This window comes from Mesorhizobium ventifaucium (assembly GCF_935822925.1).
In the GTDB taxonomy this organism is placed as follows: domain Bacteria; phylum Pseudomonadota; class Alphaproteobacteria; order Rhizobiales; family Rhizobiaceae; genus Mesorhizobium; species Mesorhizobium ventifaucium.
The window spans coordinates 528,539-585,605 of record NZ_CAKXZS010000011.1; the positions used below are offsets into that span (position 1 = coordinate 528,539).

49 protein-coding genes, 1 tRNA gene, 1 pseudogene and 1 riboswitch (1 of these 52 only partly in view) are annotated in these 57,067 nt (G+C 62.3%); of the genes and pseudogenes, 23 read left to right on the top strand and 28 right to left on the bottom strand.

Annotated features, from left to right (window positions below):
- Positions 1-44: 44 nt before the first annotated feature.
- Positions 45-863, bottom strand: coding sequence for an ABC transporter substrate-binding protein (locus NMG70_RS10710; RefSeq protein ID WP_254024532.1), 819 nt, complete (start codon positions 861-863; stop codon positions 45-47).
- 289 nt (positions 864-1,152) lie between these two features.
- On the opposite strand from NMG70_RS10710, the gene NMG70_RS10715 reads away from it, so the two are divergent.
- The 3 genes from NMG70_RS10715 to NMG70_RS10725 all read left to right on the top strand — a co-directional run bounded on the left by NMG70_RS10715 (position 1,153) and on the right by NMG70_RS10725 (position 3,382).
- Positions 1,153-1,884 carry a helix-turn-helix transcriptional regulator gene (locus tag NMG70_RS10715; RefSeq protein WP_254024445.1) on the top strand — a complete coding sequence of 244 codons (732 nt, stop codon included), beginning with the start codon at positions 1,153-1,155 and terminating at the stop codon, positions 1,882-1,884.
- 97 nt (positions 1,885-1,981) lie between these two features.
- Positions 1,982-2,620: an acyl-homoserine-lactone synthase gene (locus tag NMG70_RS10720; protein WP_077377404.1), complete on the top strand. Its 639-nt coding sequence runs from the start codon at positions 1,982-1,984 to the stop codon at positions 2,618-2,620.
- 15 nt (positions 2,621-2,635) lie between these two features.
- Positions 2,636-3,382, top strand: a complete 747-nt coding sequence (locus NMG70_RS10725) for an enoyl-CoA hydratase-related protein (RefSeq protein WP_254024446.1) — start codon at positions 2,636-2,638, stop codon at positions 3,380-3,382.
- Between the two features lie 73 nt (positions 3,383-3,455).
- Here NMG70_RS10725 and ppk2 read toward each other — a convergent pair whose 3' ends face one another.
- Positions 3,456-4,364 carry a polyphosphate kinase 2 gene (gene ppk2 / locus NMG70_RS10730; RefSeq protein ID WP_254024447.1) on the bottom strand — a complete coding sequence of 303 codons (909 nt, stop codon included), beginning with the start codon at positions 4,362-4,364 and terminating at the stop codon, positions 3,456-3,458.
- Positions 4,365-4,593: 229 nt separating this feature from the next.
- Between ppk2 and NMG70_RS10735 the strand changes: the two genes are divergently transcribed.
- Both NMG70_RS10735 and phoU read left to right on the top strand, forming a co-directional pair.
- Positions 4,594-5,865: a sensor histidine kinase gene (locus NMG70_RS10735; protein WP_254024448.1), complete on the top strand. Its 1,272-nt coding sequence runs from the start codon at positions 4,594-4,596 to the stop codon at positions 5,863-5,865.
- Positions 5,866-6,067: 202 nt separating this feature from the next.
- Complete coding sequence (gene phoU, locus NMG70_RS10740) at positions 6,068-6,808, top strand: phosphate signaling complex protein PhoU (RefSeq protein ID WP_254024449.1); 741 nt, start codon at positions 6,068-6,070, stop codon at positions 6,806-6,808.
- A gap of 128 nt (positions 6,809-6,936) precedes the next feature.
- Here the strand turns inward: phoU and NMG70_RS10745 are convergent, their stop codons facing one another.
- On the bottom strand, positions 6,937-7,455 hold the full coding sequence (locus tag NMG70_RS10745) for a GcrA family cell cycle regulator (protein WP_254024450.1): 519 nt from the start codon (positions 7,453-7,455) through the stop codon (positions 6,937-6,939).
- A 355-nt stretch (positions 7,456-7,810) separates the two neighbouring features.
- Between NMG70_RS10745 and NMG70_RS10750 the strand changes: the two genes are divergently transcribed.
- The 3 genes from NMG70_RS10750 (at position 7,811) to NMG70_RS10760 (ending at position 11,081) form a co-directional block, all read left to right on the top strand.
- On the top strand, positions 7,811-9,010 hold the full coding sequence (locus NMG70_RS10750; protein ID WP_254024451.1) for an aspartate aminotransferase family protein: 1,200 nt from the start codon (positions 7,811-7,813) through the stop codon (positions 9,008-9,010).
- A gap of 16 nt (positions 9,011-9,026) precedes the next feature.
- The gene (gene argF, locus NMG70_RS10755; RefSeq protein WP_027155178.1) at positions 9,027-9,938 is read left to right on the top strand and encodes an ornithine carbamoyltransferase; all 912 of its coding nucleotides are present in this window, start codon (positions 9,027-9,029) and stop codon (positions 9,936-9,938) included.
- Positions 9,939-10,070: 132 nt separating this feature from the next.
- Positions 10,071-11,081 carry an Hsp33 family molecular chaperone gene (locus NMG70_RS10760; RefSeq protein ID WP_254024452.1) on the top strand — a complete coding sequence of 337 codons (1,011 nt, stop codon included), beginning with the start codon at positions 10,071-10,073 and terminating at the stop codon, positions 11,079-11,081.
- Between the two features lie 81 nt (positions 11,082-11,162).
- On the opposite strand, the gene apaG is transcribed toward NMG70_RS10760, so the two are convergent.
- On the bottom strand, positions 11,163-11,555 hold the full coding sequence (gene apaG / locus NMG70_RS10765; RefSeq protein ID WP_254024453.1) for a Co2+/Mg2+ efflux facilitator ApaG/CorD: 393 nt from the start codon (positions 11,553-11,555) through the stop codon (positions 11,163-11,165).
- 242 nt (positions 11,556-11,797) lie between these two features.
- On the opposite strand from apaG, the gene NMG70_RS10770 reads away from it, so the two are divergent.
- Entirely contained in the window at positions 11,798-12,952 is a 1,155-nt protein-coding gene (locus NMG70_RS10770) for a ceramide glucosyltransferase (protein ID WP_254024533.1), read from the top strand.
- Positions 12,953-12,997: 45 nt separating this feature from the next.
- Here NMG70_RS10770 and NMG70_RS10775 read toward each other — a convergent pair whose 3' ends face one another.
- Entirely contained in the window at positions 12,998-14,188 is a 1,191-nt protein-coding gene (locus NMG70_RS10775; RefSeq protein ID WP_254024454.1) for an O-succinylhomoserine sulfhydrylase, read from the bottom strand.
- 73 nt (positions 14,189-14,261) lie between these two features.
- Positions 14,262-14,339, bottom strand: a riboswitch (SAM riboswitch).
- A gap of 125 nt (positions 14,340-14,464) precedes the next feature.
- Here NMG70_RS10775 and NMG70_RS10780 point away from each other — a divergent pair.
- Complete coding sequence (locus NMG70_RS10780; RefSeq protein ID WP_254024455.1) at positions 14,465-15,559, top strand: 2'-deoxycytidine 5'-triphosphate deaminase; 1,095 nt, start codon at positions 14,465-14,467, stop codon at positions 15,557-15,559.
- A 93-nt stretch (positions 15,560-15,652) separates the two neighbouring features.
- Complete coding sequence (locus NMG70_RS10785) at positions 15,653-16,426, top strand: ABC transporter substrate-binding protein (RefSeq protein ID WP_254024456.1); 774 nt, start codon at positions 15,653-15,655, stop codon at positions 16,424-16,426.
- A gap of 181 nt (positions 16,427-16,607) precedes the next feature.
- Here the strand turns inward: NMG70_RS10785 and araD1 are convergent, their stop codons facing one another.
- From araD1 to chvE, 4 genes are all read right to left on the bottom strand, one after another.
- Entirely contained in the window at positions 16,608-17,600 is a 993-nt protein-coding gene (araD1, locus tag NMG70_RS10790; RefSeq protein WP_254024457.1) for an AraD1 family protein, read from the bottom strand.
- Positions 17,601-17,886: 286 nt separating this feature from the next.
- On the bottom strand, positions 17,887-19,179 hold the full coding sequence (gene mmsB / locus NMG70_RS10795; protein WP_254024458.1) for a multiple monosaccharide ABC transporter permease: 1,293 nt from the start codon (positions 19,177-19,179) through the stop codon (positions 17,887-17,889).
- Positions 19,176-20,708, bottom strand: coding sequence for a multiple monosaccharide ABC transporter ATP-binding protein (mmsA, locus tag NMG70_RS10800; protein ID WP_254024459.1), 1,533 nt, complete (start codon positions 20,706-20,708; stop codon positions 19,176-19,178). The genes mmsB and mmsA overlap by 4 nt, the downstream gene beginning before the upstream one ends.
- Positions 20,709-20,807: 99 nt before the next feature.
- On the bottom strand, positions 20,808-21,872 hold the full coding sequence (gene chvE / locus NMG70_RS10805) for a multiple monosaccharide ABC transporter substrate-binding protein (RefSeq protein WP_202364657.1): 1,065 nt from the start codon (positions 21,870-21,872) through the stop codon (positions 20,808-20,810).
- Positions 21,873-22,209: 337 nt separating this feature from the next.
- Here chvE and NMG70_RS10810 point away from each other — a divergent pair, with 337 nt between their 5' ends.
- On the top strand, positions 22,210-23,199 hold the full coding sequence (locus NMG70_RS10810) for a LysR family transcriptional regulator (RefSeq protein WP_254024460.1): 990 nt from the start codon (positions 22,210-22,212) through the stop codon (positions 23,197-23,199).
- 167 nt (positions 23,200-23,366) lie between these two features.
- Positions 23,367-24,371 (top strand): L,D-transpeptidase family protein, encoded by a 1,005-nt coding sequence (locus NMG70_RS10815; RefSeq protein ID WP_254024461.1) that lies wholly within the window; start codon positions 23,367-23,369, stop codon positions 24,369-24,371.
- A 169-nt stretch (positions 24,372-24,540) separates the two neighbouring features.
- Here the strand turns inward: NMG70_RS10815 and NMG70_RS10820 are convergent, their stop codons facing one another.
- From NMG70_RS10820 to NMG70_RS10850, 7 genes are all read right to left on the bottom strand, one after another.
- The gene (locus tag NMG70_RS10820) at positions 24,541-25,422 is read right to left on the bottom strand and encodes a hypothetical protein (RefSeq protein WP_254024462.1); all 882 of its coding nucleotides are present in this window, start codon (positions 25,420-25,422) and stop codon (positions 24,541-24,543) included.
- Entirely contained in the window at positions 25,419-25,814 is a 396-nt protein-coding gene (locus NMG70_RS10825) for a phage holin family protein (protein ID WP_254024463.1), read from the bottom strand. The genes NMG70_RS10820 and NMG70_RS10825 overlap by 4 nt, the downstream gene beginning before the upstream one ends.
- Positions 25,811-26,512: a hypothetical protein gene (locus NMG70_RS10830; RefSeq protein ID WP_254024464.1), complete on the bottom strand. Its 702-nt coding sequence runs from the start codon at positions 26,510-26,512 to the stop codon at positions 25,811-25,813. Before NMG70_RS10830 ends, NMG70_RS10825 begins: the two co-directional genes overlap by 4 nt.
- A gap of 617 nt (positions 26,513-27,129) precedes the next feature.
- Positions 27,130-27,855: a Crp/Fnr family transcriptional regulator gene (locus NMG70_RS10835; protein ID WP_254024465.1), complete on the bottom strand. Its 726-nt coding sequence runs from the start codon at positions 27,853-27,855 to the stop codon at positions 27,130-27,132.
- Between the two features lie 154 nt (positions 27,856-28,009).
- Entirely contained in the window at positions 28,010-28,258 is a 249-nt protein-coding gene (locus NMG70_RS10840) for a DUF3606 domain-containing protein (protein WP_367185517.1), read from the bottom strand.
- 265 nt (positions 28,259-28,523) lie between these two features.
- Positions 28,524-28,597, bottom strand: a tRNA-Gly gene (locus tag NMG70_RS10845).
- A 79-nt stretch (positions 28,598-28,676) separates the two neighbouring features.
- Complete coding sequence (locus NMG70_RS10850; RefSeq protein ID WP_254024466.1) at positions 28,677-30,548, bottom strand: acyltransferase family protein; 1,872 nt, start codon at positions 30,546-30,548, stop codon at positions 28,677-28,679.
- 271 nt (positions 30,549-30,819) lie between these two features.
- On the opposite strand from NMG70_RS10850, the gene NMG70_RS10855 reads away from it, so the two are divergent.
- Entirely contained in the window at positions 30,820-31,083 is a 264-nt protein-coding gene (locus tag NMG70_RS10855; RefSeq protein ID WP_254024467.1) for a DUF6460 domain-containing protein, read from the top strand.
- A gap of 35 nt (positions 31,084-31,118) precedes the next feature.
- Here NMG70_RS10855 and NMG70_RS10860 read toward each other — a convergent pair whose 3' ends face one another.
- Positions 31,119-32,021 (bottom strand): histone deacetylase family protein, encoded by a 903-nt coding sequence (locus NMG70_RS10860; protein WP_254024468.1) that lies wholly within the window; start codon positions 32,019-32,021, stop codon positions 31,119-31,121.
- A 112-nt stretch (positions 32,022-32,133) separates the two neighbouring features.
- Between NMG70_RS10860 and NMG70_RS10865 the strand changes: the two genes are divergently transcribed.
- The gene (locus NMG70_RS10865; RefSeq protein ID WP_254024469.1) at positions 32,134-33,486 is read left to right on the top strand and encodes an MATE family efflux transporter; all 1,353 of its coding nucleotides are present in this window, start codon (positions 32,134-32,136) and stop codon (positions 33,484-33,486) included.
- 12 nt (positions 33,487-33,498) lie between these two features.
- On the opposite strand, the gene NMG70_RS10870 is transcribed toward NMG70_RS10865, so the two are convergent.
- Together NMG70_RS10870 and NMG70_RS10875 are read right to left on the bottom strand one after the other, a co-directional pair.
- Positions 33,499-34,575 carry a quinone-dependent dihydroorotate dehydrogenase gene (locus NMG70_RS10870; RefSeq protein WP_254024470.1) on the bottom strand — a complete coding sequence of 359 codons (1,077 nt, stop codon included), beginning with the start codon at positions 34,573-34,575 and terminating at the stop codon, positions 33,499-33,501.
- Positions 34,572-34,922, bottom strand: coding sequence for a DUF952 domain-containing protein (locus tag NMG70_RS10875; protein WP_254024471.1), 351 nt, complete (start codon positions 34,920-34,922; stop codon positions 34,572-34,574). Before NMG70_RS10875 ends, NMG70_RS10870 begins: the two co-directional genes overlap by 4 nt.
- 168 nt (positions 34,923-35,090) lie before the next feature.
- Here NMG70_RS10875 and NMG70_RS10880 point away from each other — a divergent pair, with 168 nt between their 5' ends.
- Both NMG70_RS10880 and NMG70_RS10885 read left to right on the top strand, forming a co-directional pair.
- A complete protein-coding gene (locus NMG70_RS10880; protein WP_254024472.1) occupies positions 35,091-35,528 on the top strand; it encodes a hypothetical protein in 438 nt (145 codons plus the stop codon).
- Positions 35,529-35,652: 124 nt separating this feature from the next.
- Complete coding sequence (locus NMG70_RS10885) at positions 35,653-36,312, top strand: response regulator transcription factor (protein ID WP_254024534.1); 660 nt, start codon at positions 35,653-35,655, stop codon at positions 36,310-36,312.
- 10 nt (positions 36,313-36,322) lie between these two features.
- Here the strand turns inward: NMG70_RS10885 and NMG70_RS10890 are convergent, their stop codons facing one another.
- Positions 36,323-39,811 carry a hybrid sensor histidine kinase/response regulator gene (locus NMG70_RS10890; RefSeq protein WP_254024473.1) on the bottom strand — a complete coding sequence of 1,163 codons (3,489 nt, stop codon included), beginning with the start codon at positions 39,809-39,811 and terminating at the stop codon, positions 36,323-36,325.
- Between the two features lie 232 nt (positions 39,812-40,043).
- On the opposite strand from NMG70_RS10890, the gene mscL reads away from it, so the two are divergent.
- Positions 40,044-40,463, top strand: a complete 420-nt coding sequence (gene mscL, locus NMG70_RS10895; RefSeq protein WP_254024474.1) for a large conductance mechanosensitive channel protein MscL — start codon at positions 40,044-40,046, stop codon at positions 40,461-40,463.
- A gap of 110 nt (positions 40,464-40,573) precedes the next feature.
- Positions 40,574-41,740 (top strand): pyridoxal phosphate-dependent aminotransferase, encoded by a 1,167-nt coding sequence (locus tag NMG70_RS10900; protein WP_254024475.1) that lies wholly within the window; start codon positions 40,574-40,576, stop codon positions 41,738-41,740.
- Between the two features lie 294 nt (positions 41,741-42,034).
- Here the strand turns inward: NMG70_RS10900 and hemA are convergent, their stop codons facing one another.
- Positions 42,035-43,312: a 5-aminolevulinate synthase gene (gene hemA / locus NMG70_RS10905; RefSeq protein ID WP_254024476.1), complete on the bottom strand. Its 1,278-nt coding sequence runs from the start codon at positions 43,310-43,312 to the stop codon at positions 42,035-42,037.
- 279 nt (positions 43,313-43,591) lie between these two features.
- Between hemA and galE the strand changes: the two genes are divergently transcribed.
- The 3 genes from galE to NMG70_RS10920 all read left to right on the top strand — a co-directional run bounded on the left by galE (position 43,592) and on the right by NMG70_RS10920 (position 48,140).
- Positions 43,592-44,587, top strand: coding sequence for a UDP-glucose 4-epimerase GalE (gene galE / locus NMG70_RS10910; RefSeq protein WP_254024477.1), 996 nt, complete (start codon positions 43,592-43,594; stop codon positions 44,585-44,587).
- A gap of 113 nt (positions 44,588-44,700) precedes the next feature.
- The gene (locus tag NMG70_RS10915; RefSeq protein ID WP_254024478.1) at positions 44,701-45,951 is read left to right on the top strand and encodes a D-amino acid dehydrogenase; all 1,251 of its coding nucleotides are present in this window, start codon (positions 44,701-44,703) and stop codon (positions 45,949-45,951) included.
- A gap of 362 nt (positions 45,952-46,313) precedes the next feature.
- On the top strand, positions 46,314-48,140 hold the full coding sequence (locus NMG70_RS10920) for an alanine racemase (RefSeq protein ID WP_254024479.1): 1,827 nt from the start codon (positions 46,314-46,316) through the stop codon (positions 48,138-48,140).
- Between the two features lie 64 nt (positions 48,141-48,204).
- Here NMG70_RS10920 and NMG70_RS10925 read toward each other — a convergent pair whose 3' ends face one another.
- The 7 genes and pseudogenes from NMG70_RS10925 to NMG70_RS10955 all read right to left on the bottom strand — a co-directional run bounded on the left by NMG70_RS10925 (position 48,205) and on the right by NMG70_RS10955 (position 55,337).
- Complete coding sequence (locus NMG70_RS10925; RefSeq protein WP_254024480.1) at positions 48,205-49,575, bottom strand: FGGY-family carbohydrate kinase; 1,371 nt, start codon at positions 49,573-49,575, stop codon at positions 48,205-48,207.
- A pseudogene (locus NMG70_RS10930) lies at positions 49,572-49,888 on the bottom strand (L-rhamnose mutarotase). The gene NMG70_RS10925 and the pseudogene NMG70_RS10930 overlap by 4 nt, the downstream one beginning before the upstream one ends.
- On the bottom strand, positions 49,888-50,889 hold the full coding sequence (locus tag NMG70_RS10935; protein ID WP_254024481.1) for an ABC transporter permease: 1,002 nt from the start codon (positions 50,887-50,889) through the stop codon (positions 49,888-49,890). The pseudogene NMG70_RS10930 and the gene NMG70_RS10935 overlap by 1 nt, the downstream one beginning before the upstream one ends.
- Positions 50,886-51,863, bottom strand: coding sequence for an ABC transporter permease (locus tag NMG70_RS10940; RefSeq protein WP_254024482.1), 978 nt, complete (start codon positions 51,861-51,863; stop codon positions 50,886-50,888). Before NMG70_RS10940 ends, NMG70_RS10935 begins: the two co-directional genes overlap by 4 nt.
- Positions 51,860-53,401, bottom strand: a complete 1,542-nt coding sequence (locus NMG70_RS10945) for a sugar ABC transporter ATP-binding protein (protein ID WP_254024483.1) — start codon at positions 53,399-53,401, stop codon at positions 51,860-51,862. Before NMG70_RS10945 ends, NMG70_RS10940 begins: the two co-directional genes overlap by 4 nt.
- Before the next feature lie 84 nt (positions 53,402-53,485).
- A complete protein-coding gene (gene rhaS, locus NMG70_RS10950) occupies positions 53,486-54,481 on the bottom strand; it encodes a rhamnose ABC transporter substrate-binding protein (RefSeq protein WP_254024484.1) in 996 nt (331 codons plus the stop codon).
- 46 nt (positions 54,482-54,527) lie between these two features.
- Positions 54,528-55,337 (bottom strand): DeoR/GlpR family DNA-binding transcription regulator, encoded by an 810-nt coding sequence (locus tag NMG70_RS10955; RefSeq protein ID WP_254024485.1) that lies wholly within the window; start codon positions 55,335-55,337, stop codon positions 54,528-54,530.
- Between the two features lie 215 nt (positions 55,338-55,552).
- On the opposite strand from NMG70_RS10955, the gene NMG70_RS10960 reads away from it, so the two are divergent.
- Positions 55,553-57,067, top strand: partial view of a bifunctional rhamnulose-1-phosphate aldolase/short-chain dehydrogenase gene (locus NMG70_RS10960; protein ID WP_254024486.1) — the 5' portion only. The gene runs 588 nt beyond the window's last position; 1,515 of the gene's 2,103 nt are visible here — the first part of the coding sequence; it begins with the start codon at positions 55,553-55,555; its stop codon lies beyond the right edge, outside the window.

Genomic DNA, 57,067 nt, shown 5'->3' on the forward strand with positions numbered 1-57,067 from the left:
AAAAAGCTGACCGGGCCGGATCAGAAAAAGCTGACCGGGCCGGATCAGAAAAAGCTGACCGGGAAATAGCGCAGATAGAATTCGGCAAAGATGCCCTTCACCGAAATCTGCTGCAGTGCGTAGTCGAACGCAGCGGCCAGCGCTGGATCGTTGGCCCTGGTGGCGATGGCCATGCCCAACCCCAGATATTCGGGCGCCAGGTAGGGACCGCCGGCAAAGCGGCAGCAGGCTGCGGCATTCGAGCTGCCCAGCCAGAAGGCGAAGCGCATGCCGTCGCCGAAGCCGGCGTCGACCTTGGCGGCCCTGAGACCATCGTAGAGCTCTTCCAGCTGCACGAAGGGAACGACCTGAACGGTGCCGAAATAATCGCGCAGCATTCTCTCATGCGCGGAACCTGCGACTACGCCGACGCGCTTGCCGCGCAGTCTGTCGAAGATAGGTTCCGTGAGCGCGTTTGTCTTCGGCATGATGAAGCGCGCCGGAAACTGCAGGTAGGAACGTGAGAAGGCATATTTGGACCGCGACTCCGGGGTGGCGGCGATGCCGGCAATGACCGCTTCGCCTTCGCCCTTCTGCAGCGCCGCATCGAGCTCGGCCCAGGGCAGCGCCTGGATCTGGCATTTTTCGGCGATGCCGAGTTCGGCGCAGATCGCGCGCGCCAGATCGACGTGGAACCCGGACAAGCGGCCCGCCCCGTCGAGGAAGTTGAACGGCGGGAAATCGGTGGTGGTCAGGAATCTCAGACGCGGCAGCGCGGCAAGGTCAGGCTTCGGCAGCCGCTCCTTGGCATCCCACAGCACCGGCACTTGCGGCTCCGCGGCACGCGCTCCCGTGAGCCACTGTGCCCCGGTTATTGCCAGCATCAAGACGATGGTTATCCACCGAATTGCCACGATCGAGCTCCGCCCTGTCCTGTCCAATCTGGCTTTTGGTACGAAAATGCCACAGGCACAACGGTTTTTGATTTCATCACGCCGATTTAGGTCTATGCTTCAGCGAGCTTGCAAACATGTGTGGCGGTCGGCTGGAGGGTAGCCGCAAGCCGCTGCAAACTGGGAGGAGCAGGTTTGTAATCCGGGGTCGAGGCAAGTGCGGGTCAAGCACTGGGTCGTTGACCTCAACGCGGGAAGGCAACATGGGGTAGATGTTGCAATGGGCCACTTCGATCGCACACTGGAATTCATAGATCAGCTACAGGCCGCTGATACGGCGGCCGCGGTCTGCGAAAAGCTGCTTGGCATAACCTCGGAGTTCGGCCTGACGGCGCTGATGGCCGGAACGGTTCCGCAACCGGGCACGCCAAGAGGCCAGCAAAAGGACCATGTGCTGCTTTGCGAGTGGCCGGGAGAATGGCTGGAGCGCTATGTGGCGCGCAACTATGTCGACCATGACCCCGTCGTCAGCCACATGAAGCGGCTGCAGGCACCGTTCCAGTGGCGGGAAGCGTCCCAGAGCATCCGCATCGACAAGAGCAGCGGCGAAGTGATGGGCGACGCCGGCGAATTCAAGCTGCGCGACGGATTGGCCTTCCCGCTGATCACGCTCGATGGCCAGATCGTCATGGTGTCGCTGGGCGGCGAGGCCGTCGAATTGTCGGGCGCCGATTTTGGGCTGGTGTCACTCGTGGCGACCTATGCGATTGGCCGCGCCATGCAGATCCACACGATGGCGGCCAAGACCATCGACCACGTCGAACTGACGCCGCGTGAACGCGAATGCATGCAATGGGCCGCCGTCGGCAAGTCCGAATGGGAGATTTCACAGATTCTCGGCATTTCGGAACACACATCAGAGAAACACCTTCTTAACGCCAAAAGCAAACTCGGTGCCGTCAACCGGGTGCAGGCGGTCGCGGAAGCGATAAGGCGCGGCTATATTAGCTAGCTCGGCCGCGCCGGCCTAGAAATTCTTGCCTACGTGATCGCGTAATTTTCTCGGGACAGCCCGGCCGTATCTTCCTATTGAACCTAGGAGACGGCAGATGCTTTTTTCCCTTACCACACAGGAACTTATGGAACGTCCCGACCTTTGGGAGGCCGTTCATCGTTTACGCTACAAGATTTTCGTCGAGGAGATGGGGTGGACCGACCTGCAGCGCCCCGATGGCCTTGAGATCGATCAGTTCGACCATGACGAGGCGGTGCATCAGCTCGTCATCCGCAATGGCGAGCTCGCCGGTTATCAGCGGATGTTGCCGACGACGCGGGCGCATCTTCTGACCGAGGTGCTGGCGGACCTCTATGAAGGGACGCCGCCATCCGGGCCGAACGTGTGGGAACTGACCCGTTATGCGGTGGCGCCGGGCTTTCGTGACGGCAAGCGAGGCGTCTCGACGGTCGGCACCGAGCTCATCGCCGGCTTCGTCGAGTGGGGGCTGAAGCGGAACGTCAACCAGGTGATCATCGAGTTCGAGCCGATGTGGGTTCTGCGGGCGCTGCAGTTGCACTTCCTGGCGAAGCCGCTTGGCTACCAGCGCACCTATGGCAACCAGCAGGTCGTCGCCACACTGCTCACCTTCAACGAGCATACGCTTGAGGTGGTGCGGTCGCGCCGCAGTCATTTCGCGCCGGTGCTTGCCAGGGGATATCCCGACAGGCTCGGCATGAGGCAAGCCTCGTGAGAATTGGAGACAGTCATGAACATCCATCCGCAAACAGAGTTCCGCAATCATACGTTGATCGTCACGGTGTCGTCGGATGACGGCCGGCCGGTGCTGGACGGGCGAGCCTATGAAAGCCTGGCCAGGATCTTCCACGAAGCCGCAATCGACGACGATGTGCGCGTCGTGGTGCTGCGGGGCCTCGCCGGCTGCTTCTGCCTCGGCGGCGATTTCTCCGAGTTCCTCGACGCCACCAAGCATCAACGGTTGATCGCTGCCGTCACCGACATGTTCCGCACGTTAGCAACGTTCCCCAAACCGGTCCTTGCCTGTGTCGACGGCGACGCCGTCGGAGTCGGCTGCACCATCCTGTTCCATTGCGACATGGTGATCGCATCTGACGAAAGCACGTTTCGGGTGCCGTTTGTCGATTTCGGCCTCGTGCCGGACGCGGCGACCAGCATCCTGGCGCCGCAGAAACTCGGCTATGCCGGCGCTTTCCGCTTCTTCTGCCTGGGCGACACGCTCAGTGCCGCGGACGCCAGGATGCTTGGCCTGGTCACGGAGATCGTGGTGGGCGATGTCGAGGAAGCCGCACTTGGCAGAGCCAGGCAACTCGCCAAGAAGCCGGTTGCCGCACTGCTGCAGACGCGCGACCTGCTCAAGGGCGATACAGGCGCGCTCTGCGATCGCATCGACCATGAGATTTCGCTGTTTCAGCAGGCTTTGCAGGACGATACCACGCTGCGGCGGCTGCAGCGGATTGCCCGGCTGGCGGCATGAGAAGTCATTCGGCAGAATGACAGGAACATCCGGAATCGTGCCGCGCGTCCTTTGGGGGCGCGCGGCGGGTGCTTCAGCCCTGTGGTCCCAGGAACGAAGGCCCTTCCCCGATGATCTTCCTGTCTTCCTTGCCGATGGCGTCGACGTCGCGGCCGTCATAGGGAAGCGACAACAGGATGCGCCGGATGACGGCAAGTCGCCCGCGCCGCTTGTCGTTGGCCCGTACGATGATCCAGGGCGAGAATTCCTTATGCGTGCGTTCGAACATGAGATCGCGCGCCTTGGTGTAATCGTCCCATTTGGAGATGCCGGCAACGTCGATCGGCGAGAATTTCCAGCTCTTCAAAGGAATCCAGCGGCGATCGTGAAACCGCTCAAGCTGTGTTTCCCGACCGATGTTCAGCCAGAATTTGAAGAAATGGATGCCCTCGTTGCAGATCATCCGTTCAAAATACGGTGTCTCGTCCAGGAATTTCTGATGCTGCTCCGGTGTGCAGAAGCCCATGACCGGCTCAACGCCGGCGCGATTGTACCAGGAGCGGTCGAAGGTGACGAACTCGCCGGATGTCGGAAAGTGCGCGACATAGCGCTGGAAATACCATTGCCCGAGTTCGGTTGGGCTCGGCTTGGTCAGCGCTACGTTGCGCGCTGTCCTGGGGTTCATGTACTGGCGCAGCGCGAAGATCGTGCCGCCCTTGCCGGCGGCATCGCGTCCTTCGAACAGCGACATCACCCGCTTGCCCGTCGATTGCAGCCATGCCTGCGCCTTGACCAGCTCGATCTGCAGCCGCTCGAGCGTCTCGTCATACTCCTCGCTATTCATTTTCTTGTCATAGGGGTATCCGCCGGCGGTCAGCTTGTTGTCTTCGACCCAGTCAGGAAGCTTGGGATCCTCGATGTCGAACTCGCGTTCCTTGCCGTCGATGTGGATCTTGAGCGGACCTGGAACGGGCGCGGCGGCATCTTCCTTGGGGTTTTTCATCGAGACGAACCTTTCCAGTTTCCGGACACATGCTATTGGGAGCCTTACTGCATCGGCCCGAAAATCGGAATCGATTTCGGAAAGAACGATCCAGCGGATTAGAAGTGGTAGAGCGTCCTTGGTCCGTCCAATTGGACGCAAGGCGCTCTAGCGCCGGTCAGCGGGAAGGTCCACCCGGCCGGGTGGGGACGGAGGCACAGTGCGCGCGAATGGCTGACAGTGGCTGACAATGGCTGATATGGGCGGCGCAGAACAGCGAAGCACGGCGCAAACGGTCGCCACCCGGTTGTGGAACAGCCGCTGGCTGCTGGCGGCCGGCATCGTCGCGGTGCTGACGGTCTATGGTTTCGCGGACATGTCCGGCTATGTGGTGCTGCTGGCATGTGCTGTGCTGCTGCTTGCCGCCGCGATGCTGCCGGCCGGCGTCGCGCGCCAGTCCCCGGAGGATGCCGCGGCGATCGAGGCAGGCGGGCTACAACAGCTGTCGGGAGAATATCTGGCAGCCGCCGTTGCCGATCCGCTGATCATCTTCGATCGCACCGCGACGATCGTCCATGCCAACGCCGCCGCCTTCGCCGCCTTCGGCGGCATCGCACCGGGCATGTCGCTGTCGCTGAAATTCCGCGCGCCCGAGATGCAGGCCCTGCTGGACAGTATTTTGTCGGGCGCCGCCGCTTCGGATGTCGTCGACTATACCGAAAAGCTGCCGGTCGAACGGGCCTATCGGGTGAGTTCATCGTCGGTCGGCCACGGCACCGACCTCTATGTGCTGGTCTTCAAGGACCAGAGCGAGGCGCGCCGCATCGACCGGATGCGGGCCGACTTCATCGCCAATGCCAGCCATGAGCTGCGAACTCCGCTCGCCTCGATCTCCGGCTTCATCGAGACGCTGCGCGGCCCGGCCCGCAACGACCCGGCGGCGCGCGAGCAGTTCCTGCAGATCATGCACGACCAGACTGGCCGCATGGCGCGCCTGATCGACGACCTGCTGTCGCTGTCGCGGCTGGAGATGAAACCCTATTTGAAGCCGGGAACCGAGGTCGATCTCCACCGGACCCTCGACAGCGTTATCGATTCGCTTGGGCCGCTTGCCAGGGAAAACGGCGTTGCCATCGAGCGGGATTTCGCGAAAGGACCACTCAATGTGCCGGGGGATCGCGACGAACTTTTCCAGGTTTTCGAAAATCTGCTGGAAAACGCCTGCAAATACGGACAATCGGGTGGCCGTGTCGTGGTGACGATTGCCCACAGCGATGACGGTCCCGAACCGGGCATCGACGTCACCATCCGGGACTTCGGCCCCGGCATAGCCGAGGAGCACATCCCGCGCATCACCGAACGCTTCTACCGCGTCGATGTCGAAAACAGCCGGACCCAGAAGGGCACCGGCCTTGGCCTGTCCATTGTCAAGCATATCCTGACGCGCCACAACGCCAGACTCTCGATCAAGTCGGAGGTCGGCAACGGTGCAGCTTTCACGGTGCATTTGCCGGCGCACTGACGCTCACTATCCAAGAACGCGCCGGCCCGAAAACCGGAAGATTTTAAGATAGCCGGATGCGTGGATAAGGCGCTTAGAGCGTACTCTGTGTCCAAGTGGACGCACGTCGCTCCAACGGTTTCTTTTTTCTGTCATCCGGCTAGCGTATCAGCGGGGATTCGAGGAAACGACTCGGACCTGAAGACCCCGGGAAGGCATCTCCATGCAGTCCGTGCACATCGTCAGCGCCTATGACGAGGAGCTGAAATATCTGTCGAAGCGCATTGCCGCGATGGGCGGGCATGCCGAACGCATGGTCGAACAGGCGATTGCTGCCCTGGTCAACGCCGACCCCGGCCTTGCCCAGAAGGTCATCCGCGACGATGCCGTTCTTGACCAAGGGCAGCGCGAGATCGACGATAAGGCGATCATCATCATCGCCAGGCGCCAGCCGATGGCGACGGATTTGCGCGAGATCGTCGGCGCGATCCGCATCTCGGCGGATCTCGAGCGGGTCGGCGACCTCGGCAAGAATGTCGCCAAGCGCGTGGTTGCCGTCATAGAAGGGCGCCAGCCGACCAGCCTGTTCCGCGGCATCGAGGCCTTAGCCGATCTGGCGTTGACGCAGCTCAAGGAAGTGCTCGACGTCTATGCGTCGCGCTCGGTGGAAAAGATCGGCTTCGTGCGTGACCGCGACGATCAGATCGACGCCGTGTACACCTCGCTGTTTCGCGAGTTGCTGACCTATATGATGGAAGATCCGCGCAACATCACGCCCTGCACGCACCTGCTGTTCTGCGCCAAGAACATCGAGCGGATCGGCGACCACGCCACCAATATCGCCGAGACGATCTACTACATCGTCACCGGCGACCAGATGCCGCCCGAGCGGCCGAAGGGCGACAAGACAGACAGGATTGTTATTCCGGGAACGCGAAGTGAGATCTCGAAGGGGAGCGAATAGGGAAAGACGGCTTGCTTCCGATTCACAACGGATCAAGCTACTTCTATTCGCTATTCGCTATTCGCTATTCGCTATTCGCTATTCGCTATTCGCTATTCGCTATTTGCTATTTGCTATTCGCTATTGGCTTACCTACTGCGGCGCCGCTCCGAAGCGGGCTGAAACGCAATGCGGGCGTGGTACTTGCAATAGGGTCCGGTTTCGGCCGCGTCGTTGCCGCAGAAATGGAACTCCTCCGAAAGCGGATCGCCATTCGGCCATTTGCATGTCCGCTCGGTCAACTCGACGAGCTGCAGATGCCGCGAGATCGGTACGACGACGTTCTCGACCGGACGGACATAATGACGCGTCACCGGTACGGCGTCGAATTGCGCCTGCAGCGCGGTCGCGCCGATCGACGTGGTGATATGCCGCGCAGTGCTCGCCGCCCGCGACACCGATTTCTGCACGGTCGATCCCTGCACGCTCTTCTTCTGGCGTGACGGCGTGGCAGTTGCGCGTCCGCGGCCCGACAGTTTCAGCCGATGCACCTTGCCGATGACGGCATTGCGGCTGACGCCCCCGAGCTGTGCGGCGATCTGGCTGGCGCTCAGTCCCTCCGACCACAATTTTCTAAGAAGTTCGACCCGCTCGTCAGTCCAATTCATGAGACCGCGCTCCTGCTGAAATGTGCGGCGATCGGAATCCTTCCACGATCCGGCTTCCGCCGGGCAGACACCACATGTATCGGGTGATTAGGTCCGCCGCACGAAATCTAGTTATTTCTCGACCTACAATTACCTTATGCGCTGACTCGGTGACAAGAGTCCGAGGGCCAACACGAATCGGTTTTTTCGGTTTTCCCCAACTTGCCCGGTCGCTGATGAGCCGGCGTCTCGCTGGAAAGCTTGCCGCGCGTTCTTGCGCGACGTTTTCGTTGACTTCATGGCCGAAAAACACGATAAGCCGCACAGGCCGCCGCTTTGGCGGCTTTTTGATTTTCCGGTTCCGGAGACGCATATAATGAGCGGTTCGGCGCTTTTCGAGACCTTTACCCGCGCACCCCTGGCCTTCGACCATGGGGAAGGCACTTGGCTGGTCACCGACAAGGGCGAGCGATATCTCGATTTTGGCGGCGGCGTTGCCGTGAATTCGCTGGGCCACAGCCATCCGCATCTGGTCTCGGCACTCACCGAGCAGGCGGCCAAGCTCTGGCATGTCTCCAACCTCTACGAGATTCCGGGGCAGAGCCGTCTGGGCGAGCGGCTGGCCGACGCAACCTTCGCCGACAAGGTGTTCTTCACAAATTCCGGCGCCGAGGCGCTGGAATGCGCTATCAAGACGGCGCGGCGCTACCATTTCGTCAAGGGTCATCCCGAGCGCTTTCGCATCATCACCTTCGAAGGCGCCTTTCATGGCCGCACGCTGGCGACCATCGCCGCCGGCGGCCAGTACAAATACCTGGAAGGTTTCGGCCCCAAGGTCGAAGGTTTCGACCAGGTCGGCTTCGACGACATCGACGCCGTCGAAAAGGCGATCACATCAGAGACCGCTGCGATCCTGATCGAGCCAGTGCAGGGCGAGGGCGGTATTCGCCCGGTGCCGACGCAGTCGCTGAAGCGGCTGAGGCAGCTCTGCCAACAGCATGATCTGCTGCTGATCTTCGACGAGGTCCAGTGCGGCATCGGCCGTACCGGAAAACTGTTCGCGCATGAATGGGCTGGCGTCACGCCGGACATCATGGCCGTCGCCAAGGGCATCGGCGGTGGCTTCCCGGTGGGCGCCTGCCTCGCCACCGACGAGGCGGCCGTCGGTATGACCGCCGGCGTGCACGGCACCACTTTCGGCGGCAATCCGCTGGCGATGGCAGTCGGCAACGCCGTGCTCGACGTGGTGCTGGAAGACGGTTTTCTGGAGGATGTGCAGCGCAAGGCGTTGCTGCTGAAGCAGGGGCTGGCGGGTGTCGCCGACGAATTTCCCGATGTCATTGAAGACATCAGGGGCACCGGCCTGATGCTCGGACTGAAATGCGCCGCGCCCAACACTAAAGTGAACATGGCGTTGCGCGACCAGCATCTGCTGGCGGTTCCGGCCGGCGACAACGTTCTTCGCCTGTTGCCGCCGCTCACCGTCACCGACGCCGAGATCCATGAGGCGCTCGACCGCATCCGCGCCGGCGCCCGGGGCCTGTCGGACGCCATCGCCGCGGCTGCGGCGAAATAACAGTCGGAAGACCCAAATGAGCCTTCGCCATTTCACCGATCTTTCCGCCGTTTCCGAGGGCGATCTGCGCCTTATGCTGGACGATGCCGTCGTGCGAAAGGCAAGGCTCAAGGCTGGCGAGCGGACAAAACCGCTTGAAGGCAAGGTGCTGGCGATGATCTTCGACAAGCCGTCGACGCGCACGCGCGTGTCCTTCGACGTCGGCATGCGCCAGCTCGGCGGCGAGACCATCATGCTGACCGGCGCCGAGATGCAACTCGGCCGCTCCGAAACCATCGCCGACACGGCCAAGGTCCTGTCGCGCTATGTCGATGCGATCATGATCCGCACCACATCGCATGACCGCCTGCTGGAGCTGACCGAGAACGCCACCGTTCCCGTCATCAATGGGCTGACCGACGATACCCATCCCTGCCAGCTGATGGCCGACATCATGACCTTCGAGGAGCATCGCGGCCCGGTCGCCGGTAAGACCATCGCCTGGACCGGCGACGGCAACAACGTGCTGCATTCGCTGCTGGAGGCCTCGGCACGGTTCCGCTTCAACCTCAACGTCGCCGTGCCGGAAGGCAGCGAGCCGGCGCAGAAGCATGTCGACTGGTCGAGGGCGCATGGCGGCAAGTTGAACTTCACCCGCTCGCCCGAGGAAGCCGTCCACGAGGCCGACTGTGTCGTTACCGATTGCTGGGTGTCGATGGGCCAGGAGCACCGTGCTCGCGGCCACAATGTCTTCTCACCCTATCAGGTCAATGCGGCACTGATGGCGAAGGCAAAGCCTGACGCGTTGTTCATGCACTGCCTGCCAGCGCATCGCGGCGAGGAGGTCACCGACGAAGTCATCGACGGGCCGCATTCGGTGGTGTTCGACGAGGCCGAGAACCGGCTCCACGCCCAGAAGGCGGTTTTGGCTTGGTGCCTCGGCGCTTGATCCGGGCCGCCGTGATCCGGGCCGCCTTGATCCAGGAGTGCGTGATGCCTATCTCAGGCGCATCACGCAAATCGAGCGCGTTTCGACGCATGCGCCCCGGAGGGCGGCATCGCCGCGCCCCGGAGCTTTGTCATGTTGGAAACCCGTCAATTGGCTGAACATCAACCCAAACTCGGCGAATTCGGCTACGCCGGCGACGATCATGTCGTGCCCTTCGAGGTTGGGCCGCTCGACGTGCGCGGCCGCACCGTCCAGCTCGGGCCGATGCTCGACGCGATCCTCAGCCGTCATGACTATCCCGAGCCGGTGGCCCGCTTGCTCGCGGAAGCCTGCGTGCTGACGGTGCTGCTCGGCACCTCGCTCAAATTCGAAGGCAAGTTCATCCTGCAGACCCGCACCGACGGGCCGGTCGACATGCTGGTGGCGGATTTTTCCACGCCGCATGCGCTGCGCGCCTATGCCCGCTTCGACGCCGACCGGCTGGAGGCACTGACCTCTGCCGTCGAGACCTCGCAGCGGACGCTGCTCGGCAGCGGTGTCCTGGCGCTGACTATCGACCAGGGCGCCCACACGCAGCGCTATCAGGGCATCGTCCAGCTCGACGGCGAGACGTTGGAGGAGGCCGCCCGCACCTATTTCCGGCAGTCGGAGCAGATCCCGACCGATCTCAGGCTTTCGGTGGCCAAGCTGTTGACGCCCGGCATCGGCGGTGCCCGCGAGCAATGGCGCGCCGGTGGCATCCTGGCGCAGTTCCTGCCGCAATCGCCCGAACGCATGCGCGTGCCCGACCTTCCGGGTGGCGACGGCGATCCGCGCGAGGAGATCCATGATCCGGCCGACAATTCCTGGCAGGAACTGCTCGCGTTGCTTGGCACCATCGAACCGACGGAACTGATCGACCCGACGATCGGCGCAGAGCGGTTGCTTTACCGGCTGTTCCACGAGCACGGCGTGCGCGTCTTCGGCGGCGTACCGGTAGCCGACCAGTGCTCATGCTCCAGGGAGAAGATCCGCGGCATTCTCGAAGGCTTCTCCGCCGACGAGATCAGGGACAGCACCGAGAATGGCGGCATTCACGTCGCCTGCGAATTCTGCTCGAAGCAATATGACTTCGACCCGGCGGAATTTGCTGCGGCGCAATAGCAGGCGTCAGTGCTGCCTCGGTGCCTTCGCAGAGCTTGGGTTCCTCGCCCCACGCAGAGAGGTGAGGAACCCAAGTGAGCCTCAGTTGACGGTGCGCCGCGTGCCCGGCAGGTCGAGCGAAAAGGCGGGGATGGCAACGTCGAACGTCTCGCCCAGCTTGTTGCGCATCGTGTAGTGGCCGACCATGATGCCGGATGGCGTCGAGAGTGGGCAGCCAGACGTATACTGATAGCTATCGCCGGGATTGAGTTCAGGCTGGTCGCCGACAACGCCAGCGCCGCGCACCTCCTCGACCCGGCCGGTGCCGTCGGTGATATGCCAGTAGCGTGACAGAAGCTGCACGAATTCATCCGACTGGTTGTCGATGGTTACCTGGTAGCCCCAGACATAGCGGTTCTCCGAAGGGTCGGAGCGATCCTCCAGATAGAACGGCCTGACCTGCACTTCGATGTTGCGCGTGACGGCGCTGTACATAAATTACTCCACAGTATGCAGACGGAACATTCGACGCTCTCCGCAGTTCGGCCAACGGGGTGCCTCCCCTCGTTCGGTGCCTGCCATCGTTGCCCGAAACTGTTGAGCGCAGGTGCCGAAGAACAATGTCATTTAAGTGACACATGACAATGATGGTGTGCAGGGCCGGGCGACTCAGCATTCTGTCGAACTGTTGAAAACGGCTTTGATGCGGCCGGTTTTTCTGGAGCGACCAGATATTGATGGAATTGACAGTCACAGCCGCCTTGCTTTCCATAGCTTTGCTTCTTGTCAATCTCGCCAGCATCCTGCTCGCTTCGTTGAAGCTGAAGCGGCCTGGCAGGATCACGCCGCCAGCCGGCAAGGCGCCGCCGGTGTCGATCGTCGTGCCGTCGCGCGGCGTCGAGCCGTTTACCGAGGAGACGCTCGACCGGGCCTTCTCTCTCGACTGGCCGCACTATGAGCTCATCTTCTGCGTCGCCCATGCCGACGACCCGGTGGTCGGGCCGATCACCGATGCGATCGCCCGCTTTCCGGCCGTGCCGGCCCGGCTGCTGGTCGGCGACGACCGCATCAGCGGCAATCCGAAACTCAACAATTGCGTGAAGGGCTGGGAGGCGGCGCGCCACCCCTGGGTCATCCTTGCCGATTCCAACGTCCTGATGCCGAGGGACTATGTCCAGCATCTGATGACGGCATGGCGGCAGGACACCGGCCTCGTCTGCTCGACGCCGATCGGCTCGCGGCCGGACGGGTTCTGGGCGGAGGTCGAATGCGCTTTCCTCAATACGCTGCAGGCGCGCTGGCAATATACCGGCGAGGCGCTCGGGCTCGGTTTTGCCCAGGGCAAGAGCATGTTGTGGAACAAGCCATTGCTCGACGCCAATGGCGGCATCCGTGCGCTTGCTGCTGAGATTGCCGAGGATGCCGCTGCGACCAAGCTGGTTAACGGGCTCGGACTGCGCGTCAATCTCGTTGCCGCACCCTTCGAGCAGCCGCTCGGTTTGCGCACATTTGACGAAATCTGGTCGCGCCAGGCCCGCTGGGCACGCCTGCGTCGCGTCACCTTCCCACTGTTCTTCGCGCCCGAGATCCTGATCGGAGCGGCGCCGCCGCTGGTGCTTGCGCTGGTTGCGGCAGCAGGCGCCGGCTTCAGCCTGCCGGCAACCGCTATCGCCGTGCTGATCGTCGCCTATCTCCCGGAATGCGCTCTCGCCTCGGCCAAGGGCTGGCACCTGTCGTTGCGCATGATCCCGGCGATGGTTGCGCGGGACGTGATGCTTCCCGCCATCTGGGTGCGCGGCTGGCTCAGCGGTGCCGTCGACTGGCGCGGCAACACGATGACCATCCAAACCAGCGCCGTTGCGGAATTGGAAGAGACGCCGTCGGGCGCCTGACCGCGCCTGCTTTGCAGATAGAGCGCAGCAGTTCGGCGCGTATCCCTATCCAGCGGCTTTCAAGGCCTGCTCGATGTCTTCGAGCAGGTCGTCAGTGTCCTCCAGTCCGACGGACAGCCTGAGCGTGCCTGGCCCAATGCCAAGTTCGGCCCGCGCCTCGTCGCTCAGATTCTTGTGTGTCGTCGTCGCTGGATGGGTGATCAGGCTCTTGGCGTCACCGAGATTGTTGGAAATCAGCACGACATCGAGCGCGTTCTGGAAGGCGAAGGCCGCCTGCTTGCCCCCCTTGACGTCGAGGCAGATCAGCGTCGAGCCGCCCGACATCTGCTTCGTGACGACCGCCGCCTGCGGGTGATCGGCGCGGCCGGGATAGATGACGCGGACAATTTCCGATCGCTCGGCGAGGAAGTCAGCGATCCGGCCGGCACTTTCCGTCTGCTGGCGCACGCGCAGCGGCAGCGTCTCCAGGCCCTTCAGCAGCGTCCAGGCATTGAAGGGCGAGAGGCTGGGGCCGGTGTGGCGGAAGTAGTCGTGCAAATTCTCATCGATCCACTTCTTGTCCGACAGGATGATGCCGCCGAGGCAGCGGCCCTGGCCGTCGATGTGCTTGGTCGCCGAATAGACGACAATATGGGCGCCGAGCTGCAACGGCTTCTGCTGCAAGGGCGTGGCAAAGACGTTGTCGACGATCAGCCGCGCGCCGATCGAATTGGCAAGCGAGGCAACGGCGGCGATGTCGACGACCTCCAGCGTTGGATTGGTCGGGCTTTCAAGGAAGAACAACTTGGTGTTGGGCCTGACCGCCTTTTCCCAATTGGCGATTTCGGTGCCGTCGACCAGCGTCGCCTCGATGCCGTATTTCGGCGCCAGCGTCTCGACCACCCAGCGGCAGGAGCCGAACAGCGCGCGCGCCGCCACGATGTGGTCGCCCGCCCGGGCACTGCACAGCAACGCCGCTGTCACCGCCGCCATGCCGGATGCGGTGGCGCGGGCATCTTCGGCACCTTCCAGCGCACACATGCGCTTCTCGAACATGTCGACCGTCGGATTGGCATAGCGCGAATAGATGAAGCCCGGTTCCTCGCCCTTGAAGCGGGCTTCCGCCGCCTGCGCCGTGTCGTAGACATAGCCTTGCGTGAGATACATCGCCTCGGAGGTTTCGCCGAAGCCGGAACGCAGCGTTCCTGCATGCACGAGGGCGGTCTGAGGCTTCCAGTTGCGCGTGTTGCTCGTCATCACCTTGTTCCAAACACAAAAAATCGTCCAAACACAAAAAAACCGGCCGCGAAAGTCGCAACCGGTCCATACGGCCTTTCGGCCAACGGTCCTTTAGCGACTTGTTTAACGTGGCTGCAAGCCGACCGGCCAAATCACCACGGGATAACGATCCTTTAGACCTGCACCGCGCTTGCGTCAATTGCCCGCATGATTAAGAGGTTTGTACCAGCGGGTTCCACGGCAGGAACCTGCGACAAGACGAGACCACGCCCGGCCTTGGAGCGGAGCCAGACTTTGCGGCAGACAGGCATTCTTCCGGATCAGGATATTTCCGCGCTGCACCAGTCGGGCGCGCTGAAGTCACTGCGCGCGCTCGATGCCGACCAGGTCCAGCCGGCCAGCCTCGACCTCAGGCTTGGCGACAAGGCCTGGCGGGTGCGCGCCTCCTTCCTGCCCGGGCCCAACCACAGGGTTGCTGAAAAACTCGACCGCCTGAAGCTGCACGAAATCAATCTCGCCGATGGTGCGGTACTGGAGACGGGCTGCGTCTATATCGTGCCGCTGCTCGAGAGTCTGGCGCTTCCGGCAAACATTTCCGCCTCGGCCAACCCGAAGAGCTCGACCGGGCGGCTCGACATCTTCACCCGGGTGATGACCGATCGCGGCCACGAGTTCGACAAGATCGCTGCCGGCTACAACGGCCCGCTCTATCTGGAAGTCAGCCCGCGCACGTTTCCGATCGTCGTTCGCGCCGGCTCGCGGCTGTCGCAGATCCGGTTCCGCACCGGCAATGCGCTTTTGTCGGAAAGCGAGCTGCACGAATTGCATCGTGCCGAGACGCTCGTCGCCACCGACCCGCCGAACATTTCCGGCGGCGGCATCGCACTGTCCATCGACCTCGACGGCGACAAGGATGGGCTGGTCGGCTACCGCGGCAAGCACCACACCGGCCTGGTCGATGTCGATAAGCGCGCCGCGCAGGATGTCGTCGATTTCTGGGAGCCGCTCTACAAGAGCGGCGCCGGCGAACTGGTGCTCGACCCGGACGAATTCTACATCCTGGTGTCCCGCGAGGCGGTGCATGTGCCGCCGCTCTATGCCGCCGAGATGACGCCCTTCGATCCGCTGGTCGGCGAATTCCGCGTCCACTATGCCGGTTTCTTCGATCCGGGTTTTGGCCATTCGGCCTCGGGCGGCACCGGCAGCCGGGCGGTGCTCGAAGTGCGCAGCCACGAAGTGCCGTTCATCCTCGATCACGGCCAGATCGTCGGACGGCTGGTCTACGAGCACATGCTGAAGCGGCCGCAGGCACTCTACGGCACAGATCTCGGCTCGAACTATCAGGCACAGGGCCTGAAACTGTCCAAGCATTTTCGCGCGGCGCGCTGATCGCCCACTATGATCAGACCATGCTTGCCTGACCTTTCGGGTCGTGCTTGGCTGTGCCTAGCCGTCAACACGGTTGAACAAGGGGAACAAAAAATGCAGATTTCAAGATGGATCGCATCGGCAGCAACAGCTGCCATGCTGGCGATGTCAGCCGGGTCCTTGTCGGCGCAAGCACAGGAAAAGTTGAAGATCGCCACTGAAGGCGCCTATCCGCCGTTCAACACCATCACCGCGGATGGCAAGCTCGTCGGCTTCGACATCGACATCGCCAATGCGCTTTGCGCTCAGATGAAGGTCGAATGCGAACTTGTCACGCAGGACTGGGACGGCATGATTCCGGCGCTCCAGGCGAGAAAGTTTGACGCCATTATCGCGTCCATGAGCATTACCGAGGAGCGCAAGAAACAGGTCTCCTTCACCAACAAATACTATACGACGCCGCTTTCGCTGGTGGCCTTGAAGGACAGCGATATTGCCTCGACCGAACCGGCGGCACTCGCCGGCAAGACGGTCGGCGCCCAGGCTTCGACCACCCAGGCCGACCATGCCCAGGATGTCTATGGCAAGGCCGGCGCCGAGGCGAAGCTCTATCCAACCCAGGAGGAGGCGGTCGCCGACCTGATGAACGGCCGTCTCGATGCCGTCCTTTCAGACAAATTCGTGCTGATGGACTGGATGAAGAAATCGAGCGACGGCTGCTGCAAGATGGTCGGCGACGTCAAGGGCACCGAAACCGAAGCCGGTATCGCCGTGCGCAAGGAAGACAATGCGCTGCGCGAAAAGCTCAACGCCGCGATTGACGCGATCGTCGCCGATGGGACCTACAAGAAGATCCAGGCCAAATATTTCGATTTCGATATTTATTGACGTTGAAGGGTGCGCGCTCTTCCTTCTCCCCTTGTGGGAGAAGGTGGCCTCGCGAAGCGAGGTCGGATGAGGGGTGTTCCAGGGAAAGCCGACGCCTCATTCCGTCCAGCACCCCTCATCCGTCTCGGCGCTGCGCGCCGATCCACCTTCTCCCACAAGGGGAGAAGGAGGAGGCTGGCGTTCAAAGCGCCTTCACCGCCACCTTCACCGGCTGCTCGATTTCAAGCGGGTTGCGCAGCGGCAGGCCGAAATCCCTGGCCTCGATCTCGAAGACGTCGCCGGCCTCGGTCCTGACGCCGTCGGCGAAGGACAGTGTCGCCGTGCCGAACATGTGCACATGCACGTCGCCCGGCTGGCGGAAGGCCGAATATTTGAAGTGGTGATGTTCGAGATTGGCGATGGTGTGCGACATGTTCGCCTCGCCCGACAGGAACGGCTTCTCCCACAGCAGCTGGCCGTCGCGGAGGATGCGCGAGGAACCCCTGACGTCGGACGGCAGGTCGCCGATCAGGATCTCCGGCCCGAACGAAGCGTTGCGCAGCTTGGAATGCGCGAGGAAAAGATAGTTCACGCGCTCGGTGACGTGATCGGAAAATTCGTTTGACAGCGTGAAGCCGACGCGGAACGGGACGCCGTCGTCGCCGATGACATAGATGCCGGCGACTTCCGGCTCCTCGCCGGCATCCTGGGCGAAGGCGGGCGACAGAAGTGCCGCACCGGGCGCCACTGCCATGGTGCCGTTGCCCTTGTAGAACCATTCCGGCTGCACGCCGGTCTGGCCCTTGGCCGGCTTGCCGCCCTCCAGCCCCATGCGGAACATCTTCATGGAATCGGTGAGCTGCTCCTCGCCGTCGCTGCTGAGCTTCTTGTGCATGGAATCGCGGGTCGCGGCGGAGCCGAGATGTGTCAGCCCGGTGCCGGTGAGGTGGAGATGCGCCGGGTCGGGATGGTTGATCGGCGACAACAGCCGCCCCTTCTTGTAGGCGGCATCGAGGTCGACCGCTTCACCGAAGCCCTTGCGCTCGATCAGGGCGACGAGCCCGGTGCCGGTGCGCGCGGCCTCCATCGCCAGCGAATAGACGCTGCGGGCGCCGTTGATGATTCTGGTCTTGCCGCCGTTGCGGGCGACGACGCGGATGGTCTCCGCCTCGTCGAGGATTTGCGAAATCAGCATGACGTACCCTCTCTCAATTGCCTTGGCCGGCCTGCCGGTCTGGCAAGCTTTCCTGGCGCAGCTCTGACGGTGTCCGCGCCACGGGTGAAATTCTTCGTCCGGATTGCGCTCGCGGGCCCGGCCCCCGGGGGACTTCCTTGCGGCGCCCGGCAGCGCCGCGATGTGACCCGTGCCTCCTAAAAGCGCGCCGCGTTTGAAAAGGGGCCCGCTTTAATCCTTGCTTTTATGCATGCCGTTGTCCCAATACTCTGCACATTTTTGGCGACATGCATGAGTTGCCTCGCCCTCAAGCCTTGTTCTTGTTGTAGACGTCGAAGACCACGGCGCCGAGCAGCACCAGGCCTTTGACCACCTGTTGCCAATCGACATTGACACCCATGATCGACATGCCGTTGTTCATGACGCCCATGATGAAACCGCCGACCACCGCGCCAACAACCTGACCGACGCCGCCCATCGCCGAAGCGCCGCCGATGAACACAGCGGCGATGACGTCGAGCTCGCTGCCGAGGCCGGCCGCCGGCACCGCCTGACCAAGGCGCGCCGCAATAATCAGCCCGCCGAGCGCCGAGAGCACGCCCATATTGATGAACACCATCAGGGTCAGCCGCTCCGTCTTGATACCGGAAAGCTGCGCCGCCTTGGCATTGCCGCCCATTGCGTAGATGCGGCGGCCGACCGTCATGCGTTTGGTGACGAAGACGAACAGCGCGATCAGCACGCCCATCACCACGAGAACGATTGGCAGACCCCTGTAGGTGGCGAATTGGTAGACCAGAAACAGCGCCAGGGCGCTGGTCACCAGGGTCTTGACGACGAACAGCGAGAACGGCTCGGCTTCGTAGCCATGCCGCTCGCGGCTGCGCCGTGCCCTGAGTCCGAAATAAGCATAGGCGACCACGGCGACGATGCCGAGCATGATCGTCGTCATGTGCAGCGTCAGGCCGCTACCGACGATTGTCTTGCCGGCGGCGTTGACGACCGGCGGTATGAGCGTCAATGAGCCGATCACGTCGGGAATGAAGCCGGAACTGAGCGCCTTGAAGCCGACCGGAAGCGGCCCCACGGAAGACCCCCCACCCAGCAGCGCCTGGCAGATACCGCGGAAGATCAGCATCCCCGCCAGCGTGACGATGAAGCTCGGTATTCGGTGATAGGCAATCCAGTAGCCTTGTGCCGCGCCGATTGCACCACCGACGATCAGGCAGATGATCGATACCACCAGCGGATTGCTGAAAGGGCCGAGCGGCCAGATGACCATCATCATCGCCGCCAGCGCGCCGATGAAACCGGCGACGGAGCCGACGCTGAGATCGATATGGCCGGAGACGATCACCAGCAGCATGCCCAGCGCCATCACGATGATGAAGCTGTTCTGCTGCACCAGGTTGCTCAAGTTCACCGGCTTGAACAGCGTTCCGGACGTCGTGTACTGGAAGAACACCATGATGGCGATAAGCGCCAGGATCAGACCGTATTCGCGCAAATTGGTGACCAGCGCCGAGACAGCAACGCGCGGCCCTTGCTGCACATCTTCGGCGACGCCGCTTTTCGGGACGGGACCGCTTTCGGTGCTCATGATGCTTTTCCTTCTCCGCGAACGATGGCGCGCATGATCTTTTCCTGGCTGGCATCGCTCGCCGCCATTTCGCCGACGATGCGTCCTTCGTTCATGACATAGATACGGTCGGTGATGCCGAGCAGTTCGGGCATTTCAGACGAGATGACGATGATCGCCTTACCCTCCGATGCGAGACGCGCGATGATCGTGTAGATTTCATACTTGGCGCCAACGTCGATGCCGCGCGTCGGCTCGTCGAGGATCAGCACCTCCGGATTGGCGAACAGCCACTTCGACAGCACCACCTTCTGTTGATTGCCGCCCGATAGATTGCCGGTCATCTGATAAACGCTGGACGAGCGGATGTTGGTCTTGGCCTTGTAGTCGTTGGCGACGGCGAGCTCGCGCATGTCGTCGATCACGCTATGGCGCGACACGCCGGGAAGATTGGCCAGCGTGATGTTGTGCTTGATATGATCGATCAGGTTGAGACCGTAGGTCTTGCGGTCTTCGGTGACGTAAGCAATGCCGTGTTCCACTGCCTTGCTGACAGAGGAGACATCGATGGGCTTGCCGTTGAGCAGCACCTCGCCGGTGATGCGGCGGCCATAGGAGCGGCCGAACAGGCTCATCGCGAATTCGGTGCGTCCGGCGCCCATCAGCCCGGCGATACCCACCACCTCGCCCTTGCGGACGTCGATATCGATGCCCTTGATCACTTGCCGCTCGGCATGGATCGGGTGATAGACCGACCAGTTCTTCACCTGGAGCACGATCTCACCGATGTTAGGCTCGCGCGACGGATATCGGTCGTCCAGCGAGCGGCCGACCATCGAGGTGATGATGCGGTCTTCCGAGATGTCCTTCTTCGCCAGCGTCTCGATCGTCCGCCCGTCGCGGATGATCGTGACCTTGTCGGCGACCCGGTTGATTTCGTTGAGCTTGTGCGAGATCAGGATCGAGGTGATGCCCTGCCGCTTGAATTCGAGCAGCAGGTCGAGCAGCGCCTGGCTGTCCTTTTCGGACAGGCTCGCCGTCGGCTCGTCGAGGATCAGCAACTGCACTTCCTTGCTGAGCGCCTTGGCGATCTCGACCAGTTGCTGCTTGCCGACGCCGATATTGGTAATCAGTGTCTTGGGGTCTTCCCTAAGGCCCACCTTCTTGAGCAGAGCGCTGGTGCGGGTCTCGTTGGCGTTCCAGTCGATGATGCCGTAGCTGGCGTGTTCGTTGCCGAGGAAGATGTTTTCGGCGATCGACAGCATCGGAACCAGCGCGAGTTCCTGGTGGATGATGACGATGCCGCGGCGCTCGCTGTCGTGGATGCCTTTGAAATGGCACTCATCGCCGCGATAGACGATTTCGCCATCATAGGTGCCGGCTGGATATACGCCCGACAGCACCTTCATCAGTGTCGACTTGCCGGCGCCGTTCTCGCCGACCACGGCGTGGATCTCGCCTTCCTCGACGCTTAGGTTGACATTCGAAAGCGCCTTGACGCCGGGAAACGTCTTGGTGATGTCACGCATCTCCAAAATCGTCGAGGCCATCGGCAATACCACTCCTGCGAGGTCCGGAAACATACCGGGGTCGTTCACTGACGAAGCGGGGCCCTGCGCTGCGCAGGACCCCGGGTTTTACGTCTGCGGTTACTTCAGCTCTTCGGCCTTGATGTAGCCGGAATCGACCACCAGGGCCTGGTAGTTCGACTTGTCGACATCATGCGGCGTCAGCAGGATCGAGGGGACGACCTTGACGTCGTTGTTGTAGGTCTTGGTGTCGAGGCCTTCCGGCTTGCCGCCCGAGAGCACCTTGTCGACGAGCTCGACCGTCGCCTTGGCGAGTTCGCGGGTGTCCTTGAACACGGTCGAATACTGCTCGCCGGCGATGATCGCCTTGACCGAAGCGGTTTCGGCATCCTGGCCGGTAACAATTGGCCATGGCTGATCGGCCGTGCCGTAACCAACGGCGCGCAGCGAGGCGATGATGCCGCGCGACAGGCCGTCATACGGCGAGAGCACGCCATCGACGCGGCTGCCATCCGAGTAGTTGGCGGAGAGCAGATTGTCCATGCGGGCTTGGGCGGTGGCTGCCAGCCAGCGGAGCGTGCCGACCTTGTCCATGCCCATCTGGCCGGACTTCACGACCAGGGTCTTGTCGTCGATCAGCGGCTGTAGAACGGACATGGCGCCGTCGTAGAAGAAGAAGGCATTGTTGTCGTCGGGCGAGCCGCCGAACAGTTCGACGTTGAACGGACCCTTGTTCTCAGGATAGCCGAGGCCCTTGAGCAGCGATTTCGCCTGGATGACGCCGACGCCGAAATTGTCGAACGTTGTGTAGTAGTCGACATTCGGAGTCTTCTTGATCAGTCGGTCATAGGCGACGACCACGACGCCGGCGTCAGCCGCCTTCTGCAGCGCGTCCGACAAGGTGGTGCCGTCGATCGAGGCGATGATCAGCGCCTTTGGACCCTTGGTGATTTCGTTTTCCAGCTGGCTGAGCTGGTTGGGGATGTCGTCCTGCGCATATTGCAGGTCGACAGTGTAGCCCAGAGCCTCGAGCTGGGACTTGACGGCGTCGCCGTCGTTGATCCAGCGCTGCGAGGTCTTGGTCGGCATCAGCACGCCGATGAGGCCTTCGCCTGCCTGCGCCGGGACCGTCATGGCCGCGATGCTAAGGGCCGCGACGGCGGCCAGTGTCTTGATGATCTTCACATTAACTCTCCCTGGTTGATGGACGCGCACCCTGGGTTTCGTGGGCCGCGCGATCGTGCAGGAGCGAGCCAAAACGCGCCGCTGCCGCTATATCGATCTCCGGTATCCTCCCAATCGGCCCTGAGACTCTGGTTCCGGTCGATGCGATTTTTCTCGCTGGCGACGGTCAGGCTTCAGGACGCGCAAAGGGTGTGGCGCTTTGCCATAACTGTCAAATGCGATCTTTGGTAGTTGCTATACCCAAACTGATATACTGAAAGTGGCCAAAAGAATTCAAAGTGGCCAAAAGATCGGCCGGGATTGCCGGCCGGCGACGAGCGAGGAGCAAACCGATACCATGGCGGCGCTAAGGGATCCTGGCGGACTTTCAGATGGTTATGGGGAAAGTCCCGGCAGGAGTGAGACCTTGCTGCGCAGCGGCCTTAGCCTGCGCCACATGCGAATGATCGCAGCCCTCGATGACCATGGCCGGGTCAGCGCGGCAGCCCAGGTCATGAACATCTCCCAGCCCGCCGCCTCGCGCATGATCGCCGAGATGGAGGCGGTGCTCGACGTCAAGCTGTGCGAGAGGCTGCCGCGCGGCATCACGCTGACGCCCTATGGCAAGGCGTTGGCGAGGCGCGCGCGTTCGATCCTGCTCGAGATGCGTGAAGTCGACCGCGAGATATCCGAGCTCAAGGCGGGCAAGGGCGGCTCGGTGTTCCTGGGCGCGGTGACGGCCCCTGCAATCGAGCTCGCCGTGCCGGCGATCCGCGAGATCCGGCGCATCTATCCGCGTATCGAGATCACCATGCAGGTCGAGACCTCCAATGTGCTGGCGCGCGAACTGATCGCCACACGTCACGATTTCATCATCGCGCGCATCCCCGAGGACCTCAATCCACGGCTGTTCGAGGCCCGCGTCATCGGCGTCGAAAAAGCCTGCCTCATTGTGCGGCGCGGCCACGCGCTGGCTAAGGGCAAGGCGGTGCGGCTGGAGGAGACCGCCGCCTATGACTGGGTTTTCCAGTCGGGCGGCTCGCCGCTGCGCCAGGCGATGGAGAGCAATTTCCTGAACCGCAACATCGCGCTGCCGGACCGCATCCTCAACACCAGCTCGCTGCTGCTCACCCTGGTCATGGTCGCACAGTCGGACGCCATCGCGCCGGTGTCGATCCAGGTGGCGAAATTCATCCAGAACCCAGAGGGGCTGGCCGGCGCCATCGACGTCGTCCAGACCGAATTCGACATCGAGGTCAGGCCTTACAGTCTGATCACCGTAAAAAATCGCGTGCTGTCGCCGGCAGCCAAGATGCTGCACGACTTCATTTTGAGAGAGGTGGGCTGACGGCGTTAAATCAAGCAATCCATTGCCAATCCGTTGGACAGCTATCCAGCTACACGGCTCTTCGGTCATGTCGCTTCAATTCGGAATATCGCTCGAGCGAAGGAACCACACGGGGCCGTGCCGCGTCATAGAGGCGGGCTCTTGTTGCAGTCCCAGCGAGGCTATCGATGATAAGATTTCTCCTCGTCTTCGCCGCGACGCTTGCCTTCGCATGCGGCGAGACGGGGGCGGCCAAGCTGGACCTAACCACCGTCAATCAGGCCCAGTTCGCCGCCCGCGAACCGAAGGGTGTCGACCCGACCGTGCTGAAGGCACAGATTCTCTTGGATCGCGCCCGCTTCTCGCCTGGGCTGATTGACGGTCGCCTTTCAGCGAACTTCGCCAAGGCAGTCGGCGCCTTTCAGGCGGCGAACGGACTCCCACCCGATGGCAAGCTCACTCCGCAGACCTGGAGCAAGCTCACGGCAACCTCCACCGACCCGGTGCTGGTCACCTATGAGGTAACGCGCAAGGATGTGCGCGGACCCTTCACCAGGCGTATTCCGGCTCGCATGGAGAGGATGGCCCGTCTGCGGCGGCTCGCCTATCGCAACGCGGTGGAGAAGCTGGCCGAGCGCTTCCATGTCAGCGAGCAGTTGCTCAGGATGCTCAATCCGGACGGCGGCTTCAGGAAGCCCGGCAAGACTTTAACCGTGCCTGATGTTGGCCGGGGCGATCCTCCCGCGGCCGTTGCCGGCATTGAGGTCGACAAGGGCGCTCGCCTGGTGCGCGTGCTCGACCCTTCCGGCAAATGGCTCGCAGTCTACCCCGCCTCGATCGGCAGCGACGAAAACCCGGCGCCAAGCGGCATGGCGGAGGTCAAGCGCGTGGTGCGCAACCCGACCTATCACTACGATCCGGACTTCGCCTTCAAGGGAGTCAAGAGCAAGCGTCCCTTCACCATCGCTGCCGGGCCGAACAATCCCGTGGGATCGGTCTGGATCGATCTCTCCATCGAAAGCTACGGCATCCACGGCACGCCCGAACCTGGCAAGATCGGCACGACCTTCTCGCATGGTTGCATCCGACTGACCAATTGGGATGTCGAAGATCTCGGCTCCATGGTGCAGCCGGGCACGAAAGTCGAGTTCAAGGACGAGATCGCCCGCGCCGTCGACGAGCTTGCTCCGTAGCAAAGCGGACCGGCCAGCACCTGCTCGCAAGCACGGCGTGCGCCGAGACCTTCGCCGCGTTCCGAAAATGCCCTTCGCCAGAGGCCCGCTACTTCAACAAAACCACATCCGCAATCACTTCCGATACGACCGGCGACGTCCTATGGACAGGCCCAGGGCGGTGGCGATGCTATGAGGTGGTGGAAGACCCGTCCGACGACCCCGGCAAACGCTCGCGAATGGCTTCTTCGGTTCGCTTTGCGGTCGATTCGACAACTTTGCCGACCTTGCCTGCCAGCGTGTCGGCATCTCCACCCGAGCCTTGCCGGTCGGCCTCTTCCTTGACCGCTTCATAGGCTTCGGCGGCAACTTGCTTTGCTTGCTCCAGGCCCGTTTCGACAACCTCCTCCGCAGTGTCGCGAATTTTGTCGCGGTAGGGGCCAAGTTGCTCATCCTCTGTGGCTGTGTGGGGCAGCATCACCCCGATGGCAGTGCCCAGCGCGAGGCCGAATGCCGCGATAGCCAGCGGTTCGCGCTCGAACAGGTCCTGTGCCGATTGGCGCGTTCGAGCCGCTATTTCGCTGGCGCTTGAGCCGAACTGGCCGGCGGTGTTTGTCATCCTCTCCTTGGCGCCCGTTGCGGCGTTTGCCGCAGCTTCGGCCGCGCCGCTTGCTGCTGATGTAACTGAACCGGCGGCATCGGAGAGCATCGCCCCGATTCCGGACCCTTCGTTGCCCTGGCTGAAATCATCGCTGCGCAGGTCGGAGAAAGCGTCGGGAGCCGTGCCTGTCCGATATGTGGCAGCAGCTGAACTGGTTCCTGACGTGCCGTTGCCAAGCATAAGCCACGCCAGCCCGGCTCCAATCAACGTTAGCGGTAACGGGTTGTCCCTGACTTGCGACTTGAGTTTGCCAAGCATGGCTGATCCCTCGCCGCCGGCGAACATTCCGGTAAATTCGTCGATCAATTGACCCGGAGTCATCTTGCTGCGGATCGAATCGGCGGTGTCTGCTATCTTGGCTCGGGCGATGTCGGCATCGCGTTCGAGCTCGGCTGCGGATTTGTCGCTCATCTTATTTGATCCTTAATCACGCGCGCGTCGCGCTTGAGTTGGTCTTGTGTGCGATCGGGCGTCAGCTCGGAAGGAGCCATGCTTTTCGTGCCAGAGCGCAAGAGAATGATTCCCAGTATCGCGACGACGATGCCGACCAGCAGCGAGGACCACCCCGCTCCCAGGCCGGCACTCGCCAGGGCGATTACGAGTGCTTGCAAAAGCACCATCAAGGCCGCGAGAAGGCATATGGCGCCGGCCAGAACCTCGGCGGCGCCTGTGCCGGCCTTACTGATTTTTTCCGACATTTCGGCCCGCAGCAGCCTGCTTTCGGTTTGAAGCAGGGTTGTGACCTGCTGTGCCAGATCGCTGACGAGGGTTGCGAGGCCGCGACTTTCCTGATTGTTGGTCATGGGTTCTGCTCCAGGCCTGCGCCGGCCCAGTCGTCGCCAGCCACGGCCCTGTCGTCTCTGGGCTGGTTGAGGCGGGGCGGCGTAGTGTTAGGTGCCCCTGCCGATCGCGTAGCGGGCTTATCCGAGTTCGAAACCGTTTCTGAACCCCCGTCTGTTTGCGATCGACCCCCGTCTGTTTGCGATCGACCCCCGTCTGTTTGCGATCGACTCTGTGTCTCGGCCCGGGCAGATGATGGCGAGCTCTTGATAAACCGCCCTAGCGCCAAGCCTGCCAACACTGAACCGGCGATCAGCGCCCCTGAATTTTCGCGGCCGAACGACCGCATCTCGCCAAGAACGTCTTCGAATGGTTTGTCCTTCAACGAAGATGAAAGGCGTTCAAGCGAGCCGGCAGCATCGAGGGCGAACTTCGAAGCGGTCCGTTGATCATTATTGGCCAGATGCTCGCTTGCTGCCCGCAACGCTCCGCTAAAGGCCTTTAGGTTGGAGCTGATATCGCGCTGTGTTCCCTCGGCCTTGTCAAATAACGCCTGCTTCGCTTCAGCAGCGTAGTCGCCCGCCTTCCTGGCGAGTTCGTCGCGCGCATCGTGTAGCGCCTCTGTCGCGGTCTGCGTTTCCTGCTGGAACCGTTCGGACAGTTCGCTTTTGGCTGTTTCGAAATCGGCCGGCTTACGGCCCTGATCGTCTTCGCGCTGCATGGCATTCTCCTAATGGAATCCGAGGAAGGAGAGGATCGCAAGCACGACGACGACAAGGCCGATGAGATAAATGACACTGTTCATGGTGGCAATCTCCTCCATTGCCTACCGAACTTGCCGGGGGCAAACAGGTTCCATCACTTCCAGCTAAATTAGCGGTAGCGGAGCAACCGGCGAGCCCGTCGAGGTCTCTTGGAAGTTCTCACGCGCCGTGTGCCGAGACGCGGACCTAGCCGGGCCGTGCGAGGTTAATCTAGTATAATAAAGCACGACGCCTAGCTCTCTTTAAGGTCAAAGCTCACAGGAAGGTTGTAGTCTATTGCACGATTGGCAATCATGTTCGCTAGGTCGGAATCAGAGACCGAACATGCCGGTACGATTTGTTTGAGCGCCTTAACGGCGAGCCTCGTCGATATGAAACTATGGCGCCGCCTCCGAATATTTACATAATGTTCGATGAGATTTTCGAGTTCACGCATATGCAATCCTTCTTTGACGTCAACTGTGCCAATTGAACCCAGCTGTAATCGATCCGGAGCGAGGGCTCATTCACATTGTTTAGCTGACGAGAAATCTTGATCCCGCATCAGCGCGCTGGCGCATCCTGGCCGAGGCGGTCACCGCGGTTCATGGAAGAGATTTAGGTAGGTCGCATCAAAGTCGGCCAGCAAGGCCAATCGCTGGAAATCCAGGATAACAATCCTCCTGTCTTTCCAGCTAACCAGGTCCTTCGATCGAAGTTCCTGCAGCGTCCGGTTCACGTGAACTACAGATAGACCAAGCACGTCGCCCAATTCCGCCTGGGTCAGTGGAATCGCGAACGTCTGGTCAGAGGCCAATCCAACTATTTCCAACCGGACATACAACTCGCAGATTATATGTGCGAGATGCTGTTTGGCGGAGCGACGCCCGAGGCAGGTTATCCAAGTGCGTTGGATTGAGGCATCGATAGTCGTCGAAAGCCAGAGCATCCGGGTGAGGTGTGGACTGCCATCCATTGCTGTGAGCAGGTCTTTGTGTCGAATGAAAACTACATCGCACGAACCCAGCGCGCTCACGCTGTGATCCATCACTTTTAGCAGCAGACTATGAAGATCGACAAAGTCTCCCGGCACGTGAATTGCCGTTATTTGACGCTTTCCTTCCCGAATAGCCTGGTTTCGAACCGCGAACCCATTCGCGACAAGACAGCTTTCGGCGGGGCGGGAACCCTCCCTGACGATCTCCTGATCTGGTCCGAAAGTTACCGGCCGGACCGGAAGGGCCTCAATAAGCGCGATTTCGTCTGGCGGCAGGGTGTCGCGGCGGTCGAGCATGCGAACCAGGAGGTCTTTGCCGATCATCGCGGTGCCTTTTGAGCAGATCAGGCAGGGAGTTCCAGCGGCTCGTGCCAGTTGACGTACCGCAGGTCCCGAGCATCTACGACTTGGCCCCCTGTCGGATTCGCATAGATATGGTCGCTCTCATGTTCGACTTCTTCGCTATGTCGCTTGCCGGTCATGGGCGGCCCTGGTTGTGAAAAGTCCGGTTGTCGTTCGAGATCCGCTCTTGTGTGGTCACGGCGCTTCCGAGCTTCCGAGCCTCCCGATACAGGGTCTCGCGATCAGTGCCGTGCTTGCCAAAAAGCTCGCGGATCTGCGGTATTGAGAGGCCGAACTTGGTAGCGAAATAGCGGAACTCATAGTCTTGGTCGTGCGCGACGCGGTTTCCGTCGCCAGAACCTCTATTGCTCTTGTCGTCGGCCATTTCCGGTTCCTCCCTGGCTGGCCTTCAGATCAAACGCAACGCGGATCAGCGTCTTTTGTTGCCGCCTTTTATTAGAATCACGTTATGTTCTATCCGGCTGATATGGGCCGCCCACCTGATCATGTGGGTCTTGCGAGGTGCGGCGCCGGCCGGTCCGACTTCATTGCGCAGATGATGCCTTCCTTGGTGGCCAGGCCGCTCCAAGGTGACGAACGGATTCCACCGACCGCAGCTCGTCATCAACCTCAATCCTTTTCTGGGAAGCTGGAGCGGGTAGCGGGAATCGAACCCGCGCGTTCAGCTTGGGAAGCTGACAGGCTACCATTACATCATACCCGCGCAGCAGCCTCGTTACCACGCAACCCGGCGTTCGGGCAATGGTTGAGCGTGCACTCATGCCTTGCCAGCCGCTAGACTGTTATTCCGTCGTGGCAAGGGCATCGTCTGTGGCAAAGGCCGGCCAGTATTTCGAAATTGCCAGCGTGGCCCCGATGGTAGAAAAATGGCCGTAATCGAAATAGAGGAACTGGCCTGCGTCGGCGTAGGAGCAGCGTCCGGCGCTACAGAGGAAATTCAGCGGATCGATGAAGGTGGCGCCTTTGGTAAATGCGCGCACACGGTTGTTGATGTCGGGATCCATCGCCATTGGCCACGATGTATCATCGAGTTTTTCGCGCGTTGCGAAGAACGCGATTTTCCGAACATCTGTTATGAACTGAGGAGACTGGCCGATGACAAACACGCGCACACCCAGGCCACGAAGCGTATCGATCGTTTGCTGGAGACCGTCGAAACTTCTGGCCTCATAATCGGTCCACCGACCGCTGAGCACGACCGTCTTGATGCCAGCGTCCTGGATGATCTTCAGGGCTTGCTGATTGAACCGCATGCAATCTGGGCGTCCATAGGAGAAGTAGGAGAGAATTGGGGGACAGCCCGCGTAGGTGTATTCCACGATATTGGCCTGGAGTTGATTCATGTTGGCGTCCAGGCCTGAAACATAGTGGGCTGCGAACGAGTCACCCCACAACAAAACGGTTGTAGGGAAGCCGCGTGTGCGCGTGCAATCCTCGATATTCCAGTTTTCGATCCGGCTGAAGCCCTCGTTGAAACAGGTGCCATTGCCCCAGTCCCCGACAGGAATCCGCTGTTGGACATAGTCTGGAAAGCGTTGCGGAAAGCCGTTGCCGAGCGCCCCCGCCGCCCCGCCTAGGCAAAGAACAGCAATTGCGCCCGCTGAAAAGGCGAAGATGGGCGCCGGGGCGGTGAAGCTCCTTTTCTGCCGAAACGGCTGCTCGATGTACTTCCAGGAAAACGCAGCCAGCGCGAAGCTTGCTACCGTCAACGCAACGGTCATCGACGGGTCGAGTTCCTCTAGAGAGAGATAGTGCGCGAACGCATTGATCGGCCAGTGAACAAGATACAGTGAATAGGAGATGAGGCCGATCCAGACCAGCGGCCGGACTTCTAATATGCGGCTGGCGATCGTCGAGGGGCTGTTTTGGCCGACATAGATAAGGAGGGCCGTTCCGAGGCAGGGATACAAGGCGTTGTAGCCCGGGAACGGGTCGCTCTCCGAGATCGCAAAGAACCCGATGGCGAGAAGGCCAAATCCGGCCAACCCGACCAGTTCCATAAGGAACCGGTTGCTCAAGGGCGGGGGGCGTTTCAGCATAAGCACGGCACCCAGCATGAGTTCCCAGATCCGTGTCGGCAGCAGGTAGAATCCCGCGTTTGGCGCCAGCCACGTCGCCATGACCGCCAGCACGAAGCTGCCGAGGATGATCGGCAGGAGTATCGTCAGCCAGCGTTTGGCAAAAAAGCGGTAGATCAGGAACATCAGGATGGGGGCAAAGATATAGTACTGCTCCTCGACCGAAAGCGACCAAGTGTGCAACAGCGGTCGGAGCTCGGCATCGATCGAGAAGTAATTTGACGTTTTCCAGAAATAGATGTTCGACCAGAAAGTCGAAGCCGCTATGACGCTGAGGCTGAATTCATGCAGATCCGACGGCAGAAGAATGAACAAGGCCGCAATACAGGTGAGAAGCGTGACAAAGATCAGCGCCGGCAGAATGCGCCGGGCGCGGCGCCAGTAGAAACTGACGATCGAAAACTGGCCGCGTTCAAGGTCGTCCAGAAGGCTTCCGGTGATCAGGTAACCAGATATGACGAAGAAGATATCGACGCCGGTAAAGCCGCCCGGAATTGCCGAGATGCCGAAATGGAAGAGTACAACCGGCAGTACCGCAACGGCCCGAAGACCATCGATATCGCGCCTGTACTTCATTCAAGAAGCCCTGTGTTCCAAGAAGCCCTGCGTTCGCAAGTCAGGGTGAGGCCAGCGCAGTCCGTCCATGGCCGGGCGATGAGTCTGGCAATTCGATATCAACTGGTTACCCTCTGTCGTCCAATTTTGCTGCGCTGCAACATAAGTGTCAAGAGCACAATTCGGCAAAGCGCCGACCGCAGCAACTGAGCGATCACCTTGATGCCGGGCGACCAAGTGCGTATTTCTGATTCTGTGCCCGAATCGGGGCAACCGAATCTGGAGACACGCCTTGTCCGCACTGACGCGCTTTCTCGGCGACACGCCGCTCCGGGTGCTCCTGAAGCTGTTGGTGGTATCGTTCCTCGTCGGCCTTGTCATGAACGCTTTCGGCTGGTCGCCGATAGATGTGCTCTACGGCATCCGCAATTTCTTCGTCGATCTCTGGAACCTGGGATTCCGCGCTATTGACCGTTTCCTCGGCTACATCCTGCTGGGCGCGGCGATCGTCATTCCGGCCTTCATCCTGCTCAGGATCGCCAACTATCGAAAGTAGAACATGACCCGAAGGTCGGCGTAGCAAAAAAGCCGTCAGGCGAAGCCTGAGGCCGTTTCGAACAGGATGGCATGGCGCGCGGCCAGAGCCGCCACGTCAGTCGAATAGCCGCCGCCGATGACGCCGCAGACCGGGATTCCGAGCGCGCGGAAATGGCGGATCACCATGTCGTCGCGGGCGCGCAGGCCCTCGTCCGACAGCGACAACCTGCCAAGCCGGTCCTCGGCATGAACGTCGACCCCGGCATTGTAGAAAACGATGTCCCAGCGCGCCATGGCGGTGAGTTCCGGCAGGATATCGCCCAACCTTTGCAGATAGGCCGCATCGCCGGTGCCATCGGGCAGGGCGATGTCGAGGTCGGAAGCGATCTTTCGCGTCGGATAGTTGCGGTCGCCATGCATGGAAAAGGTGAACACGCGCCGTTCACCACCCAGAATGTCCGCCGTGCCGTCGCCCTGATGCACGTCGAGATCGACGATCAGGATGTTGCCGACGGCAGCTTCGGCAAGCAGCAGCAGTGAAGCCACGGCAACATCGTTGAAGGTGCAGAAGCCGGCGCCCTGTGCGCGCCGCGCATGATGGCTGCCGCCGGCGGCATTGCAGGCGATGCCGTTCAGCAACGCCAGCCGCGCTGCCAGCACCGTGCCGCCCGTTGCGAGCTGCGCCCTGAGCGAGACGCGCGGGCCCACCGGAAAGCCGATCTCGCGCTCGATTTTTTCAGGCACTTCGCAGGCCAGCACCTGGTCGACATAACCGGCGGCATGGGCAAGCTTCAGCCATGATGCCGGCGCCGGTTCGGGCATGTTGAGAGCGGCGGGGCCAGTCAGTCCGCGCGCGCCCAAGGCTTCCATCAGCAGCTTGTATTTGCTCATGGGGAAGCGATGGTTGACTGCGAAACCGGCGTCGTAGTCGGGATGATGAACGATCTGCAGGGGCATTTGGGTGGTTTACGGCGGGTGCGCCAGAGGCGGGTTTCGGTTGGCCGTGGCGGGATGAGTGGTTGCGCGGCGTCCGGAATCTGGGCCACATCGGCTGTTCGATCAAGCCACGATGGGGAAGCGGATCCTGGATCAGGTGTCAGCAGCGGCCAACGGCCGGTCTTTCGTCGTCACCAACCGCTCGGTGCTCGCCATCGCGGTGCCGATGACGCTTGCCTATCTGACGACGCCGCTGCTCGGCATCGTCGACACTGCGGTGGTCGGGCAGTTGGGCGACGCTGCCCTTCTCGGCGGCCTGGCGGCGGGCGCCCTGGTCTTCGACGTCGTCTTTACCTCCTTCAATTTCCTGCGCTCCGGCACCACCGGTCTCGTCGCCCAGGCGCTCGGACGCGGCGACGAACTGGAGGAACAGGCGGTGTTCTGGCGCGCCGTGCTGATCGCGGTCGTCGCCGGCATTGTGTTTGCCGCACTTGCGCCACTGGTCGCCATCGCCGGACAATGGTTCATGAGCGCCGAGCCGCGCGTCAGCGAGGCGATGGCCGTCTATATCCGCATCAGATTGCTCGCCGCGCCTTTCTCGCTGATCAACTACGCCATCCTCGGCTATGTGCTGGGGCGCGGCGAGGGCGGGCTGGGACTGATGCTGCAATTGGTGCTGAACGGCATCAACATTGCGCTCTGCATCCTGCTGGGGCTGGAGCTCGGCTGGGGCGTCGCCGGCGTGGCCTGGGCGACCGTCACCGGTGAATTCGTCGCCATGCTGCTTGGCCTGGCGATCATCGGCCGGCGTTTCTGGGCAGCGCCCCGGCTGCCGCGCCATCGCATCCTCGACCTGTCGGCATTCCTGCGCATGATGTCGCTCAACCGTGACATCATGATCCGGTCGTTTTCGCTGCTCGCCGCTTTCGCGCTGTTCACCCGCCAGGGCGCACAGTTCGGCACGGTGACGCTGGCCGCCAACGCGGTGCTGATGAACTTCTTCCTCATCGCCGGCTATTTCCTCGACGGTTTCGCCACGGCGGCCGAACAGCTCGCCGGGCGTGCCGTGGGCGCGCGTGCCGCGATGCAATTCCGGCAGGCGGTGCGGTTGACCCTGTTCTGGGGCTTCGGATTGGCGGCCACGGCGACGCTTGTCCTTTTGCTGGGCGGTACTGATCTGGTCGCCCTGATCACGACGTCGGAAGATGTACGCGCCGTTGTCGACATCTATCTGCCCTGGGCGGCGTTCACCGCGCTGAGCGGCGTGCTGGCGTTTCAAATGGATGGCGTCTTCATCGGCGCGACCTGGTCGCGCGACATGCGTAACATGATGCTCTTGTCGTTCCTTGTCTTCAGCGCGGCCTTGCTCATCCTGGCCCCGGCCTTCGGCAATCACGGCCTGTGGGCGGCGCTGCACGTCTTCCTGCTGGTGCGCGGCTTCAGCCTGCTTGCCATTTTGCGCGTGCGGATGCGGACTGCGTTTTAGAGCAACTTCGGGTTAGAGCGGCTTGGACGACCATTGATCGAGGCTGGTATCGCGCAACTCGCGCAGCGATTTGAGCCGTTGCATGTCCGCGAACCGGACCATCCCGCCAAGAATGCGGCCCGGCAGTGCTGGCCCAGCATAGATCATGCCGGTGTAGAGCTGGACGAGATCGGCGCCGGCGCGGATCTTTTCCAGCGCCGTCTCAGCCGAATCGACGCCGCCGACGCCGATGATGGCGTGGTCCGGGCCAAGCAGTTTGCGCATCTTGGCCAGCACGATGGTCGAGCGTTCGAACAGCGGTTTTCCCGAAAGCCCGCCGGTCTCGCCGGCAAGATCGGCGCTGCGCAGCCCCGGCCGCGCGGTGGTGGTGTTGGAGACGATGACACCGTCTATTGCCTTCTCGGTAACCTCGGCGGCGATATCCTCCAGCTCGGCCTCAACAAGGTCCGGCGCGGTCTTGAGGAAAACGGGCGGCTGCGCAGCAGCTGCCGTACGTGCGGCCATGACGCGCGACAGGAGCTCGCCAAGCTGTTCGCGGGCCTGCATGTTGCGCAGACCAGGCGTGTTCGGCGAGGAGATGTTGACCGTCAGGTAGCTGGCGTATGGCGCAAACCTGACAACGCCGCGTTCATAGTCACTGACGCGGTCGGTGCTGTCTTTGTTGGCGCCGATATTGACGCCGACGATGCCGGCGCGGCCCTTGCGGGCAGCAAGCCGTTCTTCGGCAGCTTCGTGACCCTCATTGTTGAAGCCCAGCCGGTTGATCACCGCTTCGTCTGACGTCAGCCGGAAAATGCGCGGCTTCGGGTTGCCGGCCTGCGGCCGCGGCGTGATCGTGCCGACCTCGGCAAAGCCGAAGCCGAGGCCAAGCAGCGCATCGGGAACCTCGGCGTTCTTGTCGTAACCGGCAGCCATGCCGAGCGGATTGGGGAAATCGATGCCGCAGATGCGGACTTTCAACCTGTCGTCGCGCACGGGGCGTCGGGCGACGGGCAGCCCGCATTTCAGCGCGGCGATCGACAGGCCGTGGGCGGCTTCCGGATCGAATGCGAACAGGAATCTCTGGCCGAGCCGGTCGAGCACACTCATTCGGCCTCCAGCGCCGGGAATTGGTGCAGGCCGTCGGTGCCGAGCGGCAAGGATTGCACCCAGACAACGGCCTTGAGGTCGAGCGGGCCGTAAAGATGCGGGAACAGCGCGCCGCCGCGCGAGATCTCGTATTTCAGCGCATCACCCAGTCTGACTCCATCAACGGCGACCAGCAGCAGTCCGGTCTGGCCGGCAAAGTGTTTTGCCGCCGTTTCCTCCGCCTGGTCGGCGGTGGAAAAATGGATGAAGCCGTCGGCGAGGTCGACCGGCGCGCCGGTGAAGCGGCCATCTCTTTCGGCCTCGCGCCACAGCGGTTCAGGTACTATCTTGTAGATAATCTGAGACATGGTTGCGCTATAGTCCGAACCAATCGTACGGGGAAGAGGCAAGCAGGTTCCGGAAAAGTGTCACACGGTTTTCCGACAAGAACCTGCGTCAAGATAAAAGCCAGGGTTCTTCCCCATTTCCGGCGCAAACATGCGATAAATTGCGCTTACTGGCCTATGGAGGACAAAATGCGTCCGCAGCACGTCTTGATTCCCGCAGCACTCGTCTCGCTCGTCGCGGCATCAGCCTTTTCCGAGGAGACCGACCGCTACCGACTGGAAAAGTCGGCCAACGGCTATGTCCGCATGGACACGCAGACCGGTGCGATGTCGATCTGCGAGGAGCGTTCCGGCCAACTCGTCTGCAAGATGGCGGCCGATGAACGCGCCGCCTTCCAGGACGAGATCGACCGGCTGCAAAATTCGGTGAAGGCGCTCGACCAGCGCGTCGTCAAGCTCGAGAACTCGCTTGCCGCCCGCTTTGAGTCGACATTGCCCAGCGAGGAGGATTTCAACAAGACGATGAGCTACATGGAGCGCTTCCTGCGCAGCTTCATGGGCATCGTCAAGGACATGGAAAAGGACAGCGGCGAGGATGGCGCCAGGCCCAATTCGCAAAAAACCTGAGCACCGTTCGCCGGGGAAACCCGGCGCACAGCTTGCCGCTTGAAAACGGCTGATATCGCCGCATAATCGTTCGACTGATCCCGTAAGAAGCAGACAATCATCAATGGGATTCGGGGAGGGTCATGTGCCGCCAGGCTACACTTTCGTCATCGCTGACGATCATCCGCTTTTTCGCGGCGCGCTGAGAGAGGCGCTTGCCGGCATCGGCGACGTCGCCGGCATTCACGAGGCTGGCGATTTCGACAGCGCCAAGGCGCTGGTCGTGGCCAATGAGGAAGTCGATCTGGTGCTGCTCGACCTGTCGATGCCGGGCGCCAGCGGCCTTTCCGGTCTGATCTCGCTGCGCGGCATCCATCCGACGGTGCCGCTGGTGGTGGTGTCGGCACATGACGACCCGGTAACCATCCGGCGTGCGCTCGACCTTGGTGCCTCGGGTTTCATCTCCAAATCGGCCAGCATGGAGGAGATCCGCAGCGCTGTGCAGTCGGTGCTTGCCGGCGACATCGCTGCGCCCACCGGCATCGATCTCGGCGTCGAGCGCGATCCCGAAATATCCGATCTGATCAAGCGGCTGCAGACGCTGACGCCGCAGCAGACGCGCGTGCTCGGCATGCTGGCCGAAGGTCTGCTCAACAAGCAGATCGCCTACGAGCTCGGTGTCTCCGAAGCGACGATCAAGGCGCATGTCTCGGCCATTCTGCAGAAGCTTGGCGTCGACAGCCGCACCCAGGCGGTGATCCTGCTGTCCAAGATCGGCAGCGACCCGCTGCCGGCGGCCGGCTGACCCTCCGGCTTTACTCCGCCGCCGACGCCAGCGGCCTGACCCTCGCCATCATCGAACGCAGCACCGCTGGTTTGAGCGGCTTGTTGATCACCGGCACGTCCAGCCTGCCGGCGCTGGCGCGCACCTCGCTCGAGCGGTCGGCGGTGACCAGCACAGCCGGCGTGTCATGGCCATGGATAGCGCGCAGTTTGGCGATCGCGTCGAGGCCGGTCTCGCCGTCGAGATGATAGTCGGCAAGCACGATGTCGGGTCGACGCATGCCGGACCCCTCGAGATCCCCTGAGCCGGCAAACGTGTCGACGCTGCAGCCCCAGCCTTCGAGCAGCAGCCGCATGCCGTCGAGGATGCGGGCATCGTTGTCGATGCAGAGCACGCGCAGCCCGGCAAGCGAAGCAGCAGTGCGGACCGGCGCCCTGGCCTCGATCTCGCGCCGCGGCTCCTGCACTGCCGCGACCGGCAGGATGACGGAAAAGCGCGTGCCCTTGCGCGGGCTTGAAAAAATCTGGAGTTCAAGGCGCAAGACGCGAGCGATGCGGTCGACGATGGAAAGGCCGAGCCCGAGGCCGTCAGCTTCGCGCGCACCCTCGTCGAGCCGGGTGAATTCGTGAAAGACCGTGTTCAGCTTGTCGGCGGCAATGCCGATGCCGGTGTCGATCACCTGTATCTCGGCCAGTTCGCCGCGCCGCCGCACGCCTACCAGGATGCGGCCATGGCGGGTGTATTTGATGGCGTTCGACACCAGGTTCTGGATCAGGCGGCGTAGGAGATTGCGGTCGGTCGTCACGCTGAGCGATGATGGCATGATCGTCAGGCTGAGTTTCTTCTCGGCGGCAAGCGGCTGAAAGTCGTTGCCGATCTGGCGCAGCAGTTCGTCCAGGCTGAAGGCCGTATCGTCCGGTTTCATCGCGCCAGCGTCGAGACGGGAAATGTCGAGGACTGCGCCGAGAATGGTCTCGACCGATTCCAGCGAGGATTCGATGTTGGTTGCGGCCTTGCCCGCAGGTCCCTTGCCGGCCTTTTCGATCAGCGACGAGCAATAGAGACGAGCAGCGTTCAGCGGTTGCAGGATGTCATGGCCGGCGGCAGCGAGGAAGCGGGTCTTGCCGAGATTGGCCTCCTCCGCCAGCATCTGCGCCTGTGCCAGCTCCTCGTTGACGCGGGTCAGTTCGACGGTGCGGTTCTTGACGCGCTGTTCAAGCGTTTCATTGGCGCGCTTCAGCGCCAGGTCCTGCTCGACGCGCCCGGAAATGTCGGCATAGGTGGCTACGATGCCGCCATCCGGCATCGGGTTGGAGCGCAATTCCAGGATGCGGCCGCTGGTCTTCAACTCCATCTGCCAGGGGCTGACGAAACTGGTGAGGCGGTTGAGCATCGCCACCCGCTGGTCGGCCGGAATGTCGCCACGCTCGGCCAGGTGGCGCAGGATGCGGTCGAGCGAGACGCCGACCTGGCCCATCTCGTCGGGCAGGTCGAACAGCGCCCGATATTGGCGGTTCCAGCAGATCAGCCGGAAATCCCTGTCGAAGACGGTGATGCCCTGTTCCATCTGGTCGAGCGCGATCTGCAGCAGGTCGCGATTGTGCTGCAGCGCCTCGGTGGCGTCGTCGAGCAGGCGGAAGGCGTCCTTCGCCTCTCGATCGTTGCGGCGCAGCAGCAGCGACAGGATCAGCCGCGCCGAAGAGGAGCCGACGGCACTTGCCAGAAGCTGCTCGGAGAAACGGATGACGTCCATGCTGGCCTGCTCGTTGCCGTGCAGCGAAGCGCCGTTGCTCTTTTCGAACGACTGAAAGGACCGTTCAGTGCGTTCGACGCCGAGATAGCGCGCGATGGTGTCCTTCAGGTCGTTAACGGTGACGGTGGTGCGGAAGCGGCGCAGGCTCGGCATCGGGCTCGCCTCGCGCGGCACGAAAATCGACGCCTGGATGCGCTCCAGCGGCACCGACGCGCGCGACAGCGAGCCTAGCACGAAGAACAGCGTGTTGACCGACAGGCTCCACAGGACGCCGTGGTTCAGCGGCTCGGCGACGGTGCCGAACAGCGCTTGCGGCCGCAGTGCTTCGAAACCGAACAGGCCGTGGACGACGATGCCGGTGTCGGACGCGGCGAGCGAAGGCAGCAGCAGCGTGTAGCTCCAGACGACGATGCCGGCGACCATGCCGAGCGCCGCCCCCCTGCCGTTGGCGCCGCGCCAGATCAGTCCGCCGATCAAGGCCGGCGCGAACTGCGCGATCGCGGCGAAGGACATCAGGCCGATCGAGGAGAGCCGCGCGCTGTCGGTGCTCTCGCGATAGTAGAGGAAGGCGATGAATAGCATGATGAAGATCGCCGCCCGTCGCACGTTGAGGATAAGCGCTGACCAGTCCTCGTTCTCGGACGTCGTGGTCTTGAGCAGGCGACGCACGAACAGCGGAATGACGAGATCGTTGGAGATCATGATCGACAGCGCGACGCTTTCGACAATCACCATCGCGGTCGCCGCCGACAGGCCGCCGATGAACGCCGCCATGGCCAGCACATCGTGACCGCTGAGCAGCGGCAGCGACAGGACATAGAGATCGCTGCTGGTTCTGGTGCCGACCAGCGCCAGGCCGGCGAGCGCGATCGGCAGCACGAAAAGGTTGATCGCCACCAGATAGAGCGGAAACACCCAGGTCGCGGTGCGCAGTTCGGCCTCGCTGCGGTTCTCGACGATGGTGACGTAGAACTGGCGCGGCAGCATGATGATGGCGAAACCGCTCAAACATGTCAGTACCAGCCAGGTGGCGAGCGAGGTGCTGTAGTCCATCGCTTGCTGAACTTGCGAATTCTGGGCGAGTTTGTCGACCATATCGCCCAGGCCGCCGAAGATCAGGAACGTCACCATCAGGCCGATCGCCAGGAAGGCGGCGAGCTTGACCACGGTTTCGACCGCTACTGCCAGCATCAGCCCGTCCTGGTGTTCGGTGGCGTCGGCATGGCGCGTGCCGAACAGCACCGCAAACAGCGCAAGCAGCATGGCGACGACCAGCGAGATGTCGCTGACGAAAGGATCGAAGGAAGGTGGCGAGCCGGTATAATGCTCGACCATCAGGCTGACCGAGCCGGAAATCGCCTTCAACTGCAGCGCCATATACGGCACCGCGCCGATCGTCGCGATCAGCGTGGCGATCGCTGCCACGGTAAAACTCTTGCCGTAGCGGGCGCCGAGGAAGTCGGCGATCGAAGTGATCTTCTCTGTCTTGGCCAGCCTGACGATGCGCCGAAGCAGCGGAAAGCCGAACACGAACACCAGCACCGGGCCGATATAGATGCCGAGGAACTCAAGGCCGCGCTCGGACGAAAGGCCGACCGAACCGAAGAATGTCCAGGAGGTGCAGTAGATCGCCAGGCTGAGCGCATAGATGAAGGGCCGGGCCCGGTCAGGCCCGGATGTCGTAGAGCGCCGGTCGCCGAGGCTGGCGATGACGAACAGCAACGTCACATAGGCGATCGCGATGATGACGATGAACCAGCCCTGCACGGCCTGAAAATCCTCCCTTGCCAGCTTTGCATCCGGCCTGCTGAGACGCAATCACAGCTTGGCGATCAAGTCCATCGCGGCTTTCGGCGCAGGATGGCCGCGGCTTGGGGAATTTTGGCCGGCGGGGACGGGCTTTTGTCGATGCTGCAACCGCAGGTTTTTGCTATTGTGCCAGTGGAGCCAACGAGAGGGCGAAGGCGGCGGCCTGCCCCGTCAGAACAAGGAGGGTCGAATGCTGAAAGAATTCCAGGAATTCATTTCCCGAGGTAATGTCATGGACCTGGCCATCGCCGTCATCATCGGCGCTGCCTTCAGCAAGATCGTCGATTCCCTGGTTGACGACATCATCATGCCGATAATCGGGGCGATTTTCGGCGGACTCGACTTCAACAACTATTTCCTGCCCTTGTCCTCCGCCGTCAACGCCACATCGCTTGCAGACGCCAAAAAGCAGGGCGCAGTCTTCGCCTATGGCAGTTTCATCACCGTGGCGTTGAATTTCCTGATCCTCGCCTTCATCATCTTCCTGATGGTCAAGGCGGTGAACAATCTGCGCCGGCGGCTGGAACGGGAAAAGCCCGTCACCCCTGCCGCTCCGCCTGCCGATGTTGCGCTGCTCACCGAAATTCGCGATCTCCTCGCCAGAAAATAATCCGAAGACAGATTGCCTGGACCAAAACCCCGGTCGATTTCGGCCGGGTTTTCTATTCTCGCCGGTCGTAAAACACGCTAGCAGTCCAGCAGACGAAAACGGATCTACCCATGACCCTGATCGAGAATTTGCGCGCCGAGGCCCGGGCCGCGCCGGAAAGCGGCATTGTCGCCGTCATGAACCGCGGCCGCGACCGCGACGGCATGATCCCGCTCTGGGCCGGCGAGGGCGACCTGCCGACGCCTGCCTTCATCACCGATGCCACTGCCCGGGCGCTGGCTGGCGGCGAGACCTTCTATACCTGGCAGAAAGGCATCCCCGAGCTGCGGCAGGCGCTCGCCCGCTATTACGTCAGGCATTTCGGCAAGAGCTTCGCCGAGGAAGAATTCATCGTCACCGGTTCGGGCATGCATGCCATCCAACTGGCGATCGATGCCGTCGCCGGGAAGGGGGACGAGCTCGTCTATCTGTCGCCGGCCTGGCCGAACTTCGCCGCCGCCGCCGGCGTGGCGGGCGCCGTCCCGGTCGCTGTAACGCTCGACCAGTCCGGCAATGGCTGGTCCTGCGACGTCGGCAAGATCGAGGCGGCGATCACGCCAAGGACAAAGGCGCTGTTCGTCAACACGCCGTCCAACCCGACCGGCTGGACTGCCGACACGGAGACGCTGCAGGCGATCCTCGACCTTGCCCGCGAGAGGAACTTGTGGATCATCGCCGACGAGATCTATTCGCTGTTCCACTACGGCCAGGGCCGCGCGCCGTCCTTCATCGACATCATGGCCGACGAAGATCGCATCCTGTTCGTCAACAGTTTTTCCAAGAACTGGGCGATGACCGGCTGGCGGGTCGGCTGGATCAAGACCCATCCTTCGCTGCAACAGGTGTTCGAGAACCTGGTCCAGTATTCGACCTCCGGCGTTGCTCAGTTCATGCAGCGCGGCGCGGTCGTCGCCCTCGACGAGGGTGACGCCTTCATCGTCGAGCAGGTGGAGCGGGCAAGGGCGGCGCGTAACCTGGTCTGCAGCATCCTGGCTGCGACCGGCAGGGCACGCTTCACCGTGCCGCAGGGCGCGTTCTATCTGTTCTTCGCGGTCGACGGCATCACCGATTCACGCGCCGCCGCCTTCGACATCGTCGACCGCGCCAATGTCGGTCTGGCGCCCGGAACCGCATTCGGTCCCGGCGGCGAAGCCTTTCTCAGGCTATGCTTCCACCGCCGCCTCGACCAGCTCGAGGAAGCCGCGCACCGGCTGGCGAAGTGGATGAAGAGTGTGTGAGAGTCAGGTCCGCCCGGGGGTGCGCAAGCATCTGGATCGCTGCACTCCTCGGCCACTGTAACGGCATGGATCCTAGGGTCTGCGCTCCGCTTCGCGTTCGCTCGCTCTAGGATGACGAAGCGAAGGGAGGGTTCCAGCCAATCTCCGACGTCCGCGATTTGCCTTATGCATCACGCGTTCGTCATTCTAGGGCGGAGCAGGAGCGAAGCGACGTCGCGGAGACCCTAGGATCCATGCCGTGACCTTCGAATGCCGCGGCGTCGAAGAACAAGACGGCACCCGCGGCGGCGACCTTCAGCCGCCGGACTTCGGCACCAGCAGCGGAATGACGCGGTCGCTTTCCCTCACCGCCGGCCGGCCCGCAGAACCGTAAGAGATACCCAAAGCATCCCAGGTCTCGACCAGCGCGTCCTGAAGTTCCGCGATCAGATGATCCGAATGGAACGGCGTCGGCGTGATGCGCAGCCGTTCGGTGCCGCGTGGCACGGTCGGGTAGTTGATCGGCTGGATGTAGATGCCGTGGATGCCGAGCAGGCGGTCGCTGGCCATCTTGCAGAGCTCGGGATCGCCGACGAGCAGCGGCACGATGTGGGTAGCGGAGTCCATCACCGGCAGGCCGGCGGCGGTAAGAACCTGCTTGGTCCGCGTCGCCTGGCGCTGCTGCGCGGCGCGCTCGGCCTGCGAGCGCTTGAGATGGCGGATCGACGTGGTCGCCGCGGCGGCAATGGCCGGCGGCAGCGCCGTGGTGAAGATGAAGCCCGGCGCATAGGAGCGCACGGCATCGATCACCGCACTTGTGCCGGTGATGTAGCCGCCGAGCGTGCCGAATGCCTTGGCCAGCGTGCCTTCGATGATGTCGATACGGTCGGCCAGCCCTTCGCGCTCGGTGATGCCGCCGCCGCGCGGCCCATACATGCCGACGGCATGGACCTCGTCGATATAGGTCATGGCGTTGTAGCGCTCGGCAAGTTCGACGATCTGTTTGATCGGCGCGATGTCGCCATCCATCGAATAGACGCTCTCGAAGACGATCAGTTTGGCGCGTTCGCGGCCCGCCGCCTGCAGCAGGCTTTCGAGATGCGCAACGTCGTTGTGGCGGAAGATCTTCTTCTCGGCGCCCGAACGCCGCACGCCCTCGATCATCGAGGCATGGTTCAACTCGTCCGAGACGATCAGGCAGTTGGGCAGAAGCCGTGCAATGGTCGAGATCGAGGCTTCGTTGGAGACGAAGCCGGAGGTAAAGACGAGCGCGGCTTCCTTGTCGTGCAGGTCGGCCAGTTCCAGTTCGAGCTCGACCAGCGGATTGCTGGTGCCGGAGATGTTGCGGGTGCCACCGGCGCCGGATCCCATCTTGCCGGCGGCGTTCTGCATCGCGGCGATGACGTCTGGGTGCTGGCCCATGCCGAGATAGTCGTTGGAGCACCAGACGGTGATTTCCTGGGCGCGGCCGTTGGCACGCCAGATGGCGCGTGGGAATTTCCCCACGATGCGCTCGAGGTCGGCGAAGATGCGGTAGCGACGCTCGGCGTGGAGCTGGTCGATCGCGTCTTCGAAGAACCGCTGATAGTTCATTTCGGCTTCCCAATTTTTGCGTGGGATCATAATCATTGCCCTATTCGACGTCTACTTGGCCTTTTTGGTCAAAATGCCACGCCCCAAGCCTGTTCCTAACGGCCACGGATCATGGCCTATTCCCTTGATGTGGATCAATTTTGTTTCAGGACGATGCCATGCACCGACGAGAATGGTTACCAGGCACTGATGGGCATGGACCAATGGCCTGGCGGCAGGCTTTCCAGTAGGGCGGGTGTTGAGACAGTTTCCGATAAATCTTGAGCAGCGAGGACGCGGATGACGGTTTTGGTGACAGGCGGCGCCGGCTATATCGGCAGCCATATGGTCTGGGAACTGCTGGACGCGGGCGAGACCGTTGTCGTCCTCGACCGGCTTTCGACCGGGTTTGAGTGGGCGGTGGCGCCGGAGGCAAAGCTCGTCGTCGGCGATATCGCCGACAAGGAGCTGGTCGGCGGGGTCATCCGCGACAATCATGTCGACGCGATCATCCATTTCGCCGGCTCCATCGTGGTTCCCGAATCGGTCGCCGACCCGCTCGGCTATTACGAGAACAACACCTGCAAGACGCGCACGCTGATCGAGACCGCGGTGCGCGAAGGCGTGCCCAATTTTATCTTCTCCTCGACCGCCGCCGTCTATGGCGGCGCCGGGCTGGAGCCGGTGCGCGAGGATGCGCGCCTTGCACCGGAATCGCCCTACGGCCTGTCCAAGCTGATGAGCGAATGGATGCTGCGTGACGCCGCGATCGCCCACGGCTTGCGCTATACGGCGTTGCGCTATTTCAACGTCGCCGGCGCCGATCCGAAGGGCCGCACCGGCCAGTCGACGCCGGGCGCCACGCATCTGATCAAGGTCGCCTGCGAGACGGCGCTCGGCAAGCGTCCCTTCATGCAGGTGTTCGGCACAGACTATCCGACGCCCGACGGCACCTGCATGCGCGACTACATCCATGTCAGCGATCTGGCGGCGGCGCATCGGCTGGCGCTGGAACGGCTGCGCGCCGGGGGGACAAGCCTCGTCGCCAATTGCGGCTACAGCCACGGCTATTCGGTGCTCGAGGTGATCGACAGCGTGCGCCGCGTCTTTGGCCATGATTTCGACGTGCGGATCGGCGAGCGCCGTCCGGGCGACGCCGCTGCGGTGGTTGCCAACTCGGAGCTGGCGCGCAGCGAACTCAGTTGGACCCCACAACGTGATGACCTCGACCGGATTGTCGCCGACGCGCTGGCCTGGGAGCGTATCCTGACCGGCAAGAATTCGGCGCGGAGCTGAAGTCCCGGTTTTTCCTCCGTGGGCTCGTAGATCGAGCGTAGAAGCGCTATTGAAGGAGCTGCGCGGCTGAAGCGTGGAGGCGTTTCGGCCGTATTTGATCCTTTGGGGGCGGCATGAAGATATTGGTCCTTGGCGCTGGCGTCGTCGGCACGGCGGCGGCCTACTATCTGGCGAGCGACGGCCACGAGGTGACCGTCATCGAGCGCCATCCGATGGCGGCGCGAGGCACCAGCCAATCGAATGCCGGCCTGGTGTCGCCCGGCGACGCCACCGCCTGGGCCTCGCCCAATGCGCTGAAGACGTTTTTGCGCGCGCTCTACAACCACGATCTCGGCATCAAGGTGCGGCTGCGCTTCGATCCCTATTTCTTCGCCTGGAGCCTGCGCTTCCTGCGCCAATGCACGCATGCGCGACTGCGCGCCAACACCGACATCAAGCTGCGCCTGGCGCTTTATTCGCGCGACTGCATCAACGCCATCTCGGCCGACACCGGCATTCACTATGACGAGCGCAAGAAGGGCATTCTCTATTTCTTCCGCTCGCAGCACAGTTTTGATGCCGGCACCGACAATTACCGCTATCTCGCCGAGCACGGTCTGCCGATCGAGATCGTCAGCCGCGAGCGGCTGGTTGAGCTCGAGCCCGGCCTTGCCGGCGCAAGGGACAGAATAGCCGGCGGCGTCTATTCGCCGATCGACCAGACCGGCGACTCCAGCCAGTTCACCCGAAACCTGGCTGCCTACGCCGCCGAGAAGCTCGGCGTTCAATTCCTCTACGGCACGACGGTCGAAGGCCTCGACATCGAAGGTGATCGGGTGCGCACGGTGATGACCTCGGCTGGTCCGATAACAGGCGACGCCGTGGTCATCTCGATGGGGCCGGAGAGCGGTCTGCTCGGCCGCCGCTACGGCATCGACCTACCGGTCTATCCGGTCAAGGGCTACACCGCGACCGTGCCGCTGGAGGACGAGAGCAAAGGGCCGACCATGGGCGGCGCCGACGAGGATCAGCTCATCGGTTATTCCAGGCTCGGCAACCGGCTGCGGCTTGCTTCGACAGCCGAGTTCACCGGCTTCGACCGCACCCACAAGCCGAGCGATTTCGCCGCCATGTTCAAAGCCGGCAACGAGCTTTTCCCCGGCGCCTTCGACGAGAACAAGGCCGAGCTCTGGGCCGGTCTGCGGCCGATGATGCCGAACTCGGTGCCGGTCATCGGCCGGGCGCGCTACAGCAATCTTTATCTCGACACCGGCCACGGCCATGTCGGCTGGACCATGGCCTGCGGCTCGGGAAAATTCCTCGCCGATGTGGTCGCCGGCCGCAGGCCGGAGATCGACCCGCAAGGTCTGGTCTATGTCAATTGAGGGGGAATTAACCGTCGTGTCGGCACCGGGTCCATTCGCCCAGCACCCACTCGGCAAGCCAGCCGCGTTCAAGCTCGCCAATCTGCGTCAGATTATCTTGCCTGACGGTGAGATGCCTGAAGCCGACAATTTCGAAATCTCCGCAGTCTGCGGGATGGTCCTGCTCGCCACAGGTTAGTTGCCACTCGCCATCGAGATGACGAATGACCAGTGTGATTGGCCTCTCTGAGCGAAAGACGTGCCCACATACAAGAGCCCTTGTTTCCGGCATGAACACGACCCATTCGGATATTAATTCTCGCCAGCTACGATACCGGAGAAGATAAATGCGCCTAGTACCGTGCACAATTTCTGAGTAAAAAATGTCCGGACCGCAAGTCGCCATCGACCTTGGCCGTATCGAGCGCAATGCGCGCACGATCGTCGACCGCTGCGCCCTGTCCGGCATCAAGGTATTCGGCGTCACCAAGGGAACTTGCGGCATGCCGCAGGTGGCGCGCGCCATGCTGCGCGGCGGCGTTGCCGGCATCGCCGAATCGCGGTTCGAAAACATCCGCCGGCTGCGCGACAGCGGCATCAATACGCCTATCATGCTGCTGCGTAGTCCGCCGATGGCGCGCATCGAGGAGGTGGTCCGCACCGTCGACATTAGCCTGCAATCCGAGCTCGCCACCATCCGCGAGCTATCGCGCATCGCCGAGCGCATGGGCCGCGTCCACGACATCATGCTGATGATCGATCTCGGCGATCTCCGGGAAGGCATCTGGCCGAACGACCTCATCCCGACGGTCGAGCGGATACTGGCGCTCAAGGGCGTGCGCATCGCCGGCATCGGCACCAATCTCGGCTGCTTCGGCGCCATCATGCCGACGCAGGAAAATCTCGGGCAACTCGTCGCCCATGCCTACAAGACCGAGCGTCTGTCCGGCGCAAGGCTCGACTGGATCTCAGGCGGCGCGTCATCGTCGCTGACGCTGCTGCTCGAGGACAGGCTGCCCGCCGGCATCAACAATCTGCGGATCGGCGAGGCGATCCTTCAGGGTGGCGTCGAGACCTTCCGCGAGAAGCCGTGGGCCGAACTCGAACCCGATGCCTGCCGGCTGACCAGCGACATCATCGAGGTCAAGCTGAAGCCGTCGCGGCCGATCGGCCAATCCGGCTACGACGCTTTCGGCAACCAGCCGGTGTTTGCCGACGATGGCGACAGGTTGCGCGCCATCGCCAATATCGGCCGCGAGGATGTGTTGATCGAAGGTTTGACGCCGATTGCCAAGGGCGTGCGGGTGCTCGGCGCCTCCAGCGACCATCTGCTTCTCGACGTGACCGATGCCGAGCCGCCACCCGCCGTCGGCGATCGTGTCGCTTTCCGCATGAGCTATGGCGCCATGCTGCTGGCGATGACCTCGGAATATGTCGAAAAGGCACCAATGCACGACGTCGAGGATTTCTCCGGCCGCAAGATGGTGTCGATATCTGCCGAACCGGCGGCGGCATGCATCCTGGCCAGTGAGGCGACCGGCGCCCGGCTGGAGGCGATGAATTTCGATGTCGTCGAACTGGCCGATATCGAGCGGCCGCCGTCCGGCTTGGTCCGCCTCAGCGCCGGCAGCGACCGGCGCATCGCCCACAAGGCGCTGACGGTGACCGCGCGGGCGACGCACTCCTTCGGTTTGATCTGGATCGACTCCATCGCGGCCCTGATGCCCGAGGACGAAGACGGCATCGACCTGCCGGAACGTTCGGTGCTGGCGCGGACGCTGGGTCTCGACCACAAGCCCGGTGCGCTGCAGCCACAACTGTCGCCGGAAAATGTCGTCATTGTCGGTTTGCGCCATGCCGATCCGGCCGAGGCGCGGGTGCTGAAGGATTCGCGCGTCTGCGCGTTCACCATGACCGACATCGACGCCATGGGCATGCGCGACGTGATGCACGAGGCGATCCGCATCGCCACATCCGGCACGCAAGGCTTCCATGTCAGCTATTCGCCTGATGTGACCGAATTCGCCGGCTGGGCGGCGGGCTCCGGCGGCATCACGATGCGCGAAACGCATCAGGCGATGGAGGCAATCGCGCTGTCCGGCGGGCTGTTGTCGATGGACGTTTCCGGCCTGACGTCAGGTTTGGAACTGCGATTGGCGGCGGAAACGGTCAACTTCGTCATGTCGGCGTTTGGCAAGCGGATTCTCTAAGCATGATCCCGAACGAAGGACCGCGTCAGCGACCGGTTTTCGGAAAAGATCATGCTCAAAAATGTCAGCTACGCGTATCGACCGCCGCGCGCCATGAACGTGCATAATCCGCCCAGGCTGGGTCGGCCGCCGGTTTGATCTTTTCGCCCTTCCCCTGGACCGTTCCTTGGTCCGACGTCAGCAAGGCGGCGCCGATGCTGGTGCCGGTTGCGGCCTCCGACGCAATGACGGGGCGCACTGTCGCCGCTGCCAGCATGCTGACAAAAAGCCGGTTGCGGGCGAATGGGCCCTCGACAATTGTCGGGCCGCCGGCGCCGATCAGATCGAGGCAGGTCGCGGTCATCAGCGCCAGGTAGAAAGAGATGGCGGCAAAGCTCTGGCCGTTGCTGATCCCGTCGGCGTTTAGCCACGCGGCGCTGTGATGCGGGAACGGCCCCGAGCCCTGTTGGGTCGAAGGCAGCAGCGACGTCTTCCGCGCAAGCACTGTGGCGATATCCTCTTCGGTCCAGTCTTCCGATTGGCCTTCCGTCAGCAGCGAAAACTCACGGCCGCCCATGAAGCGTGCCGATGGCACGGGATTGCCGAGTGCATTGACGTTGACCAGCGTGTCGCGGGCCGGGTCGAGTGTGACCTTGTTGCCGCCAACCGCCATCGACACCACCCAGGTGCCGGTCGAGACGACCGAGAAGGGCGGCGTTTCGGAGAGGAGATGCGGCAGCAGCGAGGCATTTGAATCATGCAGCCCGCAAAATACCGGCGTTTGCGGATCGAGCCCGGTCCGTATCGCAAGCGCGGGCAGGATCGGGCCGAGGCGATCCTTCGCCCGCCGCACCGGCGCCATCAGATGGCGCCATTGCATCTTGTCGACCAGCGACGAAAAATCCGCCTTCCACGGTTTCCACAGATCGGTGTGGCAGCCAAGCGAGGTCGCTTCGTTGGCGGCGACGCCGGTCAGGCGCAAGGCCCAGTATTGCGGGTACATCAGCATCACGGCGGCCTTGGCGAAATCCGCCGGGAAGCGCTTCTGCTGCCAGAACAGCTGCGCGCCGAGATTGAGGCCGACCGGCAGGCGCGGCGTGCCCGTCTCGGCGAAGGCCGGACGGATCGTGTCATAGTCCTCGGCAAGGGCGTCGGGCCCGGCAAATTCATAGTCGAGCACCGGCAGCGCCAGTTCGCCGGCAGCGTCAACCAGCACGCCCGTCGCGCCATGGGTGGTGATCGATATCGCTCCGATGCGCTGTTCGCGATTGATCTCGGCGAGGCTGTCGAGGATGAACGACCACAGGAGCTCGACATCGTGGTGCGGGTAGCGACCGTCAAGAACAGGCGCATTCGCCATGCGGCGCAGCGCAACTTCGCCCACATCGGCGAGGTCGACCAGCGCCACCTTGGCGTTGGTCTTGCCAATATCGATGACGGCGACGTGGCGGGTCATTCCATATGGAACATGGTTTCCAGCGGCACCGCCACCGGCTCGTTATCAGGCCTGGTCTCCATCATATGGCCATCTCGGCCCTCCAGCGCTGCATCAGCTTGTGCTTCGGCAATTCGTCCATGCCATGGTCGTCGCGCCGCCACAGCACGCCCAACAGTATGTTTGTCTCTTCGTCGAGATGGATCGAATAATCGGAAACGCCGGCCTGTCTGAGCAGCGCCACCAGCGACGGCCAGATCTCGTCGTGGCGCCTTTTGTATTCGGCCTTCATCCCCGGATTGAGCTTCATCTTGAACGCGTATTTTTCGGCCATCAGGTAAAACGCTCCCGCCGCACCCGCCGCCAGACGATGGGCAGCGCGATGACGATGATCAGCAGCAGGCCGATGAAGATCGACATAACGATGCCGGGCACGTTGAGCAGCCCCAAGCCAAAAGTCACCAGCCCCATGATGAAGGCGGCGAGCACCACGCCCACAATGCTGCCGGCGCCGCCGAGGATGCTGACGCCGCCAAGCACCACCATGGTGATGACTTCCAATTCGTAGCCTTGCGCGATCGATGGCCGGGTCGAGCCGAGCCGCGAGGTGATCAGCACCGAGGCGATGCCCGCCATCAGTCCGGTCAGGCAGAACAGGATGAATTTGATGCGGCCGACGCGCACGCCGGAAAACTGCGCCGCGACCGGGTTGTTGCCGATGGCGAAGACGCGGCGGCCGAAGCTCGTCCGGTGCAGAAGGAACCAGTAGATGACCGCCGCGACGAGGAACAGCGTCAGCTCGAACGACACCACCCACCAGACATAGCCCTGGCCGAAGAAGGCGAAGCTAGAGGGATGGCCTTTGTAGGCCTGATCGCCGAGGACGATGAAGGCGATGCCGCGAAACAGGCTCATCGTGCCGATGGTGACGACGATCGACGGCAGGCCGAGCCTGGTGACGAGCAGCCCGTTGAAGGCGCCGCAGCCGAGCCCGACCAGGATGCCGATCGCCACCAGCACCGGTGTGCCGGCGCCGGCCTGCACCGCCATGCCCATCATCGTTGAGGCCAGCGCGATGATGGCGGCGACCGACAGGTCGATCTCGCCGGAAATGATCAGCAGCGCCATGGCAAGCGCGATCAGCGCCTTTTCGGTGAAGTTGAAGGTCAGGTCCGACAGCGACCACGCGTCGAGGAAATAGGGCGAGGCGAAGCTGTTGACGGCAAAGATCGCGACCGCCACCGCGACCAGCAGCGCCTCCCATGAGTAGATCGCCGAGTTGAGCGGCGTGTCGAGCCGGTCGGGAATGTGGCGCGGGGCTGGGGTGTCGGTCATCCCGCTTCCGCCTTCTTGAGGATGATACGACCTTGCCGGCGTTCGCCGCGCGCGTTGAGCACCACGGCCAGGATGATGGCGCTGCCCGAAATCGCCATCTGCCAGAACGGCGAGATGTTGATGACCGGCAACGCATTGGAGATGATGCCGAGGAACAGCGCACCGAGCACCGCGCCGCCGACCGAGCCGATGCCGCCGGCGATCGAGATGCCGCCGATGACGCAGGCGGCGATGATGTTGAGCTCGTAGCCATTGGCGACCTCGACCGAGGCGATGACATAGCGCGAGATCCAGAGATAGCCGCACAGACCAGCGGCCATCCCCGAGATGCAGAAGACGATGAACTTGGTGCGGCCGACATCGATGCCGGCGTAGACCGATGCGGTCGGATTAACGCCGATGGCATAGATCGAGCGGCCGAGCGCGGTGCGCGTCATCAACAGGAAGAACAAGGCGATGACCAGTATGGCGATCCACGACAGCACCGGAATGCCGAGGAAAGCCGCGCGCTGCAGGCCGATGAAATCAGGGCTCATCTGGTCGGCATTGACCCAGGCGCCGCCTGAAATGACGAAGGTGGCGCCGCGATAGATGGTGAGCGTGCCGAGCGTCACCACGATCGAGGGAATGTTCAGCCGCCATACCAGCACGCCATTGATGGCGCCGAGCACCAGGCCGACCAGAAGGGCGATGACGATCAGCAGTGGGATCGGGATTGCCGGATGCGCTGCGTTCAGCATCGCCACCACCATGCCGGTGAAGCACAGGCTCGACGCCATCGACAGGTCGATCGAGCGGGTCAGGATCACCACCATCTGACCCAGCGCCAGGATCATCAGGATCGAGGTGTCGTTGAACACCTGGCGCAGATTGCCGAAGGCGGCAAAGCCCGGAAAGCGCATCGAGATCAGCCCGATCAGCACGACGATTGCCGCGAGCAGCCAGACTTCGCGATATTTCAGAAAAGCCTTCATGCCGCGATCCCTGCTGCCGTCTTGACCAGCGTTTCGGCGTCGAGCCCCTTATTGTCATAGATCGAGGCGATGCGGCCCTCGCGCATGACCACGACGCGGTCGGACATGCCGAGGATCTCGGGCAGTTCGGACGACACCATGATCACCGACAGGCCTTGAGCGACGAGCTCAGCCATGAAGCCGTGCACGGCGGCTTTCGAGCCGATGTCGATGCCTTTGGTCGGCTCATCGAGGATGATCACCTTGGGCGCCGTCGCCAGCCATTTGGCGATGACGATCTTCTGCTGGTTACCGCCCGACAGCGTGCCGACATCCTGGCTGAGCGAGGCGGCGCGCAGGTCGAGCCGCTCGGTGTAGGCACGGGCCAGCGCGAACTCTTCCGCCAGTTGCAACACACCTGATTTGGACGTGCGCTTGAGCGAGGGCAGCGAGATATTCTGGAAGATCGGCAGGCCGATCACCACGCCTTGCTTGCCGCGTTCTTCCGGCACATAGACGATGCCGGCGTCGATCGAATCCGCCGCCGATTTCGGCATGATCGACTTGCCTTCCAGCGTGATGGTGCCGCTGCTGGTGCGGGTGATGCCTGATATCGCCTGCATCACCTCGCTGCGCCCGGCGCCGACAAGGCCGTAGAAGCCGAGGATCTCGCCTCTGTGCAGCTCGAAGCCGATGTCGTCGAACTCGGTCGGGTGCGACAGGCCCGAGACGGCAAGCACCGGCGCGCCGATCTCGGCCTTGCGCTGCGGAAAGATGTGATCGACGGCACGGCCGACCATCATGCGCACGATCTGGCTCTGGCCGGCATCCCTGATCAGGCCTTCGCCGACCATCTCGCCGTCGCGGAACACCGTATAGCGGTCGGCGATGCGGTAGATCTCGTCGAACTTGTGGCTGATGAACAGGATCGCCTTGCCTTCGCTCTTCAGAAACTCGACCAGCAAAAACAGCTCCTCGATCTCCTTCAGCGACAGCGCTGCGGTCGGCTCGTCCATGATGACGATCTGGGCATCGATCGACATGGCGCGGGCGACGGCGACGAGGTGCTTGTTGGCGATGCCGAGGTCCCTCAGCCGCGCATCGGCGTCGATGTGGCCGGCGCCCATCGTATCAAGGACTTCACGGGCATTCTTGCGCATGGTGCGCCAGTCAATGGTGCCGAAGCGCGATCGCGGCGCATGGCCGAGAAAGATGTTTTCGGCCACCGTCAGGTCGTCGAACAGCACGGTTTCCTGATGGATGGCGGTGATGCCGTGCCCGAAGGCGGCATGCGCGCTGGGCAAGGTGACAGCCTGGCCATCGATACTGATGGTCCCTGTGTCAGGCTGGTAGATGCCTGTCATGATCTTGACCAGCGTCGACTTGCCGGCGCCGTTCTCGCCGATCAGCGCGGTTACCTGGCCGGGGTACAGCGACAGGCTGACATCGTGCAGCGCGCGCACGCCGGGAAAACTCTTCGAGATGCCGGCCAGGGTCAGGCGCGGAGCGGCAGCCAAAGGCTGCTCGGTGGTCGGGTCGAGTTGGGCTGTCGTGTCCATGGTCGTATCAAGCCCTGAAGCAGGTCCGTTTGAGGACGCGGCGGGAACCTGAGCCCCGCCGCGCCGGCTTGAAGCGCTCCAGGATCAATAGATCTTGGAGAACTCTTCGATGTTCGACTTGTCGAACTTGAAGGGCGGAGCCATCGCCGCCGAATTGGTGTCGTCGAGCGTGACCTTGCCGACACGGCCGATCGACAGCGTCGCACCCGGCTTGGCTTCTTCCTTCTTCACCGCCAGATCATGAGCGAGGTAGACGGCCGAGTAGCCGAGATCGATCGGGTTCCACAGGGCAACCGCCTGGCTGGCGCCGTTGTCGATGAACTTTTTGAACTCCGACGGCAGCGCCAGACCGGTGACGTTGACCTTGCCGATCAGGCCTTGGTCGGTCACCACCTGCGCGGCGGCGACGACGCCGACCGTGGTCGGTGCGATGATCGCCTTGAGGTTCGGATAGGATTTTAGCAGGCCCTTGGCCTCGTCCGTGCTCTTGGCCGAATCGTCGTCGCCATAGACGGTGGCGACGAGATTGATCTTGGGGAATTTCTCCGGCAGCACCTTCTTGGCCGCTTCGATCCAGGCATTCTGGTTGGTCGCGGTCGACGATGCCGACAGTATGGCGACATCGCCGCCTTCCGGCAGATAGTCGGCGGCAAGCTTGATGATGGTCTCGCCGATCAGGTTGGTGTCCGAGGGGTTGAGGTGGAGCTGGCGGCCTTCCGGAGCGACGCCGGAATCCCACGAGATGACGGTGATGCCGCGATCCATCGCCTTCTTCAGCGCCGGAACCAGCGCGTCGGCGTCATTGGCCGAAATGGCGATGGCGTCGACTTTTTGGGCGATCAGCGAATTGATCACCTCGATCTGCGCTTCGGCGGTCGCCTTGGTCGGGCCGGTGTAGATGATGTCGACGTCGCCGAGTTCCTTGGCGGCCTCTTCTGCGCCCTTGTTGGCGGCATCGAAGAAGCCGTTGCCGAGCGACTTCACCACCAGCGCGATCTTGACGTTCTCGGCATAGGCGGCATTCACGAACATGGCGGCGGAGAACACCGCCGTAACCATCAATTTCTTCAGAAAGCTCATCGAATATCCTCCCTTGAGCGTTGCATTCCATCGCCGCTGCGAACCCTCAGGCCTGCAGCGAAGATTCTTCCCTATTGACTGCCGTTGTGCGGGCGACGACCAGCGTCACACCGGCGGCCTCCAACATCTTGGCCTCGCGATCCTCGATGCCGTCGTCGGTGATGACCGTGGCGATGCGCGACAGGCCGCACAGGATCAGGCTCGAGCGTTTGCGGAACTTCGACGAATCGACCAGCACCACCAGCTCGTCGGCCTGATCGATCAGTTTCTGCTCGGCCTGGATCAGCAGCGGATCGCCTTCCATCAGGCCGAGCGGCCCGAGCCCTTGCGCGCCCATGAACATGCGGCGCGCATAGAAATTGCGCGTCACGTCATTGTCGAACGGCGACAGGATGATGTTCTGCTCGCGGTAGATGGTGCCGCCCGACAGCATCACCGTGTTCTTGGAGTGCTTGAGCAGATGCTCGGCGATCGGGAAGGAGTTGGTGAAGATCGGCATGCGGCGGCCGGTCAGGAAATGCACCATCTGGAAGGTGGTGGTGCCGCCATTGATGATGATCGGCTCGCCGTCCTTGCACAGTTCCACGGCGTCCCGCGCGATCGCCCGCTTCTGCGCAGCGTTGATCGTCTCGTTGACGGAAAAAGGCCGCCCGGCAAGGCCGATGAATTGCGGCGGGGTGATCGCCTCGGCGCCGCCACGCACGCGGCGCAGGCGCTTTTGCACATGCAATGCGGCGATGTCGCGCCGGATCGTCGCCTCGGACGAGTCCGTCAGGTCGACCATCTCCTGCACCGTCACCACAGGCTTTTCCTGGACGGCCGACAAAATGATCCTGTGGCGCTCTTTTTCGTGCATGGTTCCTCCCCTGCCAGCACATCTAGGCACTCAAAACGCGCAGTGTCAATCATTTCCGATCATATCATTCCGTTGTGCAGTGCAATATGATCAATCTTGATCGTTTATGATTGACAATGCCGCCGCTTCCGTGGACATTCGACCGAAGCTGACCCGCTATGCGGTCGCAATTGACCGCGCCGTTTTGCGCGTCTCACGTCACGGGAGGATTACCTATGCTCGACAAGCGATCCGGCACGCGCCTCGCCAACCTTTGGGATGAGGCTAAAGCCCTGGGGATGAGCGATCCGGAACGTCTCGTCTATCGCTCGAATGTTCTCGGCTCCGACAAGCGCGTCACCAACTATGGCGGCGGCAACACCTCTTCCAAGATCTGGCAAAAGGATCCGCTCACCGGCGAGAGCGTGGAAGTGCTGTGGGTCAAGGGCTCGGGCGGCGACAGCGCCTCGATTAAAACAGACGGTTTCGCCACCCTCTACATGGACAAGTTGCGCGCGCTGAAGGGTCTCTATCGCGGCCTCGAGCATGAGGACGAGATGGTCGCCTATCTGCCGCATTGCACCTTCAATCTTAACCCACGCGCGGCCTCGATCGACACGCCGCTGCACGCCTTCGTGCCGAAGCCGCATGTCGACCACATGCATCCCGACGCCATCATCGCGATTGCCGCCGCCAAGGATTCGCAGGCCCTGACCAGGGAGATCTTCGGCGACGCGATCGGCTGGCTGCCATGGAAGCGCCCGGGCTTCGAGCTCGGCCTGTGGCTGGAAAAATTCTGCTCCGAAAACCCTGAGGCCAAGGGCGTGGTGCTGGCGAGCCATGGCCTGTTCACCTGGGGCGACAGCCCTCGGGAATGCTACGAGACGACGATCTCGGTGATCAACCAGGCGATCGACTGGTTCGAGCGCAAGTCTGAAGGCAAGCCGATTTTCGGCGGCGAAGTTGTAAAATCGCTCGACGCACCGGCGCGTCGCGCCATTGCGGCAAGACTGATGCCGAGGATCCGCGGCCTGATCTCGGAGAAAAGCCACAAGCTCGGCCATTTCGACGATTCGCCCGCAGTGCTTGAATTCGTTAATTCGAAGGATTTGCGCCCGCTCGCGGCGCTCGGCACCTCCTGCCCGGATCATTTCCTGCGCACCAAGATTCGGCCGCTGGTCATCGAATTCGATCCCAAAAATCCCGATGTCGACGCCGTCATCACCCGCCTCGCCGACGATTTGGCCGAGTATCGCGTTGGCTACCAGGCCTATTATGACAGGTGCAAGCATGCGGATTCGCCGCCGGTGCGTGATCCGAACGCCGTGGTCTATCTGATGCCCGGCGTCGGCATGTTCACCTTCGCCGGCGACAAGGCGACGGCGCGCATTTCGGGCGAATTCTACGTCAATGCCATCAATGTCATGCGCGGCGCCTCGACAGTGTCGACCTATGTCGGCCTGCCCGAGCAGGAAGCGTTCGACATCGAATACTGGCTGCTCGAGGAGGCAAAGCTGCAGCGCCTGCCAAAGCCGAAATCGCTTGCCGGCCAGATCGCGCTGGTCACCGGCGGCGCCGGCGGCATCGGCCGGGCGACGGCCAACCGGTTGCTGCGCGAGGGCGCCTGCGTCGTGCTGGCCGATATCGACGAGACAGCCCTTGCCAGCGCCAATGACGAGTTGGCCAAGGCCTATGGCAAGGATTTCGTGCGGCCGGTGGTGATCGACGTCACGTCAGAGGACCAGGTGATC

Excerpts from the sequence above, each read along its gene's own strand:
- NMG70_RS10865 (WP_254024469.1), top strand. The coding sequence starts at position 32,134 with ATGGGGAAGCGGATCCTGGATCAGGTGTCAGCAGCGGCCAACGGCCGG.
- NMG70_RS10955 (WP_254024485.1), bottom strand. The coding sequence starts at position 55,337 with ATGCACGAAAAAGAGCGCCACAGGATCATTTTGTCGGCCGTCCAGGAA.
- NMG70_RS10860 (WP_254024468.1), bottom strand. The coding sequence starts at position 32,021 with ATGCCCCTGCAGATCGTTCATCATCCCGACTACGACGCCGGTTTCGCA.
- NMG70_RS10710 (WP_254024532.1), bottom strand. The coding sequence starts at position 863 with ATGCTGGCAATAACCGGGGCACAGTGGCTCACGGGAGCGCGTGCCGCG.
- NMG70_RS10785 (WP_254024456.1), top strand. The coding sequence starts at position 15,653 with ATGCAGATTTCAAGATGGATCGCATCGGCAGCAACAGCTGCCATGCTG.
- araD1 (WP_254024457.1), bottom strand. The coding sequence starts at position 17,600 with ATGCTGATTTCGCAAATCCTCGACGAGGCGGAGACCATCCGCGTCGTC.
- NMG70_RS10925 (WP_254024480.1), bottom strand. The coding sequence starts at position 49,575 with ATGACCCGCCACGTCGCCGTCATCGATATTGGCAAGACCAACGCCAAG.
- NMG70_RS10720 (WP_077377404.1), top strand. The coding sequence starts at position 1,982 with ATGCTTTTTTCCCTTACCACACAGGAACTTATGGAACGTCCCGACCTT.
- NMG70_RS10750 (WP_254024451.1), top strand. The coding sequence starts at position 7,811 with ATGAGCGGTTCGGCGCTTTTCGAGACCTTTACCCGCGCACCCCTGGCC.
- rhaS (WP_254024484.1), bottom strand. The coding sequence starts at position 54,481 with ATGAGCTTTCTGAAGAAATTGATGGTTACGGCGGTGTTCTCCGCCGCC.
- mmsB (WP_254024458.1), bottom strand. The coding sequence starts at position 19,179 with ATGAGCACCGAAAGCGGTCCCGTCCCGAAAAGCGGCGTCGCCGAAGAT.
- NMG70_RS10815 (WP_254024461.1), top strand. The coding sequence starts at position 23,367 with ATGATAAGATTTCTCCTCGTCTTCGCCGCGACGCTTGCCTTCGCATGC.
- NMG70_RS10880 (WP_254024472.1), top strand. The coding sequence starts at position 35,091 with ATGCGTCCGCAGCACGTCTTGATTCCCGCAGCACTCGTCTCGCTCGTC.
- mmsA (WP_254024459.1), bottom strand. The coding sequence starts at position 20,708 with ATGGCCTCGACGATTTTGGAGATGCGTGACATCACCAAGACGTTTCCC.
- apaG (WP_254024453.1), bottom strand. The coding sequence starts at position 11,555 with ATGTACAGCGCCGTCACGCGCAACATCGAAGTGCAGGTCAGGCCGTTC.
- NMG70_RS10825 (WP_254024463.1), bottom strand. The coding sequence starts at position 25,814 with ATGACCAACAATCAGGAAAGTCGCGGCCTCGCAACCCTCGTCAGCGAT.
- NMG70_RS10945 (WP_254024483.1), bottom strand. The coding sequence starts at position 53,401 with ATGGACACGACAGCCCAACTCGACCCGACCACCGAGCAGCCTTTGGCT.
- NMG70_RS10775 (WP_254024454.1), bottom strand. The coding sequence starts at position 14,188 with ATGACGAGCAACACGCGCAACTGGAAGCCTCAGACCGCCCTCGTGCAT.
- NMG70_RS10715 (WP_254024445.1), top strand. The coding sequence starts at position 1,153 with ATGGGCCACTTCGATCGCACACTGGAATTCATAGATCAGCTACAGGCC.
- NMG70_RS10745 (WP_254024450.1), bottom strand. The coding sequence starts at position 7,455 with ATGAATTGGACTGACGAGCGGGTCGAACTTCTTAGAAAATTGTGGTCG.
- mscL (WP_254024474.1), top strand. The coding sequence starts at position 40,044 with ATGCTGAAAGAATTCCAGGAATTCATTTCCCGAGGTAATGTCATGGAC.
- NMG70_RS10835 (WP_254024465.1), bottom strand. The coding sequence starts at position 27,855 with ATGATCGGCAAAGACCTCCTGGTTCGCATGCTCGACCGCCGCGACACC.
- NMG70_RS10770 (WP_254024533.1), top strand. The coding sequence starts at position 11,798 with ATGGAATTGACAGTCACAGCCGCCTTGCTTTCCATAGCTTTGCTTCTT.
- NMG70_RS10940 (WP_254024482.1), bottom strand. The coding sequence starts at position 51,863 with ATGAAGGCTTTTCTGAAATATCGCGAAGTCTGGCTGCTCGCGGCAATC.
- hemA (WP_254024476.1), bottom strand. The coding sequence starts at position 43,312 with ATGAACTATCAGCGGTTCTTCGAAGACGCGATCGACCAGCTCCACGCC.
- ppk2 (WP_254024447.1), bottom strand. The coding sequence starts at position 4,364 with ATGAAAAACCCCAAGGAAGATGCCGCCGCGCCCGTTCCAGGTCCGCTC.
- NMG70_RS10830 (WP_254024464.1), bottom strand. The coding sequence starts at position 26,512 with ATGCAGCGCGAAGACGATCAGGGCCGTAAGCCGGCCGATTTCGAAACA.
- NMG70_RS10820 (WP_254024462.1), bottom strand. The coding sequence starts at position 25,422 with ATGAGCGACAAATCCGCAGCCGAGCTCGAACGCGATGCCGACATCGCC.
- argF (WP_027155178.1), top strand. The coding sequence starts at position 9,027 with ATGAGCCTTCGCCATTTCACCGATCTTTCCGCCGTTTCCGAGGGCGAT.
- NMG70_RS10725 (WP_254024446.1), top strand. The coding sequence starts at position 2,636 with ATGAACATCCATCCGCAAACAGAGTTCCGCAATCATACGTTGATCGTC.
- NMG70_RS10900 (WP_254024475.1), top strand. The coding sequence starts at position 40,574 with ATGACCCTGATCGAGAATTTGCGCGCCGAGGCCCGGGCCGCGCCGGAA.
- NMG70_RS10810 (WP_254024460.1), top strand. The coding sequence starts at position 22,210 with ATGGCGGCGCTAAGGGATCCTGGCGGACTTTCAGATGGTTATGGGGAA.
- NMG70_RS10920 (WP_254024479.1), top strand. The coding sequence starts at position 46,314 with ATGTCCGGACCGCAAGTCGCCATCGACCTTGGCCGTATCGAGCGCAAT.
- NMG70_RS10760 (WP_254024452.1), top strand. The coding sequence starts at position 10,071 with ATGTTGGAAACCCGTCAATTGGCTGAACATCAACCCAAACTCGGCGAA.
- galE (WP_254024477.1), top strand. The coding sequence starts at position 43,592 with ATGACGGTTTTGGTGACAGGCGGCGCCGGCTATATCGGCAGCCATATG.
- NMG70_RS10875 (WP_254024471.1), bottom strand. The coding sequence starts at position 34,922 with ATGTCTCAGATTATCTACAAGATAGTACCTGAACCGCTGTGGCGCGAG.
- phoU (WP_254024449.1), top strand. The coding sequence starts at position 6,068 with ATGCAGTCCGTGCACATCGTCAGCGCCTATGACGAGGAGCTGAAATAT.
- NMG70_RS10870 (WP_254024470.1), bottom strand. The coding sequence starts at position 34,575 with ATGAGTGTGCTCGACCGGCTCGGCCAGAGATTCCTGTTCGCATTCGAT.
- NMG70_RS10840 (WP_367185517.1), bottom strand. The coding sequence starts at position 28,258 with ATGGCCGACGACAAGAGCAATAGAGGTTCTGGCGACGGAAACCGCGTC.
- NMG70_RS10935 (WP_254024481.1), bottom strand. The coding sequence starts at position 50,889 with ATGACCGACACCCCAGCCCCGCGCCACATTCCCGACCGGCTCGACACG.
- NMG70_RS10850 (WP_254024466.1), bottom strand. The coding sequence starts at position 30,548 with ATGAAGTACAGGCGCGATATCGATGGTCTTCGGGCCGTTGCGGTACTG.
- NMG70_RS10915 (WP_254024478.1), top strand. The coding sequence starts at position 44,701 with ATGAAGATATTGGTCCTTGGCGCTGGCGTCGTCGGCACGGCGGCGGCC.
- NMG70_RS10735 (WP_254024448.1), top strand. The coding sequence starts at position 4,594 with ATGGCTGATATGGGCGGCGCAGAACAGCGAAGCACGGCGCAAACGGTC.